Below are 57093 nucleotides of genomic sequence, written 5' to 3'. Positions count from 1 at the left end.
CCGACCATGATCGCGGTCGGCGTCGCCAAACCCAGCGCGTCCGGGCAGGTGATCACCACGACCGTGATCGCGAACAGCATCGCCTTCGCGAACGACGCGCCGGCCAGCAGCCACACCGTCAACGTCAACGCGCCGCCGGCCAACGCGACGAGCACCAGCCAGAACGCCGCCCGGTCCGCCAGCTTCTGGCCCGGCGCCTTCGAATTCTGCGCCTGCTGAACGAGTTCCACGATCTGCGCCAGCGCCGTCTCCGCGCCGACCTTCGTGGCCGCCACCCGCAGCGTGCCGTTGGTGTTCAACGACCCGCCGATGACGGAGGCGCCCGGCTCCTTGTGCACCGGCAGACTCTCCCCGGTCACCATCGACTCGTCGACATCGCTGTCGCCCTCGCGCACCATCCCGTCCACTGCGATCTTCGCGCCCGGCCGCACCAGCAGCAGATCACCCACCACCACATCGGCGGTCGGCACCTCCACCGGCACGCCGTCCCGGATCACCTCCGCCTTGGGCGGGGCCAGATCCAGCAATGTCCGGACCGCGTCGTTGGCGCCGCCGCGGGCCCGCATCTCGAACCAATGTCCCAGCAGCACAAAGGTCGCCAGCATCGTCGACGCCTCGTAGAACACCTCACCGCCGCCGGTCAGCGTGATCGCCAGCGAATACAGCCAGCCCGCCCCGATGCCCACCGCGACCAGCACCATCATGTCCAATGTGCGCGCCCGCAACGCCGCCACCGCGCCGGTGAAGAAGATCGCCGACGCGTAGAAGATCACCGGCGCACTCAGCACCAGCGCCCACACGTCCTGCCGCAGCCCGAACGGCACCGGCAGATGCACCCCGAACATGTCGGTGGCCATCGGCGACCACAACATCACCAACACCGAGAACACCGCCGCCACCACGAACCGATTCCGCATATCGGCCGCCATATCCGCCATGGACATCCCCGCATGCCCGGCATGCCCACCGTGCCGGCCGTGCGCGGCGTGACCAGCATGCTCGTCATGACCGCCCGGCTCGTCGTGGCCACCATGGCCACCTTGCGCAGCCGGCCCGGCCTGCTTGCCGTGACCGGCGTGCTCGCCGTGGCCACCCTGTGCAGTCCGCCCGGCATGCTCGCCATGACCTGCGCGCTCGCCGTGGCCTCCCTGCGCGGTCCGCCCGGCGTGCTCGTCGTGGGCCGCGGGCGGGTCGGCCGGTTCGAGGAGGGGGTCGCAGAGGTGGGTGGGGACCGAGCGGCCTGCGCAGTGGTAGCCGCACTCGCGGATCCACCCGGCCAGTTCGGGGACCGAGGTGTGTGCCGGGTCGTAGGTGACCGTGGCGGTGTGGGCGGCCGGGTTGGCGGCGACATCGAGCACGCCGGGCCTGCGTCGCAGCACGGCGGTGACGACATTGGCTTGACTGGCCCAGCGCACCTCGCGCACATCCAGCACCGCCGTGCGGTGTCGCGTTGCCCCCCGCTGCAGGTCGTCGTTCACGTAGCTCACTCCTCGTGTCGGCCCAGGCCGGATCGCCCCACCGACCATATACCCCTACGGGGTAGGTGTCTAACCGCCGCGCCCGCCGTCGCGGCGATTTCGTCCCGGGGCGCGATCATCAGCCGCCGCGCCGAGGTCCGGGCCGATGCCGAACCCGTACACTGCCGTGCCGTCATGGAGTGGGCCATACGAGCCGCGAACACCCCTCCGCCGCACCGCAAGTCGCGCAACTGTCGTCACCCGGGCGACCGCTCGCCAGGCGGGTGTACGACTCCAGGGCGACTACGACTCGAGGGCGACTACGACGCCCACAAGTCCGGGCCGGAACTCCACAGGCAGACGCCGAACCGCAGCCGGCGCGCCCTGACGGTAGGCCACACGGGCGGGCCGGGCCTGTTCCGGCGGATCGGCGAGCAACCGTGGCGGGGGTGCCCCACGGCCGGACCGGGGAGGGCACGTCCGTCGCTGAGGTAGGGCCCGCCGTCTCGGCAACCTCGGTGGCGCTGAATTCCTTTGCCCTGGAGCCTGAATCGGGCGAAACGGTCCGGAGGTGATGCGCGGGGACCTACCGTCTCAGGTAGTTCTTTTGCAGCGAGCGGGGTTGTGTGATGGATGAACCTACAACGTCTTGTGCAGCGTTCCAGCGGGTGGCGGCGATCGACCCCGACGCGGTCGCGGTCCGGTCGATCGGGGGCGCGCAGAGTCTGACGTGGCGCGAGTATGCCGCGCAGGTGCGTGAGATCGCCGCGGGGCTCAGCGCGCTCGGCGTCGGGCGCGGCGACACCATCGCGCTGATGATGGCCAATCGGGTGGAGTTCTATCCGCTCGAGGTGGGCGCCCAGCACACCGGAGCGACCTCGTTCTCCGTGTACAACACCCTGGTGCCCGAACAGTTGAACTACGTGTTCGGCAACGCGGGCAACCGGGTGGTGATCTGCGAGGCCCACTACGTGGACCGCATCCGCGCCTGCGGCATTCCCATCGAACACCTCGTCTGCCTCGACGGTGCACCCGCGGGCACGATCAGTGTCGAGGATCTGAAAGCCTTGGGCCGCAACGACTTCGATTTCGAGGCGAGCTGGCGCGCGGTGCGTCCCGACGACGTGCTCACCCTGTGCTACACGTCGGGCACCACCGGCAACCCCAAAGGTGTCGAACTCACCCACGCCAACCTGCTGTTCGACGCGTACGCCTTCGACACGGTGCTGTCGGTCGAATTCGGCGACCGCCAAACCTCGTACCTGCCGACCGCGCACATGGCCGACCGGTTCACCGCGCTGTACCTGCAGGAGGTGTTCGGCACCCAGATCACCGTCGTGCCCGACCGCACCCAGCTGCCGGCCGCGTTGCTCGACGCCCGCCCGACCATCTGGGGCGGCGTGCCGCGGGTGTGGGAAAAGTTCAAGGCCGCAATCGAATTCGCGGTCGCCAACGAACCCGACGACACCACCCGCGAGGGCCTGCGCTGGGCACTAGGGGTCGCTGCGCGCAAGGCCGACGCACAGCTGGCGGGCAAACCGATCGACGACCTCCTGGCCGCCGAATGGGCACAGGCCGACGCCGCCGTGCTGTCCAAGCTGCGCGCCAAACTCGGCCTGGACCAAGTGAAATGGGCAATGTCGGGCGCCGCGCCGATCCCCGCGGAAACACTCGGGTTCTTCTTCGGCCTGGGTATCCCGATCTCCGAGGTCTGGGGCATGTCCGAGGTGACCTGCATCGCCAGCGTCGCCGCACCCGAGGAGGCCCGGCTCGGCACCGTCGGGCGGCTACTGCCCGGCCTGGAAAGCCGGATCGCCGACGACGGCGAGTTCCTCATCCGTGGCCCCTCGATCATGCGCGCCTACCGTGACGAACCGGCCAAGACCGCCGAGGCGCTCGACGCTGACGGCTGGCTGCACACCGGCGATATCCTCACCCAGGACGCCGACGGATACCTGCGCGTGGTGGACCGCAAGAAAGAACTCATCATCAATTCCGCCGGAAAGAACATGTCCCCGGCCAACATCGAGAACGCCATCAAAGCCGCCACCCCGTTGATCGGCTCCATCGCCACCATCGGTGACCGCCGCCCGTTCAACACCGCGCTCATCGTGATCGACGCCGAAACCGCCGGACCCTATGCGGCACAACATGATCTGCCCGACGCGTCCGCGGCGGGCCTGGCCGCCCATCCCGCGGTGATCGCCGAGATCGCGCGCGGCGTCGCGGCGGGCAACACGAAACTGTCCCGCGTCGAACAGATCAAACGCTTCACCGTCCTGCCGACCTTCTGGGAACCCGGCGGCGACGAGATCACCCTCACCATGAAGCTGCGCCGCAAACCCATCGCCGCCAAATACGCCCACCACATCGACCGCCTCTACACCCCCGAATGCTCGCCCGAGGTCCACGAACCCGTACTGGACGGATGATCACGAGGAACTGGTGGCGGCATCGGCCGAGAGCCCGCCGCCACCAGTTCCTCCTGATCGCCTGACCAGCAACACGCCGACGCGACGCACCGGGCCGCCGACGGTCCGGCGGGCTTACCTGGAGCGGATTTCGTGCGGGCCGAGCTCGGCGGCCGACCCCGGGCGACCTCGGCGGTGTAGCGCTCGCCTGTCACCTGGTCGCTCAGGGGGTCCAGCGCCTCGGCATCCAGGTGAGTGCCGATGCGGTCGCGTTCTGCTCCAGCCGGATCCGCCGATGCGGCGAAGACCGGAATGGCCGCCACCCCGAGCCGCGTGGCCTGGGCGTACACCCAGGACAGCGCCACCCGATCCGCGCTGTTCTATCGGCCCGTCCTCACAGCGTGAAGGTGAGTAATTCCGGGCGGACGTAGTCGGCGGGGTCGTGCAGGGAGCGGAGTTCGGGGCGGGCCGCGGCGGGGATGCGGTCCAGTTCGGCGAGCAGGGGCGGATCGTAGCTGGCGGCGCTCGCGGTGACGCCCGGCAACCAGTTGTCGTGATGCGACGGCACGAACACCCTGGGCGCCAGCGCTTCGATGTAGCGGCGTGGGTCGCGCAATCCGTTGGTGAGCTGGTTGAACCCTTGGATCGCGCCGATGTGCAGGTCGGTCGGGGGCAGGCTCGCGAACAGGTCGAACACGTGCGGCGCCTGCTCGGTGAGTGGCCCGGTCGAGTCGTGCCATACCAGTGCGAACCCGGGCACCCGGAACTGATAGAACAGCGACCCGCCTTCTTCGTCGCTCGACCGCGGCATGTTCTGCAACAGACCGGCCACCGTGGGTGGATGTTGTACCAGCGCACACAGTTCCGGCATCGGGAAGAACGGCGCCGAACCGCCGGGACGTTCGGGCGCGGTCGGCGCGGAATGCAGATGCCGGATGGCGGTCACCTGTACGGCGCCGACCGTGAAATCGTGACGCTCCCCCGGCCGCGATTCCGCACCACCCAGGGCGACCGTCTCGAACCCCGGGTCGCTGACCTGCGCGCGGATGCTCACGCCGTGATCGGCGGTGCCGTACACCACCGCGCCGCAAGCCTGCGCGATCCGGCCCGCGTCACCGGCGTGATCGAAGTGCCCGTGCCCGATGAAGATCGCCTCCGGCGCCAGGTCGGCCAGATCCTGCGGTGTCGCCGGCACATACCCGGGGTTGGTGAGCCGGGGCACCCACGCGTCGAGCAGGAACACCGACCCGCCCATCGCCAGCGCATACGTCGTGCATCCCACCCACGCCAGCACCACCCGGTCGGCGCGCACCGCACCGGTCGCGGCGTCGACGGTGTCGGCACCGAAGAACCGCTGCCGCGCCGCCACCGTCCGCGGGTCCCCGGGATCTGCCGACGCCGTCAATCGTCCCGCCGCCAGCAGCACCCCCGCGCCGAGCACCCCACCCAGCATCGTCCGCCGCCCGATCGACCGCCCCGCAAAGTTGCACATCGCTGTACCCCACCACGGAACACGAACCAGGGCAACCATTTCCCCGATGCGCCGAGACCTCGATGCGGACGCCGGCGACTTCACGTCAGGTTGTGTCGGACATCGTGGCCGACCGACGGCAGCTCACCGAGTCGGTCGCGCCGGCGATCCCACACCGGTCGGATGCGCAGCCTTGTGCGGGTGCTCAGTGAAAAGACTTCCTGCCCGTTTGCCGCCGGCCAGGCGCGGACATCTCCACTGACGTTGTGGCACTTAATTTTTCGCGGCTTCATCCGGTGTGCGCAGTGGAACGCCGACGTGGTGCAGGTGGGTGAGGGCTTCGCGGTACGAACGGATCAGGCCGGTTTCGTGGTAGGGCACCCCGATCTCGGCGCAGTAGTCGCGCACGATCACCTGGGCGCGGCGCAGGTGCGGGGTGGGCATACTCGGGAACAGGTGGTGTTCGATCTGGTAGTTGAGCCCACCGAGGGCAAGGTCGGTGCACAGCCCGCCGCGGACGTTGCGGGAGGTCAGCACTTGGCGGCGCAGATAGTCGGGACGATCGTCACCGGTCAAGGTCGGCATGCCCTTGTGGTTCGGGGCGAAGATGCAGCCCATGTACAGGCCGAAAAGTCCCTGGTGCACCGCGAAGAACACCAGCGCTTTGTCCACCGGCAGCACCGCGAACAACGCGACCGCATACGCGGCGAAATGGCCGAACAGCAGCGCAGCCTCCCAGCCGCGATGTTTCATCGACCGGTTCTTCAGCGCCCGCACGCCGGCCACGTGCAGGTTCAGGCCCTCCAACAGCAGCAGCGGGAAGAACAGATACGCCTGCGCCCGCCCGACGAGCCTGGGCAGACCGCGACTCGACCGCGCCTGCCGCTGCGACCAGACCAGGATGTCGGGCGCGACATCTGGATCGAGGTCCTCGTGGTTCGGGTTGGCGTGATGGCGGGTGTGCTTGTCCTGCCACCAGCCGTAACCCAGCCCGATCCCCGCGTTGCCGACCATCCGCCCCGCCAATTCGGTCGGTCGCCGCAACCGGAAGACCTGCCGGTGCGCGACATCGTGCATGACCAGCGCGATCTGGGCGAACGTCACCGCCAGGAAGGCCGCGACCAGCAGCGTCCACCACGAATCGCCGACCAGCACGAACGCTGTCCACCCGCCGGCGAACGCGATCCCGACGAGGCCGAACCGGATCGCGTAGTAGCCGGGACGCCGCTGCATCAACCCCGCCTCGGTGATCCGGCGCAGCAGCCGGGCGTAATCGCCGTCGGCGCCGCGGCGCGGTCTCGACTCGGGGGCCAGGGCAGATGTCGTCATGCCCGCCGACGCTATCGGCCGGATTCTCGTCGCCGGTAATCCCTTGGTATGACCGGGAATCGGACTACGGAGTGATATTCAGCGCAGGTGACCGGCCTCGACCAGATCGTCGAACAGCAGTTGGTCGACCGGCGGAACCAGCGCGCGGTCGGCGTACCCGAACCACGCCATCTCCTCGATCTCGCTGCTGACGGCCAGGGTGCCGCGATAGTCGGCGGTATAGCAGCTCATCCGTACAACCAGACCCGCCTCGGGTCCGTGCACCGCCTCGTAGGTGCCCACGTGCGCGACCGTCTCCGGCAGCAACGCCACCGTCAGCTCCTCTTCGATCTCGCGCAGCAGCGTCTGCAGGTCGGTCTCGCCGCCTTCGCGTTTCCCGCCCGGGATGTAGAAGACATCCTTGCCCCGCGGCCGGGCACACAGGATCCTCCCGTCCTCGATCCGCACCCATGCCACCGTATCGATCAGCCGCTCGTCGGTCACCCACGCACCCTAACCACCCGGCCGTGGTCCGCGGCATCGGGCCGCACGAAGACGAGCGTCGCACCGACTGCGCAAACCCGGTGCGACACCCACATCAGGCGAACCGCGAACTCGCCGCCGCAACACCACCCTGATGAGCACCCGCCGCAGCACCCCATCCGCAGCGCATGCTGTTCGATCCAGAAATCCCCGCCGCCGACAGGGTCGGCACCACAGGCTCGACCGCCTGGAAAGCTAGCTGGCACAACGGAATACGGTATAGGAACAGTCGCCAGCCGACGCCGGGCGCGGCGGGCCGGAAAATGTGACGGCCGTCGCACCTCGCGCGAAGTCTTTACTCTTGCTTTACCATGGGCATGCAGGCAGATTACATCGATCGAAGGATGCTCCAATGAACGATCTGATCAAGACCCTCGCGCAGGATGCCAACTGGGACAAGTGGGTAGCCGTCAACTCCGAATCCGGAGCCAAGGACGGGTGCATCTCCAAGGCAGGTTGTATTTCCAAGGCGGGCTGCATCTCCTAGTCGCGGTCCCGGGGCCGAGCCCGGCTCGGCCCCGTCCGCCAGGACCCCCATGACCGACACCGCACTCACCCGCCCCCTGCCGAGCGCGTTCGTCGACGCGACCCGCGACATCCCGTTCTATCGGGAATCCGCTGCGGCCAACGCCTTTCCGATCATCACCAAAGCCGAACTCGCGGCATCTTTCCCGGAGTCGTTCCTCACGCCACAGGTCAGCGCGGCGCTGGAAGCCGGTGCCGCGCAATATGTCTGGTCCACCGGCACCAATCACGCCCGGATGCCGCTCATCCGGCCGCCGCTGTTCCTGCTGAAGACCTATTACGCGGTGTGGCGCGATCATCCGCAGATCGGCGACACCTTCGCCGCCGGCGTGCCCCGGGTCTCGCTCACCACCCGGCTGGCGACCGAGCACGTCGCGCGGGTCAACGAGGCCAAAGGTGGTGCGCCCGAGGATCTGGCGCGGCGCTGGCTCGACGAACGCACCGTCTACGTCAACCAGGACCTCGATCCCGCGACCTGGTCGGCCGCCGCGGTCGAGCGCATGCTCGCCGAGATCGATCACGTCCGCTCCGAAACCGGCGGCGGCCGTTATCATCTCGACTGCTCCTCCTATCACGCCGCGCACCTGCTGCTGGCCGCCGGGGACCGGTTCGCCCGCCCGGTGAGCGCGATCCACGGCTACGAGTTCACCCCGCGCAACGTGCGCCGGTTCCTCACCGAACGACTCGACTGCCCGGTCGTCGAGCTGTTCGGCAGCACCGAGCTCGGCTACCTGTACTACGGCGACACCCGGGGTCGCTACCATCCGCACCTGGTCGACATGGACGTCGAACTCCAACCGATTCCCGGCAGTCGCGGCATCCACAGCCTGGTCGTGTCGAGCATTCGCAACCCGTTCATGCCGTTGCTGCGCTACAACACCGGCGACTGCGTGCACACCGCCGACGGGTCGGCCGATCCGGCCCGGATCGTGCGGTTCTGCGGCCGCGAGAAGGAATTGCTCGTCACCGACACCGCGATCACCTCGCAGGCCGAACTCGACGACGTCATCGCCGCGACCAGCCCGCGGATCTTCGTCTACCAGTTGTCGGTCCCGCAGGCCGAACTCACCTACACCACCTTCGACGGTGCCGCGCTCGAACCGCCCGTCGAGGCCGAACTGGCCGCCGCGACAACAGCATTGACCGGCGCACCGGTGACGGTCGCGCACCGCACCCATATCCCGATCGGCAAGTCCGGCAAATACGCCTGGCTGGCCCGGTGAAGGAGCAGGCGATGAGCGAACAGGACATCCTCGGCGAGCTCTACCAGGAGACCGTCGACTACACCCGCGAGCACAACGGCGTCGACGAAGCGACCGCCCGCATCCAGGTCCGCGAGGCCGTGCGCTACCTGACGCTGGTCTCCGCGCATCGCGACGAACTCAGCGGCTTGTTCCTCCCGGTCGAGCAGGTGATCGATGAGGTGTGGCATTACCTCATCCTGCAGACCCGCGAGTACGCCGAACTGTGCGAGAAGCGTTTGCCCGGCGGCTATTTCATCCACCACCGGTCCATCTCCTACGGCGACTACGGGCAGCGTCAGCCCTCGCGGGAGGCGATGATCGAACAGTTCCTGCGCTGGATTCCGCTGTACTGCCGTCGATTCGGCGGTTTCGACGCCGAGGGCGGGCGCTGGTGGACGATGGTGCGGTTCCTGCACGAGGAGATGGGCCACAGCCTCGCCGAGATCTCGGCGCTAGCGCCCGCCGACGCGCCGAGCTGAGCGCAGGGCGGCGGCGATCACCAGCGCCGCCAGCCCGATCTGCACCACCAGCACCGTCACCATCGCGCTCTGCTGGCCCGCGGACCGCACCACCACACCGAACACCGTGCCCAGTATCGCCGCACCGGTGGCGATCGAGACCTGCTGCGCGGTGAGCAGCACGCCCCCACCCATCCCGGCCAGCGCGGCCGGGACCAGCGACAGCATGTGCGCGTTCATGGTCCCGAGCGTGATGCCCTGCCCGGTACCGATCAGCAGCATCGCCACACAGATCAACGGCACGCTCGCGCCACTCACCCCCACCGCCATCCCCGCCAAGCCGAGGCCCTGCACCGTCGCGCCCAACGCGATCGCGCCGACCCCGAGCCGCCCGCGCAGACGCGGCACCGCGAACGAGGACACCAGGAATCCCGCCGCCATCGGCGCGGTCAACAGCCCGGCGATCAGCGGCGCATGCCCGAGCCCCTCCTGCAAGGTTTGCGGCAGCGCGTAGAGGAACCCGCCCGCGCCCGCGAAGAACGGCAGCATCAACGCCAGCGCCCAGCGCAGTTGCGGGCTGTCGAACATTCCCGCGGGCACCACCACCGGGCGGCCCGCGGCGACCCCGCGCCGCTGATGCGCCAGCCACACGCCGCCGAGCACCACCGTGAGCACCGCGGGCACGACGGTCAGCGGGCCCAGTGTGCTCGACAGCGCCGCGGTCAGCAGAAACGACAGCACCGTCAGCGACAGCAGCGCACCGCCACGTCCGTCGATCTGCTGGGCGGTGTTCGGTGCGGTGTCGGGCACCATGCGCGGCAACAGGATCACCGCGACGAGGCCCAGCGGAATGTTGATCAAGAACAGCCAGCGCCACGCACCGCTGCCGCCCACCAGATCGAGCAGCGCGCTGCCACCGATCAGCCCGACCAGCGCCGACACCCCGCTCATCGAGGAGTACCAGCTGATCGCACGGTCCCGGCGGTCGCCGGCATGTGCGGTGACCAGGCCGAGCACCTGCGGCATCACGAATCCCGCGGCGATCCCCTGCATGATCCGCCCACCCACGAGTACCTCGAAACTCGGTGCCACCCCGCAGATCAGCGACGCGAGCAGAAACCCCGCGGCGGCCACCCACAGCACCCGTCGGCGCCCGAACCGGTCACCGACGCGCCCGCCGACGATCAGCAGCGAACCGAACCCGGCCAGATAGCCGACCAGCACCAGGCTCAGCAGCGCCGAGCCCTCGGCGAGCCCGAAATCGCGGCGGATGCCCGGCAGCGCGACTCCCGCGATGAACGCGTCCATCATCGGCACGAACGCGCAGGCGAGCACCAAAACGATGCCGGGCGTGCGCAATACGCGGTTCTCGGTCAGCGAACCCCCGTGTTTGTTCATCGATTACCCGGCACGCACCGGCAAGGTGTCGCGCCCGAGCGCTGCCGCGAGCCGCTCGAGGGCCGCGTCGAGTCCGCGTTTCGGCACCGGCTCGTCGTCGAACATCGAGAGCACCACCGCGTCCTCGGCCAACTCCCAGGTCCCCACGATGCGACCGCCCGCCACCACGATCGGCGAGATCCAGCCCGCCGTGCGGCTCACCTTCGCGCGATGGTCCCCGGGCAGCAGCACCGAATCGCCGGTGCCGGGGCCGAGCACGTACTGGTCGAAGCCGCCCAGCAGATGCACCGACGTGCCCGGGCGGGTGGCGGCGAGCTGTTCGAGGTCTCCGGTGCGGACATACCCGGTTCTGCCCTCCACTTCGACCTCGGTGAGCGCCGCGCCCAGCTCCGAGAACCACCGGCGCAGTACGGTTTTGCGCAAGCTGCCGCGACTGAGCCACGCGTCGAACGTCTCCGGCGTCGCGGGACCGTAGGCGCCGAGATAGGCCAGGATCGCTTGCGGGGCCGCGTCATCGGGCTCGGGCAGCCCGGGCCAGTCCTTGATCGACTGCGCCGGATCGGTGAACGTGATCTTGTTGCCCTGGGCCGGTCCGTGACAGATCGCGCCTTGCCAGGCCAGGGGTTTGAGCAGTGCGCCCCATCCCGAACGCAATTGTTCGCCCAGCCGCTCGAAGCCGGGATCGGCCACGATCGCCGCGACCAGTTCCTCCCGGGTCAGTGTCTTGCCGTCCAGCACCCTGCGCACCTCGTCGGTCAGCGCCGCGACCTCGGCCGGTGACGCGCCGAAGTTGCGCTCCCACACCGGTTTCTCCCAGGTGCGGGCCGAGGCGATCAGGGAAAGGCAGGCCGCGGCCAGTGCCGGGGTGAGCGCGTGCAGCGTGCCGCGCATCGCCCACGTCTTGACCAGGGCGCCCTCGTTCAGTTCGTGTACCAGCGCACCGGGCGCGGGCGTCGAACTACGCAGGGCGACCGCTGTTTCCGCGGACGAGGTGACCTGTGCCTGCACCCCCGCCAGCCGCTCGACCACCTCGGACACCGTGCCGGCCGGGGCGGTGACGAACTGCCGCTCCAGCCGCCACGCGAATACCTGATCCCAGGTCAGTCGCATGGTTCTCCTTCGAAAAACTCAGCCTAGAACGGCGCTACAGAAAGCCACCGTAGCGGCCACGAAGCCGAAACCGGTGACCGTCGCGGCGATCACGCCGAGCAGCGCCGTGCGGGTGGTCGCCCGCTGGATCGCGCTCACCGGATCGACCAGGCGTTCGGCGCGGGCCAGCACCGCGGTCCCCGCCGCGGCCAGCGCGCCCGACGGGACCGGCTCGGTGACGCCGAGGATGGCGAGCAGACCGCCGAGCAGCGGTTCGGAGCCGTACTTGCCCGCGGCCTTGTCGTCGGCGCACATCTCGAGCAGCCGGCCGATCTCGGTCGCGCCCACGGTGACCAGGCGCAGGCCGGGCAGCGTCGTCGCGATCCCGCGCAGCACCGCGGTCAACGGCGCGTGCCGGCCGGCCAGGTGCGCGTGTTCGTGCGCGAGCACCGCGTCGAGCTGATCGGGGGTCAACGCGTCGAGCGCGCCGCTGGTCACCACGATGGTGTCGGGTTTGCCCGGCACGCAATAGGCTTGGCGCTCGGGCGAATCCAGCACCAGCGCGCCGACCCCGGGCACCCGCCGCCCGACCAGCCGCAGCGCCTTTGCGTGCGCGCTCGTGCGCCGGCGCATGTCCTTGACCACCGACACCGCCCGCGCCACCACCGCCATCGTGCAGGCGGCGACCAGCGCGCCCACCGCGAACGTCGCGGCCTTCGTCGCGCCGCTGCCGTCCTCGTGCAACGGGGTCCACATGATCGCGAAGCAGGCCTGCAACGCGTCGTGCGGATGTCCCCAGTAGGTGGCGAACTCGACGGTGAGCATGGTCGCCGCCGCGGCCCACGCGCCGAGCGTGCCGGTGATCGCCACGAGCCACGCGACGATGCCCAGGCGCGGCGCGTTGCCGCGGCGGGTCAACCGGATCAGCACCGGCGGGCCGAGCACGGCCACCACGATGCCGTAGAGCATCAGAGCTACGGCCAGGGTCATGGGGCGGCGCCTTCGGCGCCCGGCGGAGCGTCCGGGGTCTTGCGGGCGGTGAGCCTGCGTAGCGCGGCCCGCAGGCCCGCCGATTCCTCGGCGGTGATCCGGTCCACGAAATGGCTCAGCACCAGATCGGAGCGGCCGCCCGCGCCCAGCGCCTCGAGCATCAGCCGAGCGCTGTGTTCCTCACGGGTCAACGTCGGCCAGTACTTGTAGGCCTTGCCGGAACGCTCGCGCGCGAGCCAGCCCTTGCGATGCAGGTTGTCCATCGTGGACATGACGGTGGTGTACGCGATGTCGCGCTGTGCGGACAATTCGTCGAATATCTCGCGAACCGTGGTGTCCTCTGCGTCCCGATCCCAGATGCGGTCCATGATCACCGCCTCCAGGTCTCCAAATCCGCGCACTGTACCGACTCCCTCATCCAAAAGTGCCCTACTGTCGGGCCAGAATACCGGTTCCGGCGCATTGCTACGTAGTTGAATCGTAGATTCGCCGGGTGCGCGGACGCGCACGGGGTTCCGGATGTCGGTGGGCTATGCGAACATATGTTCGTGTCCGACGTCCCTGCCTCCCGCCCGCGGATCGCCGCGCGGGCCGAAGCGTCGATCCTGCACGCCGATCTCGACTCCTTCTACGCCTCGGTCGAACAGCGTGACAATCCGCGTCTGCGCGGCAAGCCGGTGATCGTCGGCGGCGGGGTCGTGCTCGCGGCCAGCTACGAGGCCAAGGCGTTCGGGGTGCGTACGCCGATGAACGGCGGGCAGGCGCGGCGGCTGTGCCCGCACGCCATCGTGGTGCCGCCGCGCATGGCGGCCTACGCCGAGGCGAGCCGAGCCGTGTTCGAGGTCTTCCACGACACCACCCCGGTGGTCGAGGGCATCTCCATCGACGAGGCGTTCCTCGACGTCGGCGGGTTGCGGCGGATCGCAGGCGCACCGATCGGCATCGCCGAACGGCTGCGCGCGCGGGTGCGCGAACAGGTCGGGCTGCCGATCTCGGTGGGTATCGCGCGCACCAAATTCCTGGCCAAGGTCGCCAGTGCCGTCGCCAAACCCGACGGCCTGCGCTGTGTGCCCCCGGACGGCGAACTCGACTTCCTGCATCCGCTGCCGGTCGAAAGACTGTGGGGCGTCGGTGATGTCACCGCGCGCACGTTGCACGAGCACGGCATCACCCGGGTCGGCCAGCTCGCCGACCTCGGCGAGAGCCCGCTGCGCGCCATCCTCGGCCCCGGTGCGGCCCGGCACCTGTACGCGCTGGCGTGGGCGCGGGACCCGCGCCGGGTCGAGACCGGGGTGCGCCGCCGGTCCCTCGGGGCGCAGCGCGCGCTCGGGCGCGTCCCGCATCCGCCCGAGGAGATCGAGGCCTACGTGCACGGTCTCGCCGACCGGCTCGGCCGCCGCCTGCGCGCCGCCGACCGCATCGCCCGAACCGTGGTGCTGCGCATGCGTTTCGACGATTTCACCCGCGCCACCCGCTCGCACACCCTCGCCGAAGCCACCGACCACACCGGCACTCTGCTCGGCGCGGCCCGCACCCTGCTCGGTGCGGCAGGCCCGATGATCCAGGAGCGCGGCCTCACCCTCATCGGCCTGGCCTTCACCAACCTCGAGCACGCCGACCCCTACCAACTCCCCCTCCCCTTCGACCACCGCCCCGACAACACCCTCGACGCCACCCTCGACAGCCTGCGCCACCGCTTCGGCTCCACCGCCGTCACCCGCGCCGCCCTCCTGCACCGCGGCGAAGGCCTCTCGGTCCCCCTCCTCCCGGACTGACGGCGGTTCGAGCGCCGTGTCGGGCTACGGCGCGGGTTGGGTTCGGGTGGCGGCGAGGGCTTCTTCTTGGATGCGGGGGAATTGGGCGGCCATGGCCTCGGAGATGGCTTGGGCGGCGGAGAGGGGGCGGACCATGACGGTGAGGGCGTCGATCTTGCCGGACTCGTCGTAGTGCAGGAAGTCGCAGCCGTTGACGGTCTTGCCGTTGACGGTGGCCTCGAAGACGAGGGCGTGATCACGGCCGCCGGCGTCGGCGATCTCGCGGACGTAGCGGAAGTCCTCGAAGACTCGCAGCACGCCGCGCAGGATCGCGGTGGTGATCGCCTTGCCGGGGTAGGGCTTGAAGGCGACCGGACTGGTGAAGACGACGTCGTCGGCGAACAGGGCTTCGAGCGCCGCGGTGTCCCGCGCTTCGACGGCCTCGCGGAACGTGGTCATATCCCACCTCGCATATGCAACTCGTTGAATAGGGTCCGATCGACAGTAGCCCAGGACCGCGCTTCTCCACCAGAGGTGCATCCGATGCACACCGGCACCGGGTGCCGGATCAGCGGGAACGCTTGGGCCGCTTGTCCATCAACCGCAGGATCAACGGCGTGAAGATCAGCTGCATGGCCAGCTCCATCTTGCCGCCGGGCACGACGATGCAGTTCGGCCGCGACATGAACGAGTCGTGCAGCATCGAGAGCAGATACGGGAAGTCGATCACCTTCGGGTCGGCGAAGCGGATCACCACGAAGCTCTCGTCCGCGGTAGGGATGCTGCGGGCGATGAACGGATTGGAGGTGTCCACGGTCGGCACCCGCTGGAAGTTGACGTAGGTGTGCGAGAACTGCGGGCAGATGTACTTCACGTAGTCCGGCATCCGGCGCAGGATCGTGTCGATCACCGCCTCACTGGAGTAGCCGCGTTCGGTCTTGTCCCGGATGACCTTCTGAATCCATTCCAGGTTCACGATCGGCACCACCCCGACCAGCAGATCCGCGTACTGCGCGACGTTCACGCTGTCGGTGACCGCGGCCCCGTGCAGTCCCTCGTAGAACAGCAGATCGCTGCCGGGCGTCAGGTCTTCCCACGGCGTGAACGTGCCCGCCGGTTGCCCGTACGGTTCGGCCTCGCGCTCGTCGTGCAGATACTTGCGCACCTGCCCGACCCCGGTCTCGCCGTAGTCGCGGAACAACCGCTCGAGTTCCTTCAGCAGATTGGCCTCCTCGCCGAAATGCGAGAACGTGACGTTGCGGCTCTGCTCGGCCTCGGCCATCGCCTGCTTCATCTCGCTGCGGTCGTAGCGATGGAACGAATCACCCTCCACCACCACCGCGTTGATCCCTTCGCGGCGGAAGATCTCCTGGAAGGTCCGCGTGACGCTGGTGGTGCCCGCACCGGAGGACCCGGTGATGGCGACGACGGGATGTTTGACCGACATGGCACTCCTCGATGGCCGGCGGACAGAACTCAGTGCGGCGCGGGCCGGAACAGCGAGCGCGACCCGAACAGCGAACTGTCGAAGCTCGGTCCTTCGTCGGGCTCGGCGTGATACCGCTCGATCCGCGCCACCTCGTTGCGGGAGCCGAAGATCAGCGGCACCTGATGGTGCACCCCGCGCGGCGGCACCTCGAGCACGCGTTCCCCGCCGGTGGTCGCCCAGCCGCCCGCCTGTTCGACGATGAACGCGATCGGATTGGCGCCGTAGAGCAGCGCGACCCGGCCGGGCCGCACCGGCGGCCGATCGTCGTGCGGATACAGGTAGACCCCGCCGCGGGTCAGGATGTGAAAGGTGTCCGCCACCAGCGACGCGACCCAGCGCATGTTGAAATCGCGCCCGCGCGGGCCCTCCACCCCGTCGAGGCATTCGTGCACGTACCGGCGCACCGGGCGCTCCCAGAACCGCTCGTTGGCGGCATTGATCGCGAACCCGGAGGTGTCCTCGGGGATACGCATGCGCGGGTGGGTCAGCACGAACGCGCCGATCTCGCGGTCCAGGGTGAACCCGTCCACACCCCGGCCGGTGGTGAGCACCAGCATCGTCGCCGGGCCGTACAGGGTGAAGCCCGCACACACCTGATGCACCCCGGATTGCAGGAAATCGCTTGCCGCCGGGCCGTTCTCGCCCGGTTCCGGGGCGCGCAGCACACTGAAGATGGTGCCGACGGGCAGGTTCACGTCGATGTTGGAGGAACCGTCGAGCGGATCGAACGCCAGCAGATATTTGCCGCGCCGATGCGCGTCGGGCACCGGATGAACGGCCGACATCTGTTCGGAGAGCAGCGCCGCCAGATGTCCCGTCCACTGGGTCTCGGCGACCATGATGTCATTGGCGATCGCGTCGAGCTTGCGGTGCACCGTCGGCGGCAGATTGTCGGGCTCCGCGGCGCCCAGCGAGCCGACGATGGCACCCCGGGTCACCTGGTTGGCGATGATCTTCGTCGCCGTCGCGACCACATTGACCAGGGCCGAGAATTCACCGGACGAGCCGGGATGCCGATGCTCCTCCTCGATCGTGTACCGGGTGAGCGTCTTGAGTCCTTCTGGCATGGGCGCCTCGCTCTCCTCACACCGGAGCCCGCGCGCCCGGCCCGTCCGGCGGCGCGGTGGTGCTCCGGTCGTGCTCGAACACGCTGCTGCCGTAGACATCCCGGTCGGTCAGCGTGATCAGATCGGACTTGCCGAGCGGCCGGTGCAGCTCCACCAGCCTTTTCGCCTGCCGCAGCCGGCAGCGGTCCAGCGCGTTACGCACGCTGCGCGCGTTGGAGAACCGGGGCCGGGCCATCCGCACCGTCAGGTACTCGGCGAACGCGGTGTGCGCGGCCGGATCGAACCGGAAGTTCTCCCGCGCCACCATCAATTCGGCGATACCGAGCAACTCCGCGTGCGTGTAGTCGGCGAATTCCAGATGATGGGCGACCCGCGAGGACAGGCCCGGATTGGCGGAGAAGAAGCGCTCCATCCGATCCGGATAGCCGGCGAAGATCACCACCAGGCTGTCGCGTTCGCTTTCCATCTCCTGCAACAGGATCTCGATCACCTCCTGCCCGTAATCGCGCTCGTTCTCCGGGCGGAACAGGTAGTAGGCCTCGTCGACGAACAGCACCCCGCCCGCCGCCTTGGCCAGCGCCTCCTTGGTCTTGGGCGCCGTGTGGCCGATGAACTGGCCGACCAGATCGTCACGGGTGACGGTGTGCACCTTCGGTTTACGGATATAGCCCAGCGCGTGCAGCATCTCGGCCATGCGCAGCGCGACAGTGGTCTTGCCGGTGCCCGGGCCGCCGGTGAAGCTCATGTGCATGGTGGGCCGCGACGAACTCAACCCGAACCGCTGCCGGGCCCGGTCGATCAGCAGCAGTGCCGCGATCTCCCGGACCCGGCCCTTCACATTCGCCAGCCCGACCAGTTCGGCGTCGAGCCTGCGCAGCGTCTCCTCGACGTCGTTGCCCGCGATATCGGTCGAAAGATCCAGCAGCGCATCGTCGTCCAGCGGCGGCGGCCCGGCCTCGGCGGCAGGCTCGGCGCGCACCGGCCTGCCGTCGCCGGTGCCGGGACGGTGCAGCCGGAAACCGTTGTGTTCAGCCGCCATACCGCTGCCCCTGGCGATCGTCGGTGGCATAGGAACGGAAGCCGTAGCGCTGCTGTCGATCCGGGCCCTCGGCACGGGTCAGCACGAAACCCGGCTCGTCGCCCGGACGCTGCACCAGGAAACTCAGCGCCGTCGTCTGCCTGCCGTAGCGGGCGTCATAGGCCAGCACCCGCACATAATGGTGCGGGAATGTCGCACGGCAGGCGTTGATCTCGGCGAGCACGCCGTCGGGCTCGTCCAGGTCGAACAGCGGCAGGCCCCACATCTCCCAGTAGGCGTTGCGCGGATGCGGGTCGTCGGTGTATTCGATCGACACCGGCCAGCTGTTGAGCAGGGCGTAACGCACCTGCGCGGCGATCTCGGCATCGGTGAATTCCGGCAGATAGGAAAAGGTTCCGTGACGCAGATACATGAGTGGCTCCTGGACGGTCAGCGGGTCGCCGTCGGCACCGCGTCGGGTGCGTCGGTGGCGGCGTAGTCGAAGGTGACATCGCCCCAGGTCGCCAACGCGACCTCGAGCGGGCGGCAGCTCTCGGCCGCCTTGCGCAGCACGTCGGGTCCTTCCTTCAGCAGATCGCGACCTTCGTTGCGCGCCTTGACCACTGCCTCGAGCCCCACCCGGTTCGCCTCGGCGCCCGCCGCGATGCCCAGCGGATGGCCGATGGTGCCGCCGCCGAACTGCAGGATCACATCGTCACCGAACAGATCGAGCAGCTGATGCATCTGGCCGGCGTGAATGCCGCCGGAGGCGACCGGCATCACCCCGGGCAGGCTCGCCCACTGCTGATCGAAGAAGATGCCGTTGCCGGGATTGGTGGGAATGTGGTTGTCCCGCAACGTGTCATAGAACCCCTTGGTCGTCGCCGGATCGCCCTCCAACTTGCCGACGACGGTGCCCGCGTGCAGATGATCGACACCGATCAACCGGCACCACTTGGCCAGCACCCGGAAACTCACCCCGTGCGTCTTCTGCCGGGTGAAGGTGGAATGCCCGGCCCGGTGCAGATGCAGCAGCACCCCGTTGCGCCGCGCCCAATGCGACATCGACTGCATCGCCGTGTAACCGACGGTCAGGTCCATCATGATCACGACGCTGCCCAGTTCCTTCGCGAACTCGGCGCGTTCGTACATGTCCTCCATCGTCGCGGCGGTGACATTGAGGTAATGGCCCTTGAGCTCGCCGGTCTCGGCGATCGCGCGGTTCACGCCCTCCATCGCGTACAGGTAGCGATCTCGCCAGCGCATGAACGGCTGGGAATTGATGTTCTCGTCGTCCTTGGTGAAATCCAGGCCGCCCTTGCACGCCTCGTACACCACGCGGCCGTAATTGCGTGCCGACAGACCCAGTTTCGGTTTCACTGTCGCGCCGAGCAGCGGCCTGCCGTATTTGTTCAGGTATTCGCGCTCCATCACGGTGCCGTGCGGCGGGCCCTGGAACGTCTTCACGTATGCCACCGGAATGCGCATGTCCTCCAGCCGCAGGGCCAGCAAAGGTTTGAAGCCGAACACATTACCGATCACCGAGGAGGTCAGATTGGTGATCGAACCTTCTTCGAAAAGGTCGAGATCGTAGGCGATATAAGCGAAATACTCGCCCGCCCGGCCGGGCACCTCGTCGATCCGATAGCACTTGGCCTGATACTTGGTGTGCGCGGTGAGCCGGTCGGTCCACACCACCGTCCATGTCGCCGTGGACGATTCGCCCGCCACCGCGGCCGCCGCCTCGATCGGATCGACGCCGGGCTGCGGCGTCACCCGGAACACGGCCAGCACATCGGTATCGGAGGGCTGATAGTCCGGCGCGTAATACCCCATCGACGCATACGACTGGACACCCGGATCCCACCGGTCCCGCTCGGTTGCTTCGGCCATCGTTCCTCCTGGCGGTCGGTGATCGGCAGGCGCGTCCGGCGATTCGGGTTGTGCGCCTTGCGAATTCCAGGATGACGGCAGCGCGGACAACAAACAATTTGATTGTTCCTGCGTAAGCTCAACCAAAAAGTAAGGTTTCGGCGGGCCCGTATTCGGGAAAAGGGCGGCAAGGCGTGCTGGAAAACTTCCGGAATCGCTACGAACACCCCGGAGCGCGCACCACTCCGGGGTGTTCGAGCACGGCGCGGAAGGGGAGTCACGCGCCGCCGTCGGGTTGACCCTGACAGATCCGATGTTTCCACAGATCACCACCCGCGCGCCGCTCCCGCGACGCCATCAATTCCTATGGCACCAGAGTCACCGTCGAAGTCTGCTACCGTCGGCGGATGGCAGCGGTCAGTGCCGCCAGGATGGAAACTTTCCTGGTCGTGGCCAGGGTGAGCAGCATCCGGCGCGCCGCCGCCCAGCTGCACATCACCGAGGCCGCCGTCTCCGCGGCGGTCGCGCACATCGAGAAACAGTTGGGCGCCGAGCTGATCGCCAAGTCCGGGCGCGGCATCGTGCTCACCGAGGCCGGCCGCGTCTACGCCGGGTACTGCCGCAGCATCCTCGGATTGATGAACGAAGCACACGCCGCCGTCCAGCAGGCCGAAACCGGGCGACTACGCATCGGCGTCGTCGCCACCGCGGGCGAATACGTGCTGCTGCGCCCGCTCGCCTCGTTTCGTCACCGCTTCCCCGATATCGAACTCAGCCTCTCGGTGCACCCGCGCGACGTACTGTTCCTCGAATTACAGCACCACGAAACAGATCTCGTCATCGCCGGCCGCCCGCCTCGCAACACCGGACTCGTGATTCGCGCGCGCCGACCGAGCCGCCTGGTCGTCGTCGGCACGGCAGGCCAGCGCCCGCTGCACGCCACGTGGCTGTTGCGCGGGCGCGGGTCCGGCACCCGCGACGCCACCCTCGGACTGCTCGAGCAACTCGACCTCGCGCCGCCCACCCTGACCCTCGGCAGTCACGGTGCCGTCCTCGCCGCGGCCCGAGAAGGTCTCGGCGTCACATTGATTCACAGCGACGCCGTCTCCCAGGACCTCGAAACCGCTGCGCTGCAGATCCTTCCGGTCACCGGCACCCCCATGGACCGACCCTGGCACGCCATCACCACCCGCACCCCCACCCCCACCACCCGCCTGTTCCTCAACCACCTCTGTGACACTGCCGAAGTGGGCGGCGATGCTTTCCACCCAGCGTGAGGAGGGAGCCGCCCGCGCCGGCGCGAATGAGGCGGTGGGAGACGCCGACCGGTGATGCCCCGCGCCGGTCGGGAATACCTGGCCACGTGCGGCGCTGCCCGGCCCCTGGAACGGCACATTCGCCATGCCGGTGAGCACGGAAAGTGCGAAGCGGGTGCATGATTCGCGATCGACGGTCGGCCGCCGCGTCACTTGCTCGACCGGCGGGCGGTGATCGCGGCGCAGAACTCGGCGGCGGCGTCGACGCTGAAGACCGCCGAGCATGCACGTACCCGGCGGAATCCTTGCATACGCGCGGGCACCTCTTCGGTGAACTCGACGCGGACCAATTCCGAAGCGGGCGAACGGATCAGCGAGACGGTGGCGGATTCTTCCGCGAAATCCAGACCCGTCTGCGCGGGATGGCGGACGCTCGGCCGGTGGGGCTCGGCGGTGCGGACGATCCCCAGCGGCACGTCGAGAGCCGCGAGCCAGCCGAACCGCAGCCGCAACCGCTCGGCGTCCACCCGCTGCACACTCCACAGCGGTGAAGCCATCGCCACCAGCAAGGCCAGCGTCGGCACACCGAACAGCACGTCGAGCACAGCGGTCACCACCCGCGGGGCATAGGCCCCGACCACGAAATGCAGCACCGCGACCTCGAGCACACCGAGCACCCCGACGCCCGCGAGCAGCCCCGCCCACGCACCCCGCTTCCCCAACCCCATCCGCATCGGCCGCACGGCACCACGTTACTGTGCCGCCCACGCGTCCAGGCCGAGCCGCGCGGGCTTGGCAACGATCAGCCGGCGGACCGCTCGCAACAGCCGGGGCGCGGTTCGGTTGCGGCAGCCGGGTCAGCCAAAACAGCGGGTCCGGAGAGCAACCGCTGTCGCCGAGTCCCGGTTCGACCGGCGCGCTCGGTGGCGGTCACTGCAGGAAACGCTGTAGTTGCGCGGTGACGAACTCGGGGTTTTCCTCGACCAGCCAGTGGCCCGCGTGCGGGACGTCGGCCGCTTGCACGATGTTGGTCATTCGGGGGGCGGCGGTGGCGCGGACCGGGTCGAGTTGCCCCTGGGCGGTCAGCAGGAGGGTGGGCACGGTGGTCGGTGTCGCGGCCACGGTGTCGCGGACGTCCTGGTCGAGGGCTCGATAGAGTTCGAAACCACCGGAGAGGGCCTCGGGCTTGCGGTAAGTCCGTGCGAATTCGTCGATTTCGGCATCGGTGAACGGCGAGCGGTCCGAGGTGCCGCCGAAAGCCGTCCCGCCGAACGAGACCTGCGGGTAGAACAGGGCGAGATAGTCGCGCACATCGTCGCGCACCACCGCCTCGGGGACGCGGCGCTGTGCGTGGAAGGCGATATGCCAGCTCAGCGACCGGTAGGTGGGGCCGTCGATCGCGGGCCCGGGCAGCGGCAGGTCGAGATAGCCGAGACGTGCGGTGTCGGAGGGGAATCGGCTGGCGTACTGGAAGGCCACCGCGGCACCGAAGTCATGCCCGATCACCTGGGCATCGCGCACCCCGAGCCGATCCGCGATCAGCGTGTGTACATACTCGGCCAGCGTCGCTTTGTCGTAACCGCTCGGCGAACCCGTACTGTCACCCAGCCCGGGCAGATCGACGGCGTACACGGTGTGGTTCTCGGCGAGGGCGGGCATGATCGGCCACCAGCCGAACCAGGTCTGCGGCCAGCCGTGGATCAACACCACCGGCGAACCACTGCCGCCCTTCACGTAATGCATACGGACACCGTCGACATCCGCGAACTCGTGCCGGAAGGTATTCTCGAACTTCGGATCACCTTGCGTAGCAACGGCATACGGCGGCACCGCATCAGCCGCCGTCGTGGTGCACGCCGCAGTACCGATCGTGAGTGTCAGAGCGAAAACAAGTGCTCCCATCGAGCGCGCGAAACTGTTCGGCATCGGCCGCGATTCGGTTTTCATAGCTTCCTTTCAAAGGTGAATGGTGTCCGGCGAATCCGCCCACCCGGCCCGGTTCAGGTCCTACGGCCTGGTAACGAGCCGCCTTGTCGGTCAGCAGCCCGTCCGCGCCGCTCGGCCAGGAATTCGGTTCAGCGTCCGGTGGTTCCGTCGATGAGTTCGCGCAGGATGTCGGCGTGGCCTGCGTGGCGCCCGGTCTCTTCGATCATGTGCGCCAGGGCCCAGCGGACACTGGGGGCCGGACGGCCCGGCCGCGGGATGGGTGCGGTGAGATCTGTACAGCCGTCGAGGATTTCGTTCGCTCGTGCGACTGCTGCCCGGTAGCGGGCGACGACCTCGGCGACGGTGTCCGCCGGGTCGGCGTGGAAGGTCGCCTGCCAGTCGGTGACGTTGTCACCCAGGAACATCGAGCGTTCGACGGCGGTCAGGTGGGTGAGCAGGCCGAGCAGATTCGTCCCCGACGCCACCGCGGCGGTGCGGACCTGTGGTTCGGGCGCACCGTCGACCTTCGCGGCGATCGAATCGCGCAGGTAGTCGAGAAACCCGCGCAGGGTTGCGGCTTCGCTGCTTCCGGTGCGCGGCGGGGGCGCGTCCTTACGACGCTTGGTGGTCGGCACGAGGGAGCTCCTTTCAGGTGATGCGGCGAATGAGCAGAATGTGGTCGACGACCTCGGCGGTGCGCCCGTCCGGGCCGCGCGCGTTCCGGGGGGCCGCGACCGCCCGGTCGATCGTCCACGCCGCCGGATCCAATGCCAGGTCGGCCGCGACCTCGAGCGGACTCGGATACCGGAGATCGGGATCCTGCTGCCACGACCACGGCGCGGTCGACCCGTGATCGACGACCAGCAACAGCCCGCTCACCCGCAGCGCATGCGCGGCCCGCCGCAATAACGCAGCCCGGTCCAGATCGAACGGCGTGTGCAGGTAGTGGGCGGTGACCAGTTCGAACTGCCCCGGCGGGAAGGACTCCCGCATATCGTGCTGTTCCGGCTGGACCCGCGCACCCAGTCCGTGCGCGGCGGCGAGTTCCGCGAGCCGCGCAACGGCGACCGCGGAGATGTCTACCGCGGTCACCCGCCATCCGCGCCGCGCCAGCCACAGCGCGTCTCCGCCATTGCCGCAGCCGAGATCCAGCGCGGCACCGGGCGGCAGGTCGGTGACCGTTTCCACGAGTCGATCATTCGGCGTCGGATCGGTCGCGGCCGGACGGTTCGCATAGACGCCGTCCCAGAACGTGACCGCATCGGTGGTGCTCATCGGGGCTCCTAACTTGTCGTGACGCGCCCAGTCTCGCCAGCCCCATCACCATCTGGCACGCAAACTTGCGGTTCCGGCAAGATGGGCGGCATGGACCGCGAAACCGAAGACGTGCTCGACGTGGTCGGCCCCCGCCTGCGCGCCTTGCGCCGCGAGCGTGGCCTCACCCTCGCCGACCTCGCCGCCCGCACCGGCGTCTCCGAGAGCACCCTGTCCCGGCTCGAAAGCGGGCAACGACGCGCGACCCTCGAACTGCTGCTGCCGCTGGCCCGCACCTACGACGTCCCGCTGGACGACCTGGTCGGCGCGCCCCGCACCGGCGATCCGCGCATCCACCTCAAACCGATCCGCCGCTACGGCATGGTCTTCGTGCCGCTGTCCCGGCGGCCGGGTGGGATCCAAGCGTTCAAGATGATCATCCCTGCCCGCCCGGAACCGCTCGAACCCACACCGCAGACGCACGAAGGCTTCGAATGGCTCTACGTGCTCAACGGCCACCTGCGCCTGGTGCTCGGTGACCGGGACTTCACCCTCCCGCCCGGCGAGGCCGCCGAATTCGACACCGCCGTCCCCCACTGGCTGGGTAGCGCTGACGGCGGCGCCGTCGAACTCCTCATCCTGTTCGGCCCCCAAGGAATGCGCGCCCACGTCCACGCCGACCCGTCGTCCGCGCCGAAAGAGCGCTGAACGCTTCAGTTCCCGACGCAGAACCTGCGCCCGCTGGAGCTGGACGATCGATCAGGAGGAACTGGTGGCGGCAGGCTCTCGGCCGATGCCGCCACCAATTCCTCCTGATCAACCGACCAACGGAACCTCGGCGTGTCGCCCGAGGGCGCGCCGGTGCCCGGATCGGCGTGGCCGGCACATTGGCCCCTGTCGGCCCCATGCTGAGCAAGTGATCGCCCGGTCATCGGGATCGTGTGCGTGGGCTGCGAAGTCGCTTGGACGTAGTGGTTCGACGCTCCCCGATGGCACCTAGAGTTGGCCGTGCTGGGAGTCGAAAGTTACTACGCGGCTGCCTAATTGGACTTGGGCGCCGGGGATCAGTTTGACCGGGTGGCCGGGGATGGCGCGGGACCAATCCTGGTGGCCGGGCTGGCGGATGTGGGTGCCGTTGGTGGAGCCGCCGTCGACGACGGTGACATCCCAGTCGACCAAACGGATCTCGGCGTGCGCGCGGGACATGCCGCCGGAGCGGTCCTCCAGGCGGACCGGGCGGGCACCGCGCGAGACCGCCTCGGCGTGTTCGGGTTCGCGGCCGAGGACGCAGTCGGCGTCGAGGACGAAGGAGGTGCCGTCGTCGAGCAGTAGCAAGCCCAAGGGTGGGCGCACGCCGTCGGTCAGCACGCAGGTGAGCTGATCCATCCGAATACCGCACACCGCGCAGAACGACACCCGCGGATCATTGAGATGGTCACGGGCACACTTGAACCCCTTGATCACCACCCCCGGATCACTCGACGCCACCTCGGGTACGTGCGGAGTCCGCGCCGAGGTCGGCACCACGGTCTCCTGCATATCGATCTCCGAACCGCCGTAATGCACCGGCCCGGAACCCTGGTCGTGCACCACCCGCTCCTGCGGGCCCGTGTTCGACAGCGGTGCACCCACATTCGACGGCTTCACCAGACGCGGCGGGGTAACACCCGCCGGCGGCATATACGACGTCGGCCGCTCATCGGCCACCCCGGAGTCCTGCACAGCGTCACCCGGGACGCTCGACGCTGCACTGTCGGCGTCACCGCCAGCTTCCGCCTCACGTTTCCCTGCCCCGCTGCCACCGCCGCGACCGACGTCGGTGCCGCGCGTCCCGCCCGCCCCGCTATCCGCCAATGCAACGTACTCGGTCGGGGCGTCACCGCCCTCCGCCGAACCACGCTCCGCCGCAACGTATCCCGACGGCGAAATTCCGTCGCCTGTCTCGCTGCCCCGGGCCGCTCGCTCGCTGCGAATCGCACGGCCCAGGGCGGACTCCACGGCTCCACTGTCCACGAATTCCGTCGGCGCATCATCCCCTGAACGCGGCATATCCTTCGAAGGCCGCTGATCACCCCGAGGCACCACACTTCCCGCGAACGCGGACAACCCACCATCGGCAGCCGCGACATACTCTGTCGGCGCGTCACCACGCCCGGCCACCACACCACCACGATCCGTACTACGCTCCGCCCGTACTCCACCGGGCGCACCGCTTTCACTCCCCGCAGGCGGCATGAACGTCGTCGGCCGCTCATCGTCGCCGGCCTCACCGCCACCCATATCGGCGGGCGCCCCGCTCTCAGCCGACGCAGCGCGATCGGTGCCCGCAGGCGGCATGTACTCGGTGGGACGATCGTCTGCACCCACCGCCTCGTGCGCCGAACCTACACTGCGCGGCACGAGGCCGGACGAGCTCGCGCCTGACGCCGAACTCCGTGGAGCAGCACTGAATCCAGCGGACGGCCCCCTGCCCGGATCGGACTCGCCGGCAGCGCCTGCCGGATCGCCGCCCACAGCCGTGCCCCGAATTCCCGCGCCCGGGGATGCACCGACACCGGACGGACCATCGCCTGCCCCGTGATCGCGCCCTGGATCGGTGGCGGCCGCACTGTATGGCTTGCTGCCGGCACGTCCTTGCATGTCACTCGTGGCCGACCCATGAACGACTGCCGCAGCCGTCGGGAGCCCGGCCACTCCGGGATCACGCGCCGGAGCGGTGCCGCTTTCGTCGTGTGGTTCACGCGCGGTATGGCCGTGGTCATCATCTTCAGAGGCGACGACGTGGCGCGCACCCTTGCCAGGACGGTCTCGTTCATCACCCTCGGGCGACTGCGAAACCCCTTGTGCGCCACCGGGGGTGCGGTGCGAACCGGGCTGGGCGGGGGCGGGTTCGGGGTGTTTGCGGAGGTTCGTGGCGCTGGACCCGGCAACTGGTGGTGCGGTGTCGGGCCGGACGTCGGTGGGCGGGTGGCTGATTCCGGGCGGGGCGGGTGGCGGCTGGGTTGTGGCTGCCGGTGCGTTTCCGGGTACGGGCGGCGGAGCGATGTGCCGTGCCGCAGCGGATCCCGCCGCACCTTCCGCGGGCGGGATACCCCCGAGCGCCGCCTCGTTCGCGCCGAACCACAGGACGGCTCCCGCCCCGGGTGTCGTCCCCCCGGTCAACGTGAAAACCCCACGGGTCGGCAAGGTTTCGATGTCGAGGCCGACTTCGTCGACGAACAGTCCGGCACCGACGGACGGCGCCGGTAGCACCACCCGGTCGACGGTGAATCCGGCTTCGCGGCCGCGCAGTATCTCAGTGCGCGGACCTGCGTCCAGGATCGCGCTCACCCCGCCGTGCAGGAAGACGGCGAGGCCGGTGTCGGTCGGCGTGAGTACCCCGAATTCGACGTCGTCCTCGTCGCCGTTTTCCAGGCTCATCAGCCAGTTCGTGGCCAGCCGCGCGACGGTTCGCCCGCTGCGGCGGGGTTCGTCGGCGGCGACCCGCCGGACGATCCCGAGCAGCGCCGTCATGGTGCGGCCCGCGATCGATGCCGGGGTCACCGGCGTCACCGACCGGTGGGCGACGACAACGACCACGCCACCGGCGCTCGCCACCAGGTGCGCGCCGGGAAGGACCTCGATCTGCCTGTTCACAGGAACCTGCCACCTTGGAATCGCCAACGATGGAACGGCACCCGCAGCGGCCCGTTCACGATGAGCCAGAACACCATCCAGGTGAGGACGAACTGGATGAGGAACGCGGTGAGCGAGGGGTGCAGGTGCTCGGGGAGCACGATGGTGGTGTGGTCTACGAGCACCCACATGAGTGCCCCCTCGTTGATCACGGTCAGGAAGCCGAACAGCGTCGGCCAGTCCTTTTCCCAGCGGAACTGTTGCAAGAAATGGTAGAGCAACTCCCACAGCACGCCGACCAGAACGGTGGCGAGCAGCACCGACAGCGTCACCCGATAGGCCTGGCCCAGGCTCAGCGAACCGGTCGGCAGCAGTGGCGTGATGAGCAGGGCGACGAAGGCGCCGATCACACTCAGCGCGAGCACACGGGTCTGGATTCGCCCGTTCAAGGTTGGCAGCATCAGCTCAGATCTTCTTGTTCGTAACCCATGACCACCACTGGCTCGTCGAGCGCAGCGGACCCATCCGGCGGCAGAACCCCAGCGCCGCAAGATCGTCGGCGATCTCCTGTGCGGCGATCTGCAACCCGAGGAACGTGTCGACGCCGATGAACGGCCCGCCCAGTGTCGCGCTACCGGATGCATAGATGCGTCCGGTGCCACTTCGGGTGCCGATCAACTCGAAGGTGGTGTCGACGTCCAACCGCCCGACCGGATTCCGCCCGGCCCCGGTGTGCTCGAGCAGATCGGCGAGCAGGCGATGTTCCCGGATATCCGCTTCGAGCCCGGTGCAGTCGATGATGTAATCGACCGTCGTGTCGAACGGTTGGGTCGGCGGCGGCACTGGCAATTCGGCAGTCACGTCCGGCAGGATCGTCGCGACCACACCCTGACGTCCCTCCGCGGGCCGCGGGGCGCGCATGGTCCCGGCCATCACCTGATACCACCCTTCGGCCCGGCCGCGCCGCAACTGTTTCTGCCACGAATTCCGGATCGGGGTGTTGGTTCCCGAGATCTCCTTGTAGGCCTCGGCCCGCTGTTCGCCTTGCAGGTTGCGGATATTCTGTTTGAGCTGCCCGCCCCACACCGATTTCGGATAGTTGAACCCCTGATATGCCCAGCCGTGCGAGCCGGGGCGCCGGTTGAACACATTCTTGCCGTGCGCTTTGGCGACGTAGGTCCGGAACAGATGCAGGATCTGCGTGTTCAGGTTCAGCCGGTCGCGATCGTCGATGAGCCGCTGCAGCACCCGGCTCGCGACGATCCCGCTACCGCGGATCAGCACCGTCCCCGGTCGGCGCTGCAACGCCTGGTAGACGTGCTCGTGCGGCTCGTAGGCGTTGACCACGCGGGTGGGATCGCGATGGGTCTCGCGATATTCCTGGAGATCGGGCAGCAGCTTGAGCCCGGGATATCCCACGGCCACATGCACATAGGTGCTGCGGAACGCGATCCGTTTGGTCGGCGTGGAATCCGCGGGCGGGGTGAGGATCGTGAAATAGCCGCCGCCGTGCCGTTTGCGCACCATGCGAACATGCCCGCGATGCAACGAACTCGCGTACCCGATGCGATGGAATTCGCGTTCCATCCCCACGAACGCCTGCCCGGCCCGCGGCGTGTAATAGTTCGCGAAGATGGGCTCCACGAACACATTCCACAGCGGCTTGATCGACTTGTCCGCGATCGCCTCACGCACCGCGTACGAGGGAAAGCCCCACATGTTGTCCGGCTCGGACGCGGAGTCGCTACGCAGTCGCTCGCCGCGCGGGATCTGCGAGACCCGGGTGAGGTATTCATAGGAGGACCACGGATGCTGCTGCGGGCCGAGCACGGCCATCGCCTGGGCGGGTACGCCGAAGATGCGCAACGTGTCGTAGGTGACGAACGAGCCGATCCCACTGCCGATCGTCACGAACGGCACATCGATCACCGGTATCCCGGCACTGTTCAGCATGTCATCGGTCCACACGTCGGTATCGACGAGGACCTGTGTGAGATCGCCCCGCATTGCGGGGATGCTACCGGCCGATTCTTATGGACAACTTGCGATTACCCTGCGGGCGCAAGCACTCCCGGCGACGCGCGGCGCGGGCCGTACGACGCGCGAGAAACCCCGGATCTGATCGAAGATGCCACGGGGGTGGGCTCGGCGGAAGTAGCATGCGGTCGTGGCCGACTCACTGCGGGTCCTCGTGTACAGCAACGACGCCGATACGCGGCGCCAGGTGATCCTGGCGTTGGGTAAACGGCCGCATCCCGAGCTACCGGTGTTGGACTACCTCGAAGTGGCCACCGGCCCCGTGGTGATCCAGCACATGGACGCCGGCGGCATCGATCTCGTCATCCTCGACGGCGAGTCCACCCCGACCGGCGGGCTGGGCATCGCCAAGCAACTCAAGGACGAAATCGAGCACTGCCCACCGGTGCTCGTGCTCACCGGTCGGCCCGACGATGCCTGGCTGGCCAATTGGTCGCGCGCCGAGGCGGCGGTCTCGCATCCGATCGACCCGATCCGGCTGACCGAGGCCGTGGTCGGACTGCTGCGCAACCGTTCGGCAGCCTGAGCGGTTCCGCCGTACCACTTTCAGCGCAGGCATTGATGCACAGCCTGCATTAATCGAAATTCGGTCTGCCGCTACGTAAGACGACTTCCGGTTGCGGACTTATCGCTGACGTCGCTTATCGGCCTCCCGTTCAAGTCCGGCGGAGCGATGGATATTGCGGTGAGGCTCACCTAAGAGCAAAGCCCTGGCCATCACCCGAAACCTGCTCCGAGGAGCGGTTTTTCACGACACCGACTGACCGGTCGACCAACGTCACGTGACAGCCCTTGCGATTACCACCGTTTCAGTCATAAATCCGCGTCACGAATTAGATCAAACGCAGCAGTCAAAGCTGCGGCACCCAGACATATCGGTTGTAGGCTGTGCCCTAGCTCACAGGTGCGCGGGCACAGCCATCACCCCGCGCCGAGCAGGCCATGGGGCGAGTCTGGCCGAGGCGGACAACGACGTCAGCCCGCCTCGGAAGCTGCCGTCCGGCTAACGGGCGGCCCACCCGCAGGCTCCAGCCCACCAGGAAGGGGCCGGCTCACACCAAGGGAGAGGGCAGTCGTGAATATCGAAATGCCGACTCTTGTACTAGGCGCGGTCGCTGCGGCGTTCGCGGTGTTCACCATCATCATGGCGGCCCTCGTCGGCCCGAAGCGGTACAACCGGGCCAAACTCGAGGCCTACGAGTGCGGTATCGAACCGACCCCGCACGCCGTGGCCGGTGGCCCGGGAAACGTTACAGGTCAACGCTTTCCGGTGAAGTACTACCTCACCGCCATGCTGTTCATCATCTTCGACATCGAGATCGTGTTCCTCTACCCGTGGGCAGTCCACTTCGATGCACTCGGTCTCTTCGGTCTCGCCGCGATGGCGCTGTTCATCTTCAACGTGTCCGTGGCCTACGCCTACGAATGGCGACGCGGCGGGCTCAGTTGGGACTGACTGCCGCACAGCGTGTTCGGGCGACGAGTGGAAGTGAAGGTTAGTCGGATATGGGTCTCGAGGAAAAACTGCCCAGCGGCTTTCTGCTGAGCACGGTCGAAGATTTCGCCGGATATCTGCGTAAGGGCTCGCTGTGGCCCGCCACCTTCGGTCTGGCCTGCTGTGCCATCGAGATGATGGCCACGGGCGCAGGCCGTTTCGACATTGCCCGCTTCGGCATGGAGGCGTTCCGCGCCTCGCCGCGGCAGGCCGATCTGATGATCGTCGCGGGCCGGGTCAGCAACAAGATGGCGCCGGTGCTGCGACAGGTCTACGACCAGATGACCGAGCCGAAATGGGTTCTTGCCATGGGTGTTTGCGCGTCGTCGGGCGGGATGTTCAACAACTACGCCATCGTGCAGGGCGTCGATCACGTGGTACCGGTCGACATCTACCTGCCCGGCTGCCCGCCGCGGCCGGAGATGCTGTTGAACGCGATCCTGACGCTGCACGCCAAGATCCAGGAGATGCCGCTCGGGGTCAACCGGGAAGAGGCCGTGCGCGCCGCCGAGCAGGCGGCCTTGGCCTCGACGCCCACCATTCGGATGGAGGGGCTGCTGCGATGACTTTCGACTCCCCCGACAACAACAACACCACCACCGCCGCGCACGACGAGATCGATGCCGCGGCGACGGCGGGCCCGGAAGGCACGCGACCGATCCCGGAACAACCCGACGAGGTGATCGGCACCCGGCACGGCATGTTCGGCGTGCGCGGTACCGGCGACACCTCCGGCTACGGCGGGCTCGTCCGCCCGGTCAGCCTGCCGGGCAGTTCGCCCCAGCCCTACGGCGGCTACTTCGACGAGATCGTCGACGCGCTGCGCACCGTGCTCGACCAGGGCGGCCTGCGGTTGGAGACGGCGCTGGAGAAGATCGTCGTCTTCCGCGGCGAACTCACCCTGCACGTGCGGCGCGAACATCTCGTTGTCGTCGCGCGCGCGTTACGCGACACGGCCACACTGCGTTTCGAGCTGTGCCTCGGCGTCAGCGGGGTGCACTATCCCGAAGACGCCGACCGCGAACTGCACGCCGTGTACCCGCTCATGTCGATCACGCACAACCGGCGCCTGCGCGTGGAAGTGGCCGCGCCCGACGCCGACCCGCACATCCCGTCGCTGTACGAGGCGTATCCGACCACCGACTGGCACGAGCGGGAAACCTACGACTTCTTCGGCATCCTCTTCGACGGGCACCCCTCGCTCACTCGAATTCTGATGCCCGACGACTGGCGCGGTCACCCCCAGCGCAAGGACTACCCGCTCGGCGGGATCCCGGTCGAGTACAAGGGCGCGCGGATACCGCCGCCCGACGAGCGGAGGGCGTACAACTGATGACTGCATCGCACAACGATTCCGTGCGCAGTAGCGGCCAGGTGACGGAGGGGGCGCACGAGACCGAGCTCGATCCCCGTGACGCCGGGCCCGAACCCACCGTCGTCACCGTCGCCGGACAGGACTGGGAAGAGGTCGCCGACTCGCTGCGCGGCGCCGGCGAGGAACGCATCGTCGTCAACATGGGCCCGCAGCACCCGTCCACGCACGGCGTGCTGCGTTTGATCCTGGAGATCGAGGGCGAGACCGTCACCGAGGCCCGCTGCGGCATCGGCTATCTGCACACCGGCATCGAGAAGAACCTGGAATTCCGCAACTGGACCCAGGGCGTCACCTTCGTCACCCGGATGGACTACCTGTCCCCGTTCTTCAACGAGACCGCGTACTGCCTCGGGGTGGAGAAGCTGCTCGACATCACCGACGCGATCCCGGAGCGGGTCAACATCATTCGCGTCATGCTGATGGAACTGAACCGCATCTCCTCGCACCTGGTGGCGCTGGCCACCGGCGGCATGGAACTGGGCGCGCTGACCCCGATGCTGTTCGGTTTCCGGGAACGCGAACTGATCCTCGACGTCTTCGAGACGATCACCGGCCTGCGGATGAACCACGCCTACATCCGGCCCGGCGGCCTGGCCCAGGATCTGCCCGACGACGGTGTGACCAAGGTCCGGGAACTGCTGGCGCTCATGCCGAAACGGTTGCGCGACATGGAGCAGCTGCTCACCGCCAACCCGATCTGGAAGGCCCGCACCCAGGACATCGGCTACCTCGACCTGCAGGGCTGCATGGCGCTGGGGATCACCGGTCCGGTGCTGCGCGCCACCGGCCTGCCGCACGACCTGCGCAAGGCCCAGCCCTACTGCGGCTACGAGAACTACGAATTCGACATCCCCACCACCACGGGCTGTGACTGCTACGGCCGCTACGTGATCCGGGTGGACGAGATGAAGGAGTCACTCAAGATCGTCGAGCAGTGCCTGGACAAGCTGCGGCCCGGCCCGGTGATGGTGGACGACAAGAAGATCGCCTGGCCGGCCGATCTGCAGATCGGCCCGGACGGACTCGGCAATTCGCCCAAGCACATCAGCAAGATCATGGGCAGCTCGATGGAGGGCCTGATCCACCATTTCAAGCTGGTCACCGAGGGCATCCGGGTGCCGGCGGGTCAGGTGTACACCGCCGTCGAATCGCCGCGCGGCGAACTCGGCGTGCACATGGTCAGCGACGGCGGCACCCGGCCGTTCCGGGTGCACTACCGCGATCCCTCGTTCACCAATCTGCAAGCGGTGGCGGCGACGTGTGAGGGCGGCATGGTCGCCGACGTCATCGCGTCGGTCGCCAGCATCGACCCCGTGATGGGCGGAGTAGACCGATGACGGAAATTCTGTTGAAGCTCAGCACGCGGCCCGAACCGTTCCAGCCGTTCATTCGCGAGCGGCTCGAACTCGACGCCAAACAGATCATCGCCCGCTATCCGGAGCCGCGCTCGGCCCTGCTGCCGCTGCTGCATCTGGTGCAGGCCGAGGAAGGCTGCGTCACCGGCACCGGCATCGACTTCTGTGCCGACCAGCTGGGTCTGACCGGCGCCGAGGTCACCGCCGTCGCCACCTTCTATTCGATGTACCGGCGCACCCCGACCGGCGACTACCACGTCGGCGTGTGCACGAACACGCTGTGCGCGGTGATGGGCGGCGACGCTATTCTCGCCGCGCTCGAACGGCATCTCGGTATCGCGCACGGCGACACCACCGCGGACGGCAAGATCACCCTCGAGCACGTCGAGTGCAACGCGGCCTGCGATTTCGCCCCGGTGATCATGATCAACTGGGAGTTCTTCGACAACCAGACCCCCGAATCGGCGCAGGCCCTCGTCGACGCGTTGCGCGCGGGTCAGCAGGTGACGCCGACCCGGGGCGCGCCGCTGTGCACGTTCAAGGAGACCGCGCGCATCCTCGCCGGCTTCCCGGACGAGCGGCCCGGCGTGCTCGACGGCGCGGCGGGCCCGGCCACCCTGGCCGGACTGGAAGTCGCGCGCGAGCAGCGCATGGCCGCCCCCGATCCCGCGCAAACCTCGGTACTGCAACAGGATTCGGAGGCCTGACATGACGTTGACCCCCGTACTCACCCGGTACTGGGACGACCCGCAGTCCTGGACGATGGACACCTATCGCCGCCACGACGGCTACCAGGCGCTGCGCAAGGCGCTGGCGATGCAGCCGGACAACGTCATCCAGACCGTCAAGGACGCCGGGCTGCGCGGCCGCGGCGGCGCGGGCTTTCCCACCGGCATGAAGTGGAGCTTCATCCCGCAGGGCCCGGGCCCCGACGGCGTCACCAAACCGCACTACCTGGTGGTCAACGCCGACGAGTCGGAACCCGGTACGTGCAAAGACATTCCGCTGATGCTGTCGAGTCCGCACGCGCTGATCGAGGGCGTCGTCATCGCCGCCTACGCCATCCGCGCCGCGCACGCGTTCATCTATGTGCGCGGCGAAGTGGTGCCGGTGCTGCGCCGCCTGCAGGCCGCCGTCGCACAGGCCTATGAGGCAGGTTTTCTCGGCAACGACATCCTCGGCTCCGGCTACGACCTCGAACTCATCGTGCACGCGGGCGCGGGTGCCTACATCTGCGGTGAGGAAACCGCACTGCTCGATTCGCTCGAAGGCCGCCGCGGCCAGCCCCGATTGCGGCCGCCGTTCCCCGCCGTCGCCGGGCTGTACGCCTGCCCGACCGTGGTGAACAACGTCGAATCCATTGCCAGCGTGCCCGCGATCATCCTGCACGGCACGGAATGGTTCCGCGCGATGGGCACCGAGAAGTCGCCCGGCTTCACGCTCTACTCGCTGTCGGGTCACGTGCATCGGCCCGGGCAGTACGAAGCGCCGCTGGGCATCACGCTGCGTGAACTGCTCGGCTACGCCGGTGGTGTGCGCCACGGCCACGAGGTGAAGTTCTGGACGCCGGGTGGGTCGTCCACGCCGCTGTTCACCGCGGCGCACCTCGACGTGCCACTGGATTACGAGGGTGTCGCCACGGCCGGATCCATGTTGGGCACCAAGGCCTTACAGATCTTCGACGAAACCACCTGCGTGGTGCGCGCGGTGCTGCGCTGGACCGAGTTCTACGCGCACGAGTCCTGCGGCAAATGCACCCCCTGCCGCGAGGGCACCTACTGGCTGGTGCAACTGCTCGAACGCATCGAACAGGGCCGCGGCACCGAGGCCGACCTGGACAAGCTGCTCGACATCAGCGACACCATCAACGGCAAGTCGTTCTGTGCGCTCGGTGACGGCGCGGCCAGCCCGATCATCTCGTCGCTGAAGTACTTCCGCGACGAATACGTCGACCATCTGCGGCTCGGCGGTTGCCCGTTCGACCCGGCGCGGTCCACGGCGTGGGCAAAGGAGGCAAAATGACTGCATCACAGAGTGATTCGATGAGGGGTGGTGGCCGGGCGGCGGGTGGGCCGGCATCACAAAGTGATTCGATGAGGGGTGGCGGCCGGACGACGGCTGCGCCCGCAGCCGAGGTCAAGAGTGCACCCGCAGCCGTACCCGCGGACCTGGTGTCGGTCACCATCGATGACACAACGGTGAGCGTGCCTGCGGGCACCCTGGTGATCCGGGCCGCCGAGCTGATCGGCATCCAGATCCCGCGCTTCTGCGATCACCCGCTGCTCGATCCGGTCGGCGCCTGCCGCCAATGCATCGTCGAGGTCGAGGGCCAGCGCAAACCGGTCGCCTCCTGCACCATGACCGTCACCGACGGCATGGTGGTGCGCACCCAGCTCACCTCGCCGGTCGCGGACAAGGCGCAGGAGGGCGTGATGGAGCTGCTGCTCATCAACCATCCGCTCGATTGCCCCGTCTGCGACAAGGGCGGTGAGTGCCCGCTGCAGAACCAGGCGATGTCCACCGGCCGCGCCGAGAGCCGGTTCGAGGGCGAGAAGCGCACGTATCCCAAGCCGATTCCGCTGTCCAGCGCGGTGCTGCTGGATCGGGAACGCTGCGTGCTGTGCGCGCGCTGCACCCGGTTCTCCCAGCAGGTGGCCGGCGACCCGTTCATCGAACTGCTGGAACGCGGTGCGCTGCAACAGGTCGGCACCGCGCAGGCCGAACCGCTGGACTCCTACTTCTCCGGCAACACCGTGCAGATCTGCCCGGTCGGCGCGCTCACCGGTACCAGCTACCGGTTCCGGGCCCGGCCCTTCGATCTGGTGTCGAGTCCGAATGTGTGCGAGCACTGCGCCTCCGGCTGCGCCCAGCGCACCGACCACCGGCGCGGCAAGGTGCTGCGCCGCCTGGCCGGGGACGACCCGCAGGTCAACGAGGAATGGAATTGCGACAAGGGGCGCTGGGCCTTCGCCTACGCCACCGAACGCGACCGCCTCACCACCCCGCTGGTCCGCGGTTGGGACGGCAACCTGGCCCCCGCCTCATGGTCCGAGGCGCTGGCCGCGGCCGCGGAAGGCTTGGCCGCGGCGCACGGCAGCGCGGGTGTGCTGGTCGGCGGCCGGGTCACCCAGGAGGACGCCTACGCCTACGCCAAGTTCGCCCGAATCGCGCTGGGCACCAACGATATCGACTTCCGGGCCCGGGCGCACTCGGCGGAGGAGGCGGACTTCCTCGCCGCCCGCGTCGCCGGGCAGGGCCTGACGGTCACCTACGACGACCTCGAGACCGCGCCGGTCGTGCTGCTCGTCGGCTTCGAGCCCGAGGAAGAGTCGCCGATCGTCTATCTGCGGTTGCGCAAGGCCGCGCGGCGGCGCCGCCTGCCGATCTATTCGCTGGCCCCGTTCGCCTCCCGCGGCCTGGAGCGGATGGCGGGCAAGCTGGTGCGCGCCATGCCCGGCGCCGAACCCCATCTGCTCGACGCCATCCGCGGCGGCGAAAACGGCACGCCGGGAATCGATCCCGGCCAGCTCGCGGATCTCGCCCGGCTGCTGCGCGCACCCGGCGCGGTGATCATGGTCGGCGAGCGGATGGCGGGCATCGCCGGGGCGCTCTCGGCCGCGGTTCGGCTCGCCGACGAGATCGGGGCCGCGCTGGCCTGGGTGCCGCGGCGGGCCGGTGAACGCGGCGCGGTGGCGGCGGGCGCGCTGCCCGGCCTGCTGCCCGGCGGCCGCCCCGTTGTCGATCCGCTTGCCCGGCAACAGGTTCGGACCGTCTGGAACGTCACCGACCTGCCGGCCACGCCCGGCCGGGACACCGCGGCGATCCTGGAGGCCGCGCCCGGTCTCGGCGCGCTGGTGATCGGCGGCGTCGACGTGACCGACCTGCCGGACCCGGCCGGGGCCCTCGCCGCCATCGACGCAGCCCGGTTCGTGGTCAGCCTGGAACAGCGGCACAGCTCGGTGACCGAGCGCGCCGACGTGGTCTTCCCGGTGGCCACCGCGATGGAGAAGGCCGGCACCTTCCTCACCTGGGAGGGCAGAGCGCGGCCGTTCGCGGCGGCACTCGGCGACGACATGGTGCGCCGCCAGTCCGCGCCGCTGTCGGATCAGCGGGTGCTGCAGGCCATCGCGGAGGAGATGAAGGTCGGGCTCGACCTGCCCGACACCGACGCCGCGCGTGCCGAACTCGCCGAACTCGGCGGCTGGGACGGCGCACCGGTCGCCGCGCCCGCGCATCGGCCACACCCGCTCACCCAGCCGGCGCCGGGCACCGCGGTACTGGCCAGCTGGCGGATGCTGCTCGACGACGGCCGGATGCAGGACGGCGAACCCAACCTCGCCGGCATCGCCCGCCCGGCGGTGGCCCGGCTCTCCGCCACCACGGCGGCCGAAATCGGCGCGGTCACCGACGATCTGGTGACCGTCGCCAGCGCCCACGGCAGCATCACGCTGCCCCTGATGATCAGCGACCTGCCCGACCGGGTGGTCTGGGTGCCGCAACACTCACCCGGCAGCGCGATCGCCGAACAGTTGGCCACCCACCCCGGCGGCATCGTCACCCTGCGACGCGCCGACGAGCGGATGAAGGAGCACAGGCATGAGTGATCTGAGTCTTTTCGGCCACGATCCGCTGTGGCTGGTGATCGCGAAGTCCCTCGCCATCTTCGTCTTCCTGCTGCTCACCCCGATGATCGCGGTGGTCGCGGAACGAAAGATCGTGGCGCGCATGCAGATGCGCATCGGCCCGAACCGGATCGGCCCGTACGGGATGTTGCAGAGCATCGCCGACGGCGTGAAGATGGCGCTCAAGGAAGACATCATTCCTGCCATCGTGGACAAGCCGATCTACATTCTGGCGCCGGTCATTTCGCTGATCCCGTCGGTGATGGCGTTCGCGGTGATCCCGTTCGGGCCCGAGGTGTCGGTGCTCGGGCATCGCACCGCCCTGCAGCTGACCGACCTGCCGGTGGCGGTGCTCTACATCCTGGCGATCACCTCGATCGGGGTGTACGGGATCGTGCTCGCCGGCTGGTCGTCGGGCTCCACCTATCCGCTGCTCGGCGGGCTGCGCTCGACCGCGCAGGTGATCTCCTACGAGATCGCGATGGCGCTGTGCTTCGCCACCGTGTTCCTGCTCGGCGGCACCATGGCGACCTCCGGCATCGTGGAGGCGCAGGAGGGCACCTGGTATGTCTTCCTGCTGCTGCCCTCGTTCCTCATCTACTGCGTCTCCATGGTCGGCGAGACCAACCGGGCGCCGTTCGACCTGCCCGAGGCCGAAGGCGAACTCGTCGGCGGCTTCCACACCGAGTACTCCTCGCTGAAGTTCGCCATGTTCATGATGGCCGAATACATCAACATGGCAACGGTTTCCGCGCTCGCCACCACCCTGTTCCTGGGTGGCTGGCACGCGCCGTGGCCGCTGAACATGTGGGACGGCGCGAACAGCGGCTGGTGGCCGGTGCTGTGGTTCACCGCCAAGGTGTGGATGTTCCTGTTCGTGTTCATCTGGCTGCGCGGCACCCTGCCCCGCCTGCGCTACGACCAGTTCATGAACCTGGGCTGGAAGCTGCTGATCCCGACCTCGCTGCTGTGGGTGATGCTGGTCGCCACCGCCCGCGTGCTGCAGGCCGAGGGCTACGCGGTGCAGACGCCGTTCCTGGTGATCGGCGGTCTGCTGATCTCCGGGCTGATGATCGGCCTGTTCCTGCGGGCCGGCCGCCGCGGCGGGGCGGCGCCCCCGGCCGAGCCGGAACCCGCTGTGCCCGCGCCGGATTCGGCAGTGTTCCTGGGTTTCCCGACACCGCCGCTGCCCGAGCGTCCACGGGAACCCGCCAAGGCGGGCCTGCTCGATCCGCTGGCCGGGTTCGCGGTCACCGCGGCGACCATGTTCAAAAAGCCCAACACCGAGTTCTATCCGGAACAGAAGGTGCCGACGGCGCCGCGCTATCACGGGCGCCACCAGCTCAACCGGCACCCGGACGGGCTGGAGAAGTGCATCGGCTGCGAGCTGTGCGCCTGGGCCTGTCCCGCCGACGCGATCTTCGTCGAGGGCGCGGACAACACCGAGACAGCCCGCTTCTCCCCCGGCGAACGGTACGGGCAGGTCTATCAGATCAACTACCTGCGTTGCATCGGCTGCGGGCTGTGCATCGAGGCGTGCCCCACCCGCGCGTTGACCATGACCAACGACTACGAGATGACCGACGACAACCGCGCCGACCTCATCTACGAGAAGGACCGCCTGCTTGCGCCGCTGCAGCCCGGCATGACCGCGCCGCCGCACGCGATGTACCCGGGCACCGACGAGGGCGACTACTACCGGGGCAACGTGCCGGGCAACGCGTCGGAAACCAATGGGGCGCACGCGGTAAACGGCTCCGACAGTCCGAAGCAGCCCGCCGTCGCGGGCGTGGAAGGAGGGGCGCGGTGAACGAATTCATCCTTGCCGCAGAGCCGCTCACCCGCACCTCCACCGGCGAGGCGGTGAACTTCTGGGTGCTCGCCCCGCTGGCCACCGTCGGCGCGCTGGGCATGGTGTTCGCCCGCAAGGCGGTGCACTCCGCGATCTGCCTCGCCGCGGCCATGGTGATCCTGGCCGTGTTCTACATGGCGCAGGACGCGCTGTTCCTCGGCGTGGTGCAGATCGTGGTGTACACCGGCGCGGTCATGATGCTGTTCCTGTTCGTGCTCATGCTGGTCGGCGTCGACTCCGCGGAATCGCTGAAGGAGAACCTGCGCGGCCAGCAGCTCGCGGCGGCCGCGGTGGGGCTCGGCTTCGGGCTGCTGTTGATCAGCGGTATCGCCCGCGGTATCCGCGATTCCGGAATCACCTTCCCGGCCACCGGTTTCGCGGGGCGCGATGTGATCGGCGAGCTGGCCGAGCTGATCTTCGTCCGGTACGTGTGGGCGTTCGAGCTCACCGGCGCGCTGCTCATCACCGCCACCATCGGCGCGATGGTGCTGGCGCACCGCGAACAGTTCGGGCCGCGGATCGGGCAGCGGGAGATGTCGATCCGCCGCTTCCGCGAAGCCGGGCACCGGGCCACCCCGCTGCCCACCCCCGGCGTGTACGCCCGGCACAACGCGGTCGACATCCCGGCCCGGCTGCCCGACGGCTCCTTCGAGGAACTCTCGGTCAGCACCATCCTGCGGCATCGCCGCACCCGGGCGTTGACCGAGGCGGCCGTCATCTCGGTCGGCACCGAGACCCCGAGCGACGAGGAAGGCAAGCGGTGAATCCGGAGAACTATCTGTTCCTGTCGGCCCTGCTGTTCACCATCGGCGCGGCGGGAGTGCTGTTGCGGCGCAACGCCATCGTGGTGTTCATGTGCATCGAGCTGATGCTCAACGCGGTGAACCTCGCGTTCGTCACCTTCGCCCGGTTGCACGCGAACCTGGACGGGCAGGTGTTCGCGTTCTTCACCATGGTGGTCGCGGCGGCCGAGGTCGTGGTCGGCCTGGCCATCATCATGACCATCTTCCGTGCCCGCCGCTCGACCTCGGTCGACGACGCCAACCTGCTGAAGTTCTGACATGGACACGACAGCACTCTGGCTGCTGCCAGCACTGCCGCTCACCGGCGCCGTAATCCTGCTGCTGAGTGGACGTTTCAGCGACAAATGGGGTCACCTGCTCGGCACCGTGATGGCGCTCGGGTCGTTCGTGGTCGCGGGCATCGCGTTCTTCGGCATGCTCGGTCGCGACGGCGACCAGCGCGCGGTGCACACCGAGCTGTTCCAGTGGGCGCCGGTCGCGGGGTTGCAGGTCGACTTCGGCTTGCAGCTCGATCAGTTGTCGATGTGTTTCGCGTTGCTGATCACCGGCGTCGGCTCGCTGATCCACATCTACTCCATCGGCTACATGGCCGACGATCCAGGGCGACGCCGGTTCTTCGCCTACCTCAACCTGTTCCTCGCCGCCATGCTGCTGCTGGTGCTCGCGAACAACTACCTGGTGCTCTATCTCGGCTGGGAGGGCGTCGGCCTGGCGTCCTACCTGCTGATCGGGTTCTGGTATGAAAAGCCTTCGGCGGCAACGGCGGCCAAGAAGGCGTTCGTCGTCAACCGGGTCGGCGACATGGGGTTGGCGATCGCCATGTTCGTCATGTTCGCGACCTTCGGCTCGATCGACTTCGGCACCGTGTTCGCCGGGGCGCCACAGGCCGGAGAAGGCACACTCACCGCGATCGGGTTGTTGCTGCTGCTCGCCGCGTGCGGTAAGTCCGCGCAGGTACCGCTGCAGTCCTGGCTCGGCGACGCGATGGAGGGCCCGACGCCGGTGTCGGCGCTCATCCACGCGGCGACCATGGTGACAGCCGGTGTCTACCTGATCACCCGTTCCGGCCCGATCTTCGACCTGTCGCCGGACGCGCGCCTCGGCGTAGTCCTCGTCGGCGCGGTGACCCTGCTGTTCGGTGCGATCATCGGCTGCGCCAAGGACGACATCAAAAAGGCCCTCGCCGCGTCCACCATGAGCCAGATCGGCTACATGATGCTGGCCGCGGGACTCGGGCCGGCCGGATACGCGTTCGCCATCATGCACCTGCTCACGCACGGCTTCTTCAAGGCCGGGCTGTTCCTCGGCGCCGGGTCGGTGATGCACGCGATGGACGACGAAACCGATATGCGCCGCTACGGCGGGCTGCGCACGCTGCTGCCGGTCACCTACATCACCTTCGGGCTCGGCTATCTGGCGATCATCGGAGTGCCGCCGTTCGCCGGATTCTTCTCCAAGGACAAGATCATCGAGGTGGCGTTCAATCAGGGCGGCACCAGCGGTGTCGTGCTCGGCACGGTGACGCTGCTCGGTGCGGGCCTCACCGCGTTCTACATGACGCGGGTGATGCTGATGACGTTCTTCGGCGAACGGCGCTGGAAACCCGACACCCATCCGCACGAATCACCCGCCGTCATGACGGGACCGATGGTGCTGCTGGCCTTCGGCTCGGTCGCCGCCGGCGCGCTGTTCGTGTTCGGTTCCGCGCTGCAGAACTGGCTCGAACCGGTGGTGGGCGCCCATCACGGCGAAGAGACCGTCCCGGCGGCCGTCGTCACCGCACTCGCGCTCGTCGTGGTCGCGGCAGGCGTGGGCTTCGCCTACTACCAGTACGCGCAGCGCAGGATCCCCGAGACCGCGCCGCAGGCCGTGTCCGCGCTGACCGTCGCGGCGCGCAAAGACCTCTACGGTGACGCGCTCAACGAGGCCGCCTTCATGCGGCCGGGCGGCTACCTGACCCGTGCGCTGGTCTTCCTCGACAACCGGGGCATCGACGGAATCGTCAACGGCACAGCGGCTTTGATCGGCGGACTGTCCGCCCGCATCCGCCGGGTGCAGTCCGGGTTCGTGCGCTCGTATGCCCTTTCCATGTTCACCGGCGCGGCCCTGGTGGCTGCCGCCCTGCTGGCGGTGAGGTTGTGGTGACGGACTTTCCCTGGTTGACCATCCTGTGGTTGGCGCCCGTACTCGGCGCGGTGGTGGTGCTGGTGCTGCCCGCCGGGCAGCGGCTGCTCGCGCGGATCCTCGCGTTGAGTGTGTCGCTGGCGGTGCTGATCCTCGCGGTGGTGCTCGCCGTGCGCTTCGATCCCGGTGGGGCGCAATACCAGTTCGTCGAGGACCACGAGTGGATCCCGGCGTTCGGCGCGGGCTACACCGTCGGGCTCGACGGGATCGCCCTGGCGCTCGTGCTGCTCACCACGGCCCTGGTGCCGCTGTTGATTCTGGCGGGCTGGCGCGACGACCGCGAGGTCGGCAGCGGCCGCCGGGTCGCGCACACCTACGTCGCGCTCACCCTGCTGGTCGAGGCGATGGTGCTGATTTCCTTTGTCTCGCTGGACATTCTGCTGTTCTACGTGTTCTTCGAGGCGATGCTCATCCCGATGTACTTCCTGATCGGCGGCTTCGGGCCCCGGTCGGCGGACGCGCAGCTGCGGCAGCAGCGCTCGCGCGCCGCGGTGAAGTTCCTGCTGTACAACCTGTTCGGCGGCCTGATCATGCTGGCCGCGGTGATCGGGTTGTATGTGGTCACCGCGCGGGACGGGCTCGGCGAGGGCGGCTCGGGCACCTTCGACTTCCGCGTCGTGGTGGCCGCCGCGAACTCCGGCCAGCTCGGCGCGGCGCCGGCGGTGCTCAACGCGCTGTTCCTCGGGTTCATGTTCGCGTTCGCGGTGAAGGCGCCGCTGTGGCCGCTGCACACCTGGCTGCCCGACGCCGCGGTCGCCGCGACACCGTCGAGCGCGGTGCTGATGATGGCGGTGGTCGACAAGGTCGGCACCTTCGGCATGCTGCGCTACTGCCTGATGCTGTTCCCCGGCGCCTCGGACACCTATGCGCCACTGGTGATCACGCTCGCGGTGATCGGCATCATCTACGGTGCGCTGCTCGCGATCGGCCAGACCGACGTGATGCGGTTGATCGCCTACACCTCGATCTCGCACTTCGGTTTCATCATCCTCGGCATCTTCGCGATGACCAGCCAGGGCCAGACCGGGGCGACGCTCTACATGGTCAACCACGGCATCTCCACCGCGGCGCTGTTCCTGATCGCCGGATTCCTGGTGTCGCGCAAGGGCACCCGGCTCATCGCCGACTTCGGCGGCGTGCAGAAGGTGGCACCGGTGCTGGCGGGCACGTTCCTCATCGCGGGCCTGGCCACCCTCTCGCTGCCCGGGCTGGCGCCGTTCGTCAGTGAATTCCTGGTGCTGGTCGGCACCTTCAGCCGCTACCAGTTCGCGGCCGTCGTCGCGACCGGTGCGCTGGTGCTGGCCGCGGTGTATGTGCTCTGGCTCTATCAGCGCATGATGACCGGGCCGGTCAAGGAGGGCAACGAGCGCCTCTACGACCTGGTGCCGCGCGAACTCGCGGTGGTGGTGCCGCTCATCGCGGCGCTGCTGTTCCTGGGCGTCTATCCGAAACCGGTGCTGAACTTCATCAATCCCGCGGTGAGCCAGACGTTGACGACCATCGGCAAACACGACCCCGCGCCGACCATCCCCGAAGCGGGCAAAGCCGATCAGCCCGGAGGTGCCCACAAATGAGTCAGCTGACCTCCCACGGAACCTCGCTCGCCGCCGCCATACCGGCGCCGAGCATCGAGTACGGCTACCTGTCACCGATGCTGATCGTCTTCGGTGCCGCCGTGCTCAGCGTGCTGGTCGAGGCGTTCGCCGGGCGGCGCTTCCGGTTCGGCGGACAGGCGCTGCTGAGCCTGGCCGGGCTGATCGTCGCGTTGGTCGCGGTGATACTGCTGGCCGGCACGAACGCCACCGCCATCGGCGGTGCCGTCGCGGTCGACGGGGTGACCCTGTTCCTGCAGGGCACCATCCTCGTGGTCGCGATCCTCGGTGTGCTGTTCATGGCCGAGCGCGGTGCCGACCGACCGGCGGCCCCGGTGCGCAGCGGGCCGGGCACGTGGAGTGCGGCCGCGGCCACCCTCGGGCGGGGCGTGGACGCGTTCACGCCGCAGGCTTCGTCGGTGCCGGGCAGCGCGAGCGAAAAGGTCGCGCTGCGAGCGGGTATCGCGACCACCGAGGTGTTCCCGCTGACCCTGCTCGCGGTCGGCGGCCTGCTGTTGTTCCCGGCCGCCAACGACCTGCTCACCATGTTCGTCGCGCTCGAGGTGCTCTCGCTGCCGCTGTATCTGCTGTGCGGGCTCGCGCGACGCAAGCGGTTGCTCTCCCAGGAAGCGGCGCTGAAGTACTTCCTGCTCGGCGCGTTCTCCTCGGCGTTCTTCCTCTACGGTGTCGCGCTGCTGTACGGGCAGGCCGGGACCGTGAAACTGGCCGGGATCGCCGATGCCATCGCGGCGCACCCGGACAACGCGCTGCTCGCGCTGCTCGGCGTCGCACTGCTGGCGGTCGGGCTGCTGTTCAAGATCGGCACCGTGCCGTTCCAGTCCTGGGTGCCTGACGTGTACCAGGGCGCGCCGACACCGGTGACCGCGTTCATGGCGGCCGCGACCAAGATCGCCGCAGTCGGTGCGTTGTTGCGCGTGCTGCATATCGCGGTGCCCGGGCTGCGCGACGATTGGCGGCCGGTGCTCGGCGCCATCGCCATCGCCACCATGGCGGTCGGCGCGGTCATGGCCATCACCCAGACCGACGTGAAACGGATGCTCGCGTATTCCGCTGTCGCGCATGCCGGTTTCATCCTCACCGGGTTGGTCGCCGCCAACACCAAGGGCGTCGCCGCCGTGCTGTTCTATCTGGTGGCCTACGGTCTCGGCACGCTCGGCGCGTTCGCGCTCGTCAGTCTGGTGCGCGATGCCTCGGGCGAGGAAGCGACCGCACTCAGTCAGTGGGCCGGGCTCGGGCGGCGCTCCCCCTGGCTGGCCAGTGTGTTCGCACTGTTCCTGCTCTCCTTCGCGGGACTGCCCCTCACCAGTGGATTCGTCAGCAAGTTCGCGGTGTTCGAAGCCGCGGCCGCCGGGGATTCGACCCCGCTGGTGATCGTCGGCGTCATCTGCAGTGCGATCGCCGCGTTCTTCTACGTGCGCGTGATCGTCCTGATGTTCTTCACCGACCCGCCCACCGACGCCCCCCTCGTGGTGACGCCGTTCCTCACCACCGCCGTCGTCTCCTTCGGCGCCGGCGCCACCGTCGTCCTCGGCATCTTCCCCCAGGTACTCCTGGACCTCGCCGACCGCGCCGCCACCTTCGCCCGCTGATCGTCCTATCCGAGCCGCACACCCGCATCAGGTGTGCGGCTCGGTCGTTACTGCCCTGGCGGCTAGGTGACTTCGCGCTCCATCTCCGTCGAGAACGGTGTTCCCATGACGGCACGGCGTACGTCTTCCTCGACCAGGTCGATGTTCATCATCGCCGCGGTAAGCCCGCCCTGCGCAGCCGCGTCGATTACCTGTGCGCGGTGGCCGCGAACGTTTCCTGCCGCCCAAACTCCCGGAACGGCGGTCTTCCCCACCTGGGTGTCGGCATTCAGGGTCGCGCCGATGACCTGACCATCCATCTCCTTCCGCTCGGCCTCCAGCCCCAACTCGGCTAACAGGTCGTCCACCTTCGCCACCGAAACCGGGAAAACGACCGCAGCCTGAACAGCGATGACCTCGTCACCGACCCGGATGCCGCCGAGCTCGTCGTCGGTGACCTCGATGCCAGTGACCCGGCCAGGAACCACGGTGATCTGGCGCGCCGCGAATTCGGCCCGCTGGGGCTCGGTCAGTTCGACCGCCTCGTTCGTGAACAAGGTGACCTTGTCGCTCCACTGGCGCCACAACTGCGCTTGGTGAAGTGAGGCGACCCCACTGGCGATGAGGCCGATGGCTTTGTCTCGCACCTCGTATCCGTGGCAGTACGCGCAGTGCAGCACGTCGCGGCCCCAGCGGTCGGCCAGCTGAGGAATGTCGGGTAGTTCATCGACGACGCCGGTGGCGATGAGCACCCTCCTGGCGTCGAGGGTCGTGTTGTCCGAAAGGGTGATCTTCAGGGTGGATTCACTGACTCGTTTCACGCCCACCGCGGTTCCGCTGCGCACGACGCCGCCATACTGCTCGACCTCTGAGCGGCCGATCGCCAGCAGCTCGCGTGGGTCGATGCCCTCATGGCCGAGGTAGCTGTGGACCGCGGTGGCGGCCGCGTTACGAGGCGAGCCTGCGTCGACGACCAGGACCTTCCGTCGGGCACGGCTCAGGGTCACGGCTGCCGCGAGCCCTGCAGCACCACCCCCGATAACGACAACATCGAATTCACGCATGCGGCGATGCTGCGCGTTCTCGGACACATTCGGCAAGGAAACTTGCCGAAATAGCAAATCTTGGTGTCCAAGGAACGCAGCCACAGCGCGAACTCAGGTCGGTTCCCGCGGAAAAGGCTGCACGCACGCTCCACGCCCACGCCGGCATGATCCGCGCCGACGAGGCGGACGAGGCCCTCGATCGCGCGGCTCTGTTTCTCGCCCAACGCATTCGCGCCGGGCAACAGTAGTTCAGGCTGCTATCCGCCGGACTCTGGCTCGCGGCGCAGTTGGAGCAGCAAGTTCCAGGGAACGTCCGCTACGACGTCGGCTATCCGCGCTTCCGAGTCGTCGGGCTCGGGTTGTGACCGGACTCGAATTTCGGTGAGGGTGCCGCGGACGACGGGCAATTCGGCACCTTCGGCGCCGAAGGTGCCCGCCCACGCCGCTTCCTCTGCGAACGATGCGTCGCCCGCCAACTCCGCTGCGGCGAGATGCGCGGGTACGGCGTCGAGTTCGCGCAGCCGACGCCACTGCCGCAGGTTCGCCACCAGGACGCGCAGGTTCGCCAGTTCGGCGATGATTTCCGGATCGGCGATGTCGATCTCGGAGATGTCCAGTCGCTGCAGGTTTTTCAGCGCAGCCAGCGGTGCGATGCGCACCGGATGCTGCGCTCCGGCCAGGTGCACGTCCCACAGCACGGGGTGGCCCGACAGTGGCGCGAGGTCGAGGCGCGGGGCGCTCGCCCACAGTGATTCGAGCGGGATATCGTGCGGTACTGCAAGGTTCGCCGACCCCGCGCTGTCGAGCCGCAACTGGCGCAGCATCGGCAGGGCCGCGAGTTCGGCGGCGTCGAAGGAGTCGCGGGAGCCGACGTCGAGTTTCTGCACGGTGAACTTGTCGGGCAGATCTTCGATCGTCTCCGTCGGGTCGTGCAGTCGACGAGCGTGGGTGGGTTGCGCTGTGCCGTAAAGACTCTCGAAGTTCTCCGGGGCGCGCTGCGATTCGATCGACATCTGCAGTGCCTCGGTCACGGATTCGGCCCAGCGCGTGGCCGAATCGTATTCGAGGCCGACTTCGATCAACTGCCCGCGGCGACCAGCCGGACCGGGCTCCAGGTCGACCGCGTGCGCGTGGCGATCGCTGGTGCCGATGAAGATCCACCCCGCACTGCGCGAGACGCGTTGAATCGTGCTGTGCGGCCAGCCTTCCGGCACCACCCGATCGCCGGCGAACAGCGAGTCCTCCCCCACGGATCGACTGTCCGCCGACAACCCCATCGCCGTCGGACTGTCGGACCGATGACTCGTGGCGACGTCGCTGAGCGGCGACAGCCGGGTGATACCGAGCACGCCGCGGTCGTCGTGGTCGTAGCCGACCAGCCGGTACAGGGCCCGCAGGTCTTCCGGCAGCCGTCGGCCGATCCGCGCCTCCGCCGCGGCGATCTCGGCCTCGGCCGTGCCCGCGGCCAGCTCGGGTGCACGCGAGTGGGCCGCCGTGTAGGCGTCGATGTACTCGCGTACCAGCTCACGCACTGTCGCCAGGATCGCCGGGTCGGTGGGACGGTCGTCGGGCACCGTGTCGGCCGCCGCGATCGGTTGCCGATGCCCCGGATATCGATAGTCGGGGTCGAGGACCAGCCGTCGCACAGCGTCCCAATAGTGCTCGGTCGAGCCGGGGGTGCACTGGTACTGGAACTCGTAGTTGCCGTCGGCCAGCCGAAGCCGCATCTCTACTACGCCGTCCATATCGACGCCGAGTTCGGCGCGCACCGCGTGGGCCAGTTCGCGTCTGCCGGTCACCTGGTGCACCCGATCGGTGCCGACCACGTACGACGGATCGATTCCGTTGCTCCACTGGCCGTGGTGCATGCGCAATATCCCACTGGTCGCTCCGGATTCCGCGAACTCTTGCGCGAGGCGTGCGACCCTTTCGGCCAGCTCGGTCATGTCCTCGACACTATGCGATGCGCCGGTCGAGTTCCCGGTGTTGGGAAAGGCGCCGTCGGAGCGACGCACACGATGTCCGACCCGCCGGACGGCTCCTGCCGTCTGGGTCGCAACGCCGGTGCGGGGACGAAAGTTGTTGGAATGCACTAGGTGGGCGGGCTTCTCCTGACAAATGCACCAGTGACGTGGGACACGGTGGGTGGCAACGTGACTAACCGTGGCAAGAGCGACACGGCGTCTCGGACGGCCGAAACAGCAGGGGCGGGGGCGCGGCGGGCGCCGAAACGGTTGGGCGGCAACGGTAGCGATCACGGTGGTCGCCGCCGGACTGCTACCGCCGGGCTCGGCGGCAGCGGAGGATCCGCCCGCCTCGGCGGCCACGGACCGGCAGGAGCAGCAGATCGCGACCCGCGACGGCATCGCGGTCTCCTACGTGAGCTTTCTGCTCCCGCTACCGGCAAGCGCCGCACCGCATCCTGGGTCGTGCGAGCGCACCGGATATCTGCGTTACCGCGCGGTGGGCAGTCCGCAGGACGCGCGGGACGCGGACGCAGTGGTGGTGCAGCAGGGCGGAATGATCGGCGGCGCAATCAATTCCGACGGCGTCGCGGCGAACACGGTGCGTTCGGCGAAATCGCTCGGTCGCAACGTCGAATTCTGGGCGCTGGCCCGGCGCGGCTCCTGCTTGGATGAGACAGTCGGCTTCGACTACGCACTGCAGTCGGGCAACTATCTCGACGCGGTCGACTACTACTTCAACGGCAAGCCGCTCGAGGGCCGCACCTTCGCCGGGTTCAAGGCCTCGGCGGACCTGCCGATCCTGGATGCCTTCGGCTTGGAGCGCGTGGTACGTGACCAGTACGAGATCATGCTGCACGAGCTGCCGGATCAGGCTGAGCGGCAACGGAAATACGTCTGCACCGGTATCTCGATGGGCGGTCTGGTCACCGGGTTCTTCTCGGACTGGGATTTCGACGGCAACCCGGGCACCCAGGCCGATGCCGGCTACAACCAGTGCGCTGCCTTCGCCGCGCAGGACTCCATGGTGTCCTCGGACCCGGCCGCGATCCAGAACACGCCGTTCTTCCGCGATGTCACCGAAGCCATCACCGGCCCCACCAACGGGGTGCTCAAGGCCGGATTCGACAGCGGCGTGCTGCCGATGCGCACGCTCGGCCCGATGCCGGTGATCGGCACCAAAGCCATGATGCTCTACCGGTTGGCCGGGCTCGCCGCGCATCTGGAGCCGGACGCGGAAAGCCAACTGCTCGCGCACATCCACGATCCAGATATCGAGGCGACACTCACCACCCTGTTCAGCCCGAGCTGGGCGGCCGCGGTCACGGGCGGCGCGAATGGTGAGGGCACCATCCGCGACTATCGGTTCACCAATGCGGCGTTGCTCGGCACGTTCATCGACAACAACTCCGGCAATTTCGCGCTGCTCCAGCAAGGTGTCGGCGCGTTGGCGGGCGGCCCGGTGGCCGAGAAGACGTTCCCGAATCACGGTGGGCTGACCCAGGTTCCGGTGCTGGGCAACTATCTGCGGATGAGCGCCGGACCGCAGACCCGGGTGGGCCCCACCGACCGCACGGCGCTGTATTCGTGGCGCAACTACAACGACGTCGTCGGCGTCCCGTGGACGGCGCCGAACCGGGAGATCGCCGATATCCACGAGGTGGCACGGCAATTGGGCACCGGCTGGCCGACGGCGTACTGGGAGACCTACTTCCCGCTGCGCATGATCATCGATATCGGCGCCGGTTTCGGCGGCGCGCGCACCGGCGACATGGTGAACCTGCGCTACCACAACATGAGTCGCACGAAGCCGAATTTCATCGCGTACGCCGGGGACAGCGTCGTCCAATACGGCGTCGGCACTTGGCTTCCCGCGCCGCCGACCGCACAGGTGGAGCAGCTGCCCGGCTACACCCACGTGGACACGATCGGGGCCGCCGCGGTGCAGAACAACGGAAAGCCGGACTACAGCGGGCAATATCTCGCCGAGTTCATCCGGGGCTTGACCCCATAGTCGTTGGTGACCGACGCGCCGGACCGCGCGGTCACCAACGCCGGGCGCCTTCGTCTCGGGCCGCCCGGTGCTCGTCCTGGGCGGCGGCGAGGGCAGCGCCGCCGCCCAGGTGCCCGGTTCAGCCGAACTGCGGCCCGGTCTCACAGCGCACCTCCGACCATCGCCTGTTGCGTAACCTAATATGATTAGGTTATAAACTAGGCGACCTAGCTACGAGGAGGTGTGCCCGTGATGGCGCGAGCGGGTTTGAGCGCGGAACGGATCACGCGCGCGGCCGCCGATCTCGCGGACGCGATCGGTTTCGACGGCGTCACCATGTCGGCGTTGGCCAAGCAGTTCGGTGTCAAGGACGCCAGTCTCTATTCGCACGTCAAGAACCTGCAGGAGCTGCGGGCGCGGGTGAGCGTGCTGGCCGCGGCGGAGAAGACCGAGCTGATCGCGGCCGCCGTCGCGGGCCGCGCGGGTCGCGACGCCCTCGCGGCATACGCGCACACCTGGCGCGACTACGCCCTGCGCCACCCCGGTCGCTACGCCGCGACCCAATCGCCGGTGCCGCCCGGCCTGGTCGACGCCGGTCCCGGGGCGGCGCGGGCCGTCGAACTCACCTACGGCATGTTGCGCGCCTACGGGTTGACAGAACCGGACCTCACCGACGCGGTTCGCCTGTTGCGCAGCACCTTTCACGGCTACGCCGCGCTGGAGGCCGGCGGCGGCTTCCAGCACTCCCGCGATACCGCCGCCTCCTGGGAACGCATCATCGATGCCCTGCACGTCGCGCTCGAGCGGTGGCCGTCACCCGAGAAGAAGGATGAATCATGAAGTCCGGCACGCTGAAAGTCCCCGGCGCGACGCTGTTCTACGAAGAGCGCGGCAGCGGGCCGCTGCTCGTGCTGCTGCCCGGCAGCGGCGCGGACGCGGCGATGTTCGATCACCTCGCGGAACTGCTGATGCCGCATTTCACGGTACTGGCCGCCGATCCCCGCGGCTATTCCCGCAGCCCGCTCGACGGTCCGCCGGTGGATCAACAGGTCGAGGTGATGAGCGAGGACATTCACCGCCTCATCGAAGATCGCGCTCCCGCAGGCGAATCGGTGTATGTCTTCGGCGCCAGCGGCGGTGCGGTCGTCGCGCTCGACCTGCTCGCCCGGCACCCCGATCGACTCGCCCTGGTCGTCGCCCACGAACCGCCCTCCTTCGGCCTGCTGCCCGACGCCGCCGACCATCGCGCGTTCGTCGACGAGGTCTACGAGCTGTTCCATCGGGAAGGCGCGGCGGTCGCCGGTGCGCACTTCGCCGCCGGTGTCGGCGCACAGCTACGCGGCCTGCCGGACCCGGCGACGCTGCCCCCACGCGCCGCCGACATGGTCGCCCGCGTCATGGCGAACCTGCCGATCATGCTGGAACACGAACTGCGCCAGATCACTTCGCACCTCCCCGACGAAACGGCACTGGCCGCCGTCGCCGACCGTCTCGTCCTCGCCGTCGGCGCGGAATCCCCCGGCACCCTGCCGTACCGCTCGGCCGCGACCCTGGCCGACCGCCTCGGCACCCCGCTCATCGAATTCCCCGGCGGTCACGGCGGACTCAACCAGCACCCGGAAGCCTTCGGCCGCAAGCTCCTCGACGTTCTGCAGTCCACCCGCATGAGGGCCGGCGCTATCGACTGAACCCGCCCGCGCGCACCGCTCAGCGGAGGTTGGTGTGCGCCTGCGCTATCCCGCAACGTTGTTCCGAACGCGGTGCCGGTCGGACGGCTTGACCTGGAGTGCACTCCAAGTCGTAGCGTCAAAGCGTTTTTGAGGTTTCGAGGTGCGCAGACCGTGCGCGAGGTGGCCGACCGGCTGCGTGCCACCCCGGCCCAGGTGGCGCTGGCCTGGGTGTACGCCCAAGCCGGGCGACTCGGGGTGGCGGTGGCGGCCATTTCGGGCACCCGCAGCCCGGCCCGGCTGGAACAGAACGCGGCCGCGCTGCAACTCACCCTGGACGCCGAAGCGCTGGCTACGCTGGACCCGCTGAGCGACCAGGTCACAGGCGAGCGCTACTCTTCAGCGCACACCGCCGAGGTCGCTCGGAGTTAGGCTCTGTCTCGAAGTCCCTTGCGCGCCAGCCCAGTTCGGTATACCTACTGCGGGAGTTGCAGGGATAGTGCTGAGCACGTCGTGTGCCGTACCCGGCTTTAGGCGCATGTCAGGTGCGCGGGGTGAGGTTCCGGCGTGGTCATCTGGCTGTGGTTGCGTCTCGAGCGGTTTGGGAAAGAGAGGGCGGTTGGATAGCGGACCGGTTGGTCTGGACCAAGCGACAGATAGGTTGGGGATCGCAGAGGTTTCCTACTGCTCACAGGGGCTGTAGCTGCTGTGAACCGTACGGAAGGTCTGTGCCCCCGCGACTCGCCCAGCGAAACACGCCGAGCCACAACCCCACCCACCCGAAACCGCTGACACCTCCTCAAGGAACTCTCGAAAACAGCGCCACAGCCAGACGACCACGCCGGAACCCAGCTTCACGCACCTGACATGCCCCTAAAGCCGGGAACCCCACCCGACGCGCCCAGCACCATCCACGTAACTCCCGCGGCAGGCACACCAATCTGGGCAAGTCAGACTTCGGCAGCCAGCCAACAAGCCCAAACGCAAGTAAACCAAGCGACAGTTAGCCCCGTGTCGACACGCGAAAGCCACACACCTGCACCACTTCTCGGGATCCACACCCGTTCTGGCCGCCCAGAAAGGGTGTGAATCCCGAGAAGTGGTGCAGATGCCGATGGGCGCGGTTAGGCACTGCCAGGTACCAGGCCGCGATCCCTATCGCCGCCATCAACCAAGGGATTCGGCACGGGAGAGGCCGGGTCACAGGCCCACCTCACCACTCCGAGACAGAATCAAGCCGGTCGAGCGTTGCGCCCGGCATCGAGGACGCCACGCTCGACTCCTGGGCACGAGTGATCGTGGTAGACCAGACCGACCCGCTGACAGTTGCCACCGCAGGACCGGTGCGAAATCTCAGCGCGCCAACGCGTATTCGAGTGCCGCCGCCACTCGGTCGATCGGCTCGGTAGTCCCCTCGGCGCGACAGAGCACCAGCGCCCCTTCCATGCCCGCGATCAAGAGGGTCGCGAGGTTCTTCGCATCGCTCTCGTCGAAATCGTTGCGCTGCAAGCATTCCTGGAATGGCTGCTGCCAGCGCCGGAAGATGGCGCGGGTGGCCTCGTGCAGGGAGTGATCGTCGGGCCCGGCGCCCAGGGTGACGGCGGCGACCGCGCAGCCGGGCGGTTGGTCGCCGCCTGCCATCACCATTTTGGCCCCGGCCAGGATCGCGTGCATGGCCGGTACGGGTTGCTGTTCGGCGCAGACCGCGGCGATGAGCGGGCTGACGGTCGCGTCGAGGTAGGCGAGCACCTCTTCGGCGAGTTCGGTCTTGCCCCGCGGGAAGTGATGGTAGGTCACCCCGCGATGGGTACCGGCCGCGGCGGTGACCTCGCGTAATCCGGTTCCGGCGTAGCCCTGGCCGCGGAACAGCAGCGTCGCCTTCCGGATCATCCGTGCGCGGGTATCGCCTGCCACCTGCGGTCCACCTTTCCCGGCCTTGACTAAGCCGATCGGCTTAAATCATACTCACCGTACTTTCTAAGCCGATCGGCTTAGAACCTGACGAGAGGCCGGTCCCGATGCTCGCCACCGCCCGCGGCGCCCTGCTGCGTTACCTCGCCGACGTCCGGCGCACTCCTGGCCAGTTGCTGTTGCTGCTGCTGTCGCTGTGGTTCGTCAGCAACGGTCCGGTCGCGTTCGCGATGTGCTCGAGTTTCTCGTTCGGTGCGCACATGCAGTCGTGCACGGTGATGGTGTTCGGATTCATTCCGGTCACCGTCAACGGCTGGCACGCGCTGTTCCATCTCGTCACCGGTGTCGCCGGGCTGTTCCTGGTCCGTACGCCGCGTAGGGCGTTCGCGTACGGAATCGGTTGCGGCTGGTTCTATCTCGTCATCGCCGGTTTCGGATTCTTCGGCGGGGACAACGTCCTGCGCTTCATGGCGGTCGACACCTTCGGCAATTACGTGCACGCGGTGGAGGGCGGTTTGGCGCTGACCATCGCCGCGCTCATTGCCTTCGGCACGCAGCTGCGCACCCAGCCCGCCGCGACGGCGATGCGCTGAGACCGACCTTCAGACGCGCCGCGCGCCGGCGACGTGGACGGCCGGGAACCGCCCGGTGACGCACGTTCCGCTCATGCGGTCCCCCTCGGTGGTCATGGCGAAGGCGAGGTCGAGGCGCATCAGGCGGCGGGTGAGGGTCTGCCGCCAACTCAGCAGTTCACCGTCGAACTCGAGGTCGTCGAGCGGCCGCTTCTTTCCGGAGGCGCGCGCGGTACCGGTGAGCACACCGTCGTCCTGCTGGAGTTCCAGGACGACTTTGATGTCACCGAGACGGGTGGCGATGGTCAGGTCCCAGATCCCTGCTACAGACATGCTTCGCTCGTCCTTCCGATGGACCGGTACCGCGGCCACGCTATCCGGTGGCTGATCGTGAACGCTAGCGCTTCCCGGTACCGTCCGGCTGTCGTGCGAGTCTTTCCTGGTGTGCCGGAAAGGATTCCGGGGCCCGTCGCCACGCCGGGATCGAGAGGTAGGTGGCGGCTCGGAGCAACCATTCCACCGGGCCGTAGCGGTGACCCCGCAACCACCAGTGACTCAGCAGCACCTGCACGACGTAGGTGAGCAGCGCGATGCCGATGACACCGGCAGGCGGCACCTTGTCGACGAGCGCGAACCCGTAGCCGGTGTAGACGACCATGAGCACGATCGACTGGAAGATGTAGTTCGACGCCGCCATACGCCCGGCCGGCGCGAGCCAGCCGATCCACGGCGCGGTGCGCGCCCACCGGGTCAGGCAGATGATGCCCGCGACGTAGGCGAAGGTCATCAACGGATTGACCAGTTCCTGGATCCCGGCCCAGTAGAAGGGCGGCACGAACCAGTTCTGCGCCGCGGCGAAGGTCACCGCCGAGACCGGCAGGCCGACCGCGA

53 protein-coding genes (2 of these 53 cut by a window edge) are annotated in these 57093 nt (G+C 68.2%); 27 read left to right on the top strand and 26 right to left on the bottom strand.

The features are described 5' to 3' along the window. Positions 1-1478: the 5' portion of a heavy metal translocating P-type ATPase gene (locus NVU01S_RS02045; protein WP_052280844.1), read on the bottom strand. The gene continues 1075 nt to the left of window position 1, outside the view; the window shows 1478 of its 2553 coding nt (coding positions 1-1478); its start codon is at positions 1476-1478; its stop codon lies off the left edge, out of view. A 608-nt stretch (positions 1479-2086) separates the two neighbouring features. Between NVU01S_RS02045 and fadD11 the strand changes: the two genes are divergently transcribed. Further along, complete coding sequence (gene fadD11 / locus NVU01S_RS02040; RefSeq protein WP_043674163.1) at positions 2087-3889, top strand: fatty acid--CoA ligase FadD11; 1803 nt, start codon at positions 2087-2089, stop codon at positions 3887-3889. A gap of 240 nt (positions 3890-4129) precedes the next feature. Next, on the top strand, positions 4130-4273 hold the full coding sequence (locus NVU01S_RS43080; protein WP_156161689.1) for a hypothetical protein: 144 nt from the start codon (positions 4130-4132) through the stop codon (positions 4271-4273). Here NVU01S_RS43080 and NVU01S_RS02035 read toward each other — a convergent pair. The 3 genes from NVU01S_RS02035 to NVU01S_RS02025 form a co-directional block, all read right to left on the bottom strand. Beyond that, entirely contained in the window at positions 4263-5360 is a 1098-nt protein-coding gene (locus tag NVU01S_RS02035; protein ID WP_052280833.1) for an MBL fold metallo-hydrolase, read from the bottom strand. The two genes, NVU01S_RS43080 and NVU01S_RS02035, sit on opposite strands and share 11 nt — an antisense overlap. 252 nt (positions 5361-5612) lie before the next feature. Beyond that, a complete protein-coding gene (locus tag NVU01S_RS02030; RefSeq protein ID WP_043674169.1) occupies positions 5613-6668 on the bottom strand; it encodes a fatty acid desaturase family protein in 1056 nt (351 codons plus the stop codon). A gap of 78 nt (positions 6669-6746) precedes the next feature. After that, entirely contained in the window at positions 6747-7151 is a 405-nt protein-coding gene (locus NVU01S_RS02025) for an NUDIX hydrolase (RefSeq protein ID WP_175068859.1), read from the bottom strand. Positions 7152-7542: 391 nt separating this feature from the next. Here NVU01S_RS02025 and NVU01S_RS45200 point away from each other — a divergent pair, with 391 nt between their 5' ends. Genes NVU01S_RS45200 through NVU01S_RS02015 form a run of 3 tightly spaced genes read left to right on the top strand, consistent with a single transcriptional unit; the run spans position 7543 to position 9438 of the window. After that, positions 7543-7677, top strand: a complete 135-nt coding sequence (locus NVU01S_RS45200) for a hypothetical protein (RefSeq protein WP_256656775.1) — start codon at positions 7543-7545, stop codon at positions 7675-7677. A gap of 49 nt (positions 7678-7726) precedes the next feature. Beyond that, complete coding sequence (locus tag NVU01S_RS02020) at positions 7727-8938, top strand: type 2 periplasmic-binding domain-containing protein (RefSeq protein ID WP_052280834.1); 1212 nt, start codon at positions 7727-7729, stop codon at positions 8936-8938. An 11-nt stretch (positions 8939-8949) separates the two neighbouring features. Then, a complete protein-coding gene (locus NVU01S_RS02015) occupies positions 8950-9438 on the top strand; it encodes a UCP032817 domain-containing protein (RefSeq protein WP_043674343.1) in 489 nt (162 codons plus the stop codon). Here the strand turns inward: NVU01S_RS02015 and NVU01S_RS02010 are convergent. Genes NVU01S_RS02010 through NVU01S_RS01995 form a run of 4 tightly spaced genes read right to left on the bottom strand, consistent with a single transcriptional unit; the run spans position 9412 to position 13295 of the window. Then, complete coding sequence (locus NVU01S_RS02010) at positions 9412-10815, bottom strand: MFS transporter (RefSeq protein WP_043674172.1); 1404 nt, start codon at positions 10813-10815, stop codon at positions 9412-9414. The two genes, NVU01S_RS02015 and NVU01S_RS02010, sit on opposite strands and share 27 nt — an antisense overlap. Before the next feature lie 3 nt (positions 10816-10818). After that, complete coding sequence (locus NVU01S_RS02005) at positions 10819-11925, bottom strand: winged helix DNA-binding domain-containing protein (protein ID WP_043674174.1); 1107 nt, start codon at positions 11923-11925, stop codon at positions 10819-10821. An 18-nt stretch (positions 11926-11943) separates the two neighbouring features. Next, positions 11944-12894: a M56 family metallopeptidase gene (locus NVU01S_RS02000; RefSeq protein WP_042253855.1), complete on the bottom strand. Its 951-nt coding sequence runs from the start codon at positions 12892-12894 to the stop codon at positions 11944-11946. After that, positions 12891-13295 carry a BlaI/MecI/CopY family transcriptional regulator gene (locus NVU01S_RS01995; protein WP_226887342.1) on the bottom strand — a complete coding sequence of 135 codons (405 nt, stop codon included), beginning with the start codon at positions 13293-13295 and terminating at the stop codon, positions 12891-12893. The genes NVU01S_RS02000 and NVU01S_RS01995 overlap by 4 nt, the downstream gene beginning before the upstream one ends. Positions 13296-13436: 141 nt before the next feature. Here NVU01S_RS01995 and dinB point away from each other — a divergent pair, with 141 nt between their 5' ends. Beyond that, positions 13437-14669 carry a DNA polymerase IV gene (gene dinB / locus NVU01S_RS01990; RefSeq protein WP_043674179.1) on the top strand — a complete coding sequence of 411 codons (1233 nt, stop codon included), beginning with the start codon at positions 13437-13439 and terminating at the stop codon, positions 14667-14669. A gap of 24 nt (positions 14670-14693) precedes the next feature. Here dinB and NVU01S_RS01985 read toward each other — a convergent pair whose 3' ends face one another. From NVU01S_RS01985 to NVU01S_RS01960, 6 genes are all read right to left on the bottom strand, one after another. Then, complete coding sequence (locus NVU01S_RS01985; RefSeq protein ID WP_043674182.1) at positions 14694-15107, bottom strand: nuclear transport factor 2 family protein; 414 nt, start codon at positions 15105-15107, stop codon at positions 14694-14696. A 109-nt stretch (positions 15108-15216) separates the two neighbouring features. After that, positions 15217-16095, bottom strand: coding sequence for a phosphoribulokinase (locus NVU01S_RS01980; RefSeq protein WP_043674184.1), 879 nt, complete (start codon positions 16093-16095; stop codon positions 15217-15219). A gap of 29 nt (positions 16096-16124) precedes the next feature. Beyond that, positions 16125-17204 carry a class 1 fructose-bisphosphatase gene (locus tag NVU01S_RS01975; protein ID WP_043674186.1) on the bottom strand — a complete coding sequence of 360 codons (1080 nt, stop codon included), beginning with the start codon at positions 17202-17204 and terminating at the stop codon, positions 16125-16127. A 16-nt stretch (positions 17205-17220) separates the two neighbouring features. Further along, on the bottom strand, positions 17221-18243 hold the full coding sequence (locus tag NVU01S_RS01970) for an AAA family ATPase (protein ID WP_052280835.1): 1023 nt from the start codon (positions 18241-18243) through the stop codon (positions 17221-17223). Next, the gene (locus NVU01S_RS01965; RefSeq protein ID WP_043674188.1) at positions 18233-18655 is read right to left on the bottom strand and encodes a ribulose bisphosphate carboxylase small subunit; all 423 of its coding nucleotides are present in this window, start codon (positions 18653-18655) and stop codon (positions 18233-18235) included. Before NVU01S_RS01965 ends, NVU01S_RS01970 begins: the two co-directional genes overlap by 11 nt. 17 nt (positions 18656-18672) lie before the next feature. Beyond that, a complete protein-coding gene (locus NVU01S_RS01960; protein WP_043674191.1) occupies positions 18673-20115 on the bottom strand; it encodes a form I ribulose bisphosphate carboxylase large subunit in 1443 nt (480 codons plus the stop codon). A gap of 386 nt (positions 20116-20501) precedes the next feature. On the opposite strand from NVU01S_RS01960, the gene NVU01S_RS01955 reads away from it, so the two are divergent. Further along, positions 20502-21371 (top strand): LysR family transcriptional regulator, encoded by an 870-nt coding sequence (locus NVU01S_RS01955; RefSeq protein WP_244467336.1) that lies wholly within the window; start codon positions 20502-20504, stop codon positions 21369-21371. 188 nt (positions 21372-21559) lie between these two features. Here NVU01S_RS01955 and NVU01S_RS01950 read toward each other — a convergent pair whose 3' ends face one another. The 4 genes from NVU01S_RS01950 to NVU01S_RS01935 form a co-directional block, all read right to left on the bottom strand. Continuing rightward, the gene (locus NVU01S_RS01950; protein WP_156161690.1) at positions 21560-22084 is read right to left on the bottom strand and encodes a hypothetical protein; all 525 of its coding nucleotides are present in this window, start codon (positions 22082-22084) and stop codon (positions 21560-21562) included. A gap of 196 nt (positions 22085-22280) precedes the next feature. Further along, positions 22281-23093, bottom strand: coding sequence for an alpha/beta fold hydrolase (locus NVU01S_RS01945; protein WP_244467337.1), 813 nt, complete (start codon positions 23091-23093; stop codon positions 22281-22283). Positions 23094-23425: 332 nt separating this feature from the next. Further along, the gene (locus tag NVU01S_RS01940) at positions 23426-23911 is read right to left on the bottom strand and encodes a DinB family protein (RefSeq protein ID WP_043674197.1); all 486 of its coding nucleotides are present in this window, start codon (positions 23909-23911) and stop codon (positions 23426-23428) included. Between the two features lie 13 nt (positions 23912-23924). Then, entirely contained in the window at positions 23925-24551 is a 627-nt protein-coding gene (locus NVU01S_RS01935; protein WP_043674199.1) for an SAM-dependent methyltransferase, read from the bottom strand. A 90-nt stretch (positions 24552-24641) separates the two neighbouring features. Here NVU01S_RS01935 and NVU01S_RS01930 point away from each other — a divergent pair, with 90 nt between their 5' ends. Then, on the top strand, positions 24642-25238 hold the full coding sequence (locus NVU01S_RS01930) for a helix-turn-helix domain-containing protein (RefSeq protein WP_043674353.1): 597 nt from the start codon (positions 24642-24644) through the stop codon (positions 25236-25238). Between the two features lie 288 nt (positions 25239-25526). Here NVU01S_RS01930 and NVU01S_RS44735 read toward each other — a convergent pair whose 3' ends face one another. The 3 genes from NVU01S_RS44735 to NVU01S_RS01915 are packed head-to-tail and all read right to left on the bottom strand — an operon-like array spanning position 25527 to position 30152. Then, entirely contained in the window at positions 25527-28166 is a 2640-nt protein-coding gene (locus NVU01S_RS44735; RefSeq protein ID WP_052280836.1) for an FHA domain-containing protein, read from the bottom strand. Further along, positions 28163-28606, bottom strand: a complete 444-nt coding sequence (locus NVU01S_RS01920) for a hypothetical protein (protein WP_043674202.1) — start codon at positions 28604-28606, stop codon at positions 28163-28165. Before NVU01S_RS01920 ends, NVU01S_RS44735 begins: the two co-directional genes overlap by 4 nt. Positions 28607-28610: 4 nt before the next feature. Then, a complete protein-coding gene (locus NVU01S_RS01915; protein WP_052280837.1) occupies positions 28611-30152 on the bottom strand; it encodes a hypothetical protein in 1542 nt (513 codons plus the stop codon). A 160-nt stretch (positions 30153-30312) separates the two neighbouring features. Between NVU01S_RS01915 and NVU01S_RS01910 the strand changes: the two genes are divergently transcribed. The 14 genes from NVU01S_RS01910 to nuoN all read left to right on the top strand — a co-directional run bounded on the left by NVU01S_RS01910 (position 30313) and on the right by nuoN (position 47070). Further along, positions 30313-30708: an Rv3143 family two-component system response regulator gene (locus tag NVU01S_RS01910; protein ID WP_043674204.1), complete on the top strand. Its 396-nt coding sequence runs from the start codon at positions 30313-30315 to the stop codon at positions 30706-30708. Positions 30709-31269: 561 nt separating this feature from the next. Continuing rightward, entirely contained in the window at positions 31270-31638 is a 369-nt protein-coding gene (locus tag NVU01S_RS01905) for an NADH-quinone oxidoreductase subunit A (RefSeq protein WP_228832056.1), read from the top strand. Positions 31639-31688: 50 nt separating this feature from the next. Then, positions 31689-32243, top strand: a complete 555-nt coding sequence (locus NVU01S_RS01900) for a NuoB/complex I 20 kDa subunit family protein (protein WP_014984960.1) — start codon at positions 31689-31691, stop codon at positions 32241-32243. Then, positions 32240-33010, top strand: coding sequence for an NADH-quinone oxidoreductase subunit C (locus tag NVU01S_RS01895; protein WP_244467338.1), 771 nt, complete (start codon positions 32240-32242; stop codon positions 33008-33010). The genes NVU01S_RS01900 and NVU01S_RS01895 overlap by 4 nt, the downstream gene beginning before the upstream one ends. Further along, positions 33010-34389 carry an NADH dehydrogenase (quinone) subunit D gene (gene nuoD / locus NVU01S_RS01890; protein WP_043674207.1) on the top strand — a complete coding sequence of 460 codons (1380 nt, stop codon included), beginning with the start codon at positions 33010-33012 and terminating at the stop codon, positions 34387-34389. The genes NVU01S_RS01895 and nuoD overlap by 1 nt, the downstream gene beginning before the upstream one ends. Continuing rightward, entirely contained in the window at positions 34386-35114 is a 729-nt protein-coding gene (nuoE, locus tag NVU01S_RS01885) for an NADH-quinone oxidoreductase subunit NuoE (RefSeq protein WP_043674210.1), read from the top strand. Before nuoD ends, nuoE begins: the two co-directional genes overlap by 4 nt. 1 nt (position 35115) lies before the next feature. Continuing rightward, on the top strand, positions 35116-36429 hold the full coding sequence (gene nuoF, locus NVU01S_RS01880; protein ID WP_043674212.1) for an NADH-quinone oxidoreductase subunit NuoF: 1314 nt from the start codon (positions 35116-35118) through the stop codon (positions 36427-36429). A 71-nt stretch (positions 36430-36500) separates the two neighbouring features. Next, positions 36501-39011, top strand: a complete 2511-nt coding sequence (locus tag NVU01S_RS01875; RefSeq protein ID WP_082032156.1) for an NADH-quinone oxidoreductase subunit G — start codon at positions 36501-36503, stop codon at positions 39009-39011. Further along, complete coding sequence (nuoH, locus tag NVU01S_RS01870; protein ID WP_043674220.1) at positions 39004-40839, top strand: NADH-quinone oxidoreductase subunit NuoH; 1836 nt, start codon at positions 39004-39006, stop codon at positions 40837-40839. Before NVU01S_RS01875 ends, nuoH begins: the two co-directional genes overlap by 8 nt. Further along, the gene (locus NVU01S_RS01865) at positions 40836-41645 is read left to right on the top strand and encodes an NADH-quinone oxidoreductase subunit J (protein WP_043674223.1); all 810 of its coding nucleotides are present in this window, start codon (positions 40836-40838) and stop codon (positions 41643-41645) included. The genes nuoH and NVU01S_RS01865 overlap by 4 nt, the downstream gene beginning before the upstream one ends. Continuing rightward, positions 41642-41941, top strand: coding sequence for an NADH-quinone oxidoreductase subunit NuoK (gene nuoK / locus NVU01S_RS01860; RefSeq protein ID WP_029892786.1), 300 nt, complete (start codon positions 41642-41644; stop codon positions 41939-41941). The genes NVU01S_RS01865 and nuoK overlap by 4 nt, the downstream gene beginning before the upstream one ends. 1 nt (position 41942) lies before the next feature. Then, positions 41943-43829 carry an NADH-quinone oxidoreductase subunit L gene (nuoL, locus tag NVU01S_RS01855; protein WP_043674227.1) on the top strand — a complete coding sequence of 629 codons (1887 nt, stop codon included), beginning with the start codon at positions 41943-41945 and terminating at the stop codon, positions 43827-43829. After that, a complete protein-coding gene (locus tag NVU01S_RS01850) occupies positions 43826-45442 on the top strand; it encodes an NADH-quinone oxidoreductase subunit M (RefSeq protein ID WP_175068858.1) in 1617 nt (538 codons plus the stop codon). The genes nuoL and NVU01S_RS01850 overlap by 4 nt, the downstream gene beginning before the upstream one ends. Continuing rightward, complete coding sequence (gene nuoN, locus NVU01S_RS01845) at positions 45439-47070, top strand: NADH-quinone oxidoreductase subunit NuoN (RefSeq protein WP_043674233.1); 1632 nt, start codon at positions 45439-45441, stop codon at positions 47068-47070. Before NVU01S_RS01850 ends, nuoN begins: the two co-directional genes overlap by 4 nt. A 62-nt stretch (positions 47071-47132) precedes the next feature. Here nuoN and NVU01S_RS01840 read toward each other — a convergent pair whose 3' ends face one another. Both NVU01S_RS01840 and NVU01S_RS01835 read right to left on the bottom strand, forming a co-directional pair. Next, the gene (locus NVU01S_RS01840) at positions 47133-48113 is read right to left on the bottom strand and encodes an NAD(P)/FAD-dependent oxidoreductase (RefSeq protein ID WP_043674362.1); all 981 of its coding nucleotides are present in this window, start codon (positions 48111-48113) and stop codon (positions 47133-47135) included. A gap of 239 nt (positions 48114-48352) precedes the next feature. Continuing rightward, positions 48353-50041 (bottom strand): SMI1/KNR4 family protein, encoded by a 1689-nt coding sequence (locus NVU01S_RS01835; protein ID WP_043674236.1) that lies wholly within the window; start codon positions 50039-50041, stop codon positions 48353-48355. 217 nt (positions 50042-50258) lie between these two features. Between NVU01S_RS01835 and NVU01S_RS01830 the strand changes: the two genes are divergently transcribed. From NVU01S_RS01830 to NVU01S_RS01815, 4 genes are all read left to right on the top strand, one after another. After that, the gene (locus NVU01S_RS01830) at positions 50259-52073 is read left to right on the top strand and encodes a hypothetical protein (protein ID WP_244467339.1); all 1815 of its coding nucleotides are present in this window, start codon (positions 50259-50261) and stop codon (positions 52071-52073) included. 231 nt (positions 52074-52304) lie between these two features. Continuing rightward, positions 52305-52892, top strand: coding sequence for a TetR/AcrR family transcriptional regulator (locus NVU01S_RS01825; protein WP_043674241.1), 588 nt, complete (start codon positions 52305-52307; stop codon positions 52890-52892). Further along, entirely contained in the window at positions 52889-53740 is an 852-nt protein-coding gene (locus tag NVU01S_RS01820; protein ID WP_043674244.1) for an alpha/beta fold hydrolase, read from the top strand. The genes NVU01S_RS01825 and NVU01S_RS01820 overlap by 4 nt, the downstream gene beginning before the upstream one ends. A 72-nt stretch (positions 53741-53812) precedes the next feature. Next, on the top strand, positions 53813-54151 hold the full coding sequence (locus NVU01S_RS01815; protein ID WP_342028818.1) for an aldo/keto reductase: 339 nt from the start codon (positions 53813-53815) through the stop codon (positions 54149-54151). Positions 54152-55072: 921 nt separating this feature from the next. On the opposite strand, the gene NVU01S_RS01810 is transcribed toward NVU01S_RS01815, so the two are convergent. Next, positions 55073-55633: a TetR/AcrR family transcriptional regulator gene (locus tag NVU01S_RS01810; protein WP_043674247.1), complete on the bottom strand. Its 561-nt coding sequence runs from the start codon at positions 55631-55633 to the stop codon at positions 55073-55075. A gap of 104 nt (positions 55634-55737) precedes the next feature. Between NVU01S_RS01810 and NVU01S_RS01805 the strand changes: the two genes are divergently transcribed. Then, on the top strand, positions 55738-56223 hold the full coding sequence (locus tag NVU01S_RS01805; RefSeq protein WP_043674250.1) for a DUF4383 domain-containing protein: 486 nt from the start codon (positions 55738-55740) through the stop codon (positions 56221-56223). A gap of 9 nt (positions 56224-56232) precedes the next feature. Here the strand turns inward: NVU01S_RS01805 and NVU01S_RS01800 are convergent, their stop codons facing one another. Together NVU01S_RS01800 and NVU01S_RS01795 are read right to left on the bottom strand one after the other, a co-directional pair. After that, complete coding sequence (locus tag NVU01S_RS01800) at positions 56233-56535, bottom strand: hypothetical protein (protein WP_043674253.1); 303 nt, start codon at positions 56533-56535, stop codon at positions 56233-56235. Between the two features lie 64 nt (positions 56536-56599). After that, on the bottom strand, positions 56600-57093 hold the 3' portion of the coding sequence (locus tag NVU01S_RS01795; RefSeq protein ID WP_052280846.1) for a DUF418 domain-containing protein. 760 nt of this gene lie beyond the right edge of the window; the window shows 494 of its 1254 coding nt (coding positions 761-1254); its start codon lies off the right edge, out of view; its stop codon occupies positions 56600-56602.

The organism is Nocardia vulneris, assembly GCF_001613425.1.
In the GTDB taxonomy this organism is placed as follows: Bacteria; Actinomycetota; Actinomycetes; order Mycobacteriales; family Mycobacteriaceae; genus Nocardia; species Nocardia vulneris.
Note: the sequence above shows the minus strand (reverse complement) of the source record. Positions and strands in the feature narration are given on the sequence as shown.

Bases quoted from the DNA above. Each gene is read 5' to 3' on its own strand.
- fadD11 (WP_043674163.1), top strand. From the start codon at position 2,087: ATGGATGAACCTACAACGTCTTGTGCAGCGTTCCAGCGGGTGGCGGCG.
- NVU01S_RS43080 (WP_156161689.1), top strand. From the start codon at position 4,130: ATGCGGTCGCGTTCTGCTCCAGCCGGATCCGCCGATGCGGCGAAGACC.
- NVU01S_RS02035 (WP_052280833.1), bottom strand. From the start codon at position 5,360: ATGTGCAACTTTGCGGGGCGGTCGATCGGGCGGCGGACGATGCTGGGT.
- NVU01S_RS02030 (WP_043674169.1), bottom strand. From the start codon at position 6,668: ATGACGACATCTGCCCTGGCCCCCGAGTCGAGACCGCGCCGCGGCGCC.
- NVU01S_RS45200 (WP_256656775.1), top strand. From the start codon at position 7,543: ATGAACGATCTGATCAAGACCCTCGCGCAGGATGCCAACTGGGACAAG.
- NVU01S_RS02020 (WP_052280834.1), top strand. From the start codon at position 7,727: ATGACCGACACCGCACTCACCCGCCCCCTGCCGAGCGCGTTCGTCGAC.
- NVU01S_RS02015 (WP_043674343.1), top strand. From the start codon at position 8,950: ATGAGCGAACAGGACATCCTCGGCGAGCTCTACCAGGAGACCGTCGAC.
- NVU01S_RS02010 (WP_043674172.1), bottom strand. From the start codon at position 10,815: ATGAACAAACACGGGGGTTCGCTGACCGAGAACCGCGTATTGCGCACG.
- NVU01S_RS02005 (WP_043674174.1), bottom strand. From the start codon at position 11,925: ATGCGACTGACCTGGGATCAGGTATTCGCGTGGCGGCTGGAGCGGCAG.
- NVU01S_RS02000 (WP_042253855.1), bottom strand. From the start codon at position 12,894: ATGACCCTGGCCGTAGCTCTGATGCTCTACGGCATCGTGGTGGCCGTG.
- dinB (WP_043674179.1), top strand. From the start codon at position 13,437: ATGTTCGTGTCCGACGTCCCTGCCTCCCGCCCGCGGATCGCCGCGCGG.
- NVU01S_RS01985 (WP_043674182.1), bottom strand. From the start codon at position 15,107: ATGACCACGTTCCGCGAGGCCGTCGAAGCGCGGGACACCGCGGCGCTC.
- NVU01S_RS01980 (WP_043674184.1), bottom strand. From the start codon at position 16,095: ATGTCGGTCAAACATCCCGTCGTCGCCATCACCGGGTCCTCCGGTGCG.
- NVU01S_RS01975 (WP_043674186.1), bottom strand. From the start codon at position 17,204: ATGCCAGAAGGACTCAAGACGCTCACCCGGTACACGATCGAGGAGGAG.
- NVU01S_RS01970 (WP_052280835.1), bottom strand. From the start codon at position 18,243: ATGGCGGCTGAACACAACGGTTTCCGGCTGCACCGTCCCGGCACCGGC.
- NVU01S_RS01965 (WP_043674188.1), bottom strand. From the start codon at position 18,655: ATGTATCTGCGTCACGGAACCTTTTCCTATCTGCCGGAATTCACCGAT.
- NVU01S_RS01960 (WP_043674191.1), bottom strand. From the start codon at position 20,115: ATGGCCGAAGCAACCGAGCGGGACCGGTGGGATCCGGGTGTCCAGTCG.
- NVU01S_RS01955 (WP_244467336.1), top strand. From the start codon at position 20,502: ATGGCAGCGGTCAGTGCCGCCAGGATGGAAACTTTCCTGGTCGTGGCC.
- NVU01S_RS01950 (WP_156161690.1), bottom strand. From the start codon at position 22,084: ATGCGGATGGGGTTGGGGAAGCGGGGTGCGTGGGCGGGGCTGCTCGCG.
- NVU01S_RS01945 (WP_244467337.1), bottom strand. From the start codon at position 23,093: ATGCATTACGTGAAGGGCGGCAGTGGTTCGCCGGTGGTGTTGATCCAC.
- NVU01S_RS01935 (WP_043674199.1), bottom strand. From the start codon at position 24,551: ATGAGCACCACCGATGCGGTCACGTTCTGGGACGGCGTCTATGCGAAC.
- NVU01S_RS01930 (WP_043674353.1), top strand. From the start codon at position 24,642: ATGGACCGCGAAACCGAAGACGTGCTCGACGTGGTCGGCCCCCGCCTG.
- NVU01S_RS01920 (WP_043674202.1), bottom strand. From the start codon at position 28,606: ATGCTGCCAACCTTGAACGGGCGAATCCAGACCCGTGTGCTCGCGCTG.
- NVU01S_RS01915 (WP_052280837.1), bottom strand. From the start codon at position 30,152: ATGCGGGGCGATCTCACACAGGTCCTCGTCGATACCGACGTGTGGACC.
- NVU01S_RS01905 (WP_228832056.1), top strand. From the start codon at position 31,270: ATGCCGACTCTTGTACTAGGCGCGGTCGCTGCGGCGTTCGCGGTGTTC.
- NVU01S_RS01900 (WP_014984960.1), top strand. From the start codon at position 31,689: ATGGGTCTCGAGGAAAAACTGCCCAGCGGCTTTCTGCTGAGCACGGTC.
- NVU01S_RS01895 (WP_244467338.1), top strand. From the start codon at position 32,240: ATGACTTTCGACTCCCCCGACAACAACAACACCACCACCGCCGCGCAC.
- nuoD (WP_043674207.1), top strand. From the start codon at position 33,010: ATGACTGCATCGCACAACGATTCCGTGCGCAGTAGCGGCCAGGTGACG.
- nuoE (WP_043674210.1), top strand. From the start codon at position 34,386: ATGACGGAAATTCTGTTGAAGCTCAGCACGCGGCCCGAACCGTTCCAG.
- nuoF (WP_043674212.1), top strand. From the start codon at position 35,116: ATGACGTTGACCCCCGTACTCACCCGGTACTGGGACGACCCGCAGTCC.
- NVU01S_RS01875 (WP_082032156.1), top strand. From the start codon at position 36,501: ATGAGGGGTGGCGGCCGGACGACGGCTGCGCCCGCAGCCGAGGTCAAG.
- nuoH (WP_043674220.1), top strand. From the start codon at position 39,004: ATGAGTGATCTGAGTCTTTTCGGCCACGATCCGCTGTGGCTGGTGATC.
- nuoL (WP_043674227.1), top strand. From the start codon at position 41,943: ATGGACACGACAGCACTCTGGCTGCTGCCAGCACTGCCGCTCACCGGC.
- nuoN (WP_043674233.1), top strand. From the start codon at position 45,439: ATGAGTCAGCTGACCTCCCACGGAACCTCGCTCGCCGCCGCCATACCG.
- NVU01S_RS01840 (WP_043674362.1), bottom strand. From the start codon at position 48,113: ATGCGTGAATTCGATGTTGTCGTTATCGGGGGTGGTGCTGCAGGGCTC.
- NVU01S_RS01835 (WP_043674236.1), bottom strand. From the start codon at position 50,041: ATGACCGAGCTGGCCGAAAGGGTCGCACGCCTCGCGCAAGAGTTCGCG.
- NVU01S_RS01825 (WP_043674241.1), top strand. From the start codon at position 52,305: ATGGCGCGAGCGGGTTTGAGCGCGGAACGGATCACGCGCGCGGCCGCC.
- NVU01S_RS01820 (WP_043674244.1), top strand. From the start codon at position 52,889: ATGAAGTCCGGCACGCTGAAAGTCCCCGGCGCGACGCTGTTCTACGAA.
- NVU01S_RS01805 (WP_043674250.1), top strand. From the start codon at position 55,738: ATGCTCGCCACCGCCCGCGGCGCCCTGCTGCGTTACCTCGCCGACGTC.
- NVU01S_RS01800 (WP_043674253.1), bottom strand. From the start codon at position 56,535: ATGTCTGTAGCAGGGATCTGGGACCTGACCATCGCCACCCGTCTCGGT.